Origin of the sequence: Streptomyces sp. NPDC001401, from assembly GCF_042895385.1 — a bacterium.
Classification (GTDB): Bacteria; Actinomycetota; Actinomycetes; order Streptomycetales; family Streptomycetaceae; genus Streptomyces.
On record NZ_JBIAWI010000013.1, the window covers coordinates 1 to 57,671 of the forward strand.

Sequence of the window (57,671 nt, forward strand, 5' to 3'; positions counted from 1 at the left end):
GGAACGACGCGACGACATCCACGAAGCCTTCCTCGGCCTCGCCACCTGCCTCATCACCTACAGACACGTACGACGCCTTTGTTAGGGCCTCTAAGCGCCGCCTTGAGGGCCGCCTGCGCTGTCATGCGGCCACCTTGCCAGATTGAGATGATCACAACCACGAGCGAGCGATCTCGAGCGGAGAGAGAAGGGACTTAACGCCCTCTCAAAGATGCCCTTGAGCATCAACGCTGGTCCCAGGGCCTCGGCGTAGTCGCACGATGTCCGGTTAGCGGTCGTGCGACGATGTCGAAGCCCTGCCGCATGCGGGCTTGGACCGGCTGCCATTGATGAGTCGCATCGAGACCGGTACAAGTGACGAGTGACAGAACCTCTTGCCCCTCGCCCAGATGGCCGCGTCGCCTCGAAGACGGGGCGGTGGACCCAGCAGTCAGCGGGTGCGACGTTCGCCGCCATCGCAGCATTCCTCATCACGCGCGACGTCACGTTCGGGTTCTTCAGGCAGACGCTGCCCGACTGGGCGTTCACCGCTACGTTCCTCGCGGGACTTGCTGTGTCAGCTGTCGCCTACGGCCTTGCCGTGTTGTGGCTCAGGCGATTGCCGTAGCAGGGCGGCTCACGGCAGGCTTCAAGGTCATTGCTCGGGCATCCGGTCCGTGACAATCCGCCAGCTTGGCGGTCATCCGGGAAGTTGACAGACATGGGCTCCCAAGATCATGGAGTTCTCAACGCCCCGTGATCCGAGTGGAAGACCGTGTCTGCCGACGCATCATCGCCGATCCCACCTGCCCTTGACCAACTCTGCGATCAGTCACTGCTCGACCCCGCAGAAGTGCCGGGCCTGCTGGAGCGACTGGCCGAGGTACCCGACCCGCGTGATCCGCGCGGGGTACGGCACGCCCTGGTAGTCGTGCTCGCGCTCACCGCGTGCGCGGTCCTGGCCGGCGCAAGGTCGCTGCTGGCGGTCGGCGAATGGATCTCCGACGCCCCGCCGCAGGTACTCCAGGCCATCGGCGCATCTACCGATCCGCTGGTCCCCCAACGGATGCTGCCCGCGGAATCGACGGTGCGCCGGCTGCTGGCCCGGATCGACGGCGACGCCCTGGACCGGGCCGTGGGCCGCTGGCTCGCCGACCGCCGCCCTCACACCGTCGGCGGGTTGCGTGCACTGGCGGTCGACGGCAAGAGCCTGCGCGGAGCCGCCAGGGCCACGGGCCGGAAGATCCACCTGCTTGCCGCCCTCGACCACACCACCGGCCTGGTCCTGTCCCAGCTGGACGTACAGGAGAAGACGAACGAGATCACCTGCTTCCAGCCGCTGCTGGAAGGCATCCCCGAACTGTCCGACACCGTCGTCACCAGCGACGCGATGCACACCCAGCGCGAACACGCCACCTACCTCCTGGGCCGCAAAGCTCACTACATCGTGATCGTCAAGGGCAACCAGAAGAAGCTGCGCAGGCAACTGAAGTCCCTGCCCTGGCAACAGATCCCGCTCCAGGGACGCACTCGCAGCACCGGCCACGGACGCTCCGAGATCCGACGGATCAAGGCGTGCACCGTAAACAACCTGCTCTTCCCCGGCGCCCACCAAGCCCTCCAGATCAAGCAGCTTGTACGGCTTCGCCGCGAGCTGCCCATCCGGCGCCAGGTAGTAGCCCTCGCCGACCCGGATCGGGTCGATGCTGTCGAGCGGCACGAAGGCTTCGATCTCGATGGCCTTCGCGGTCGGCAGCGGGAGCTCCCGCAGATCCGCATCACTGATGGCGACGACCTGATCCTTGGCGTACTCGTACCCCTTGCCGATCTCCGACTGCGTGACTTCTCCGAACTACCGTTAGGGCCTACGGCGGGCGAAAAGAAACGCTTGCGAGGCTTTCGTATCCGGGTTGAGCAGCATCTGGGCCTCGACCTCGAATCCGGCGTCACGCAGCCAGGTTGCCACCTTGTCCGGCTGACGGCGGTGGACATGGACCTTCATCGGGTGACCGCCGTAGCCCTCTGTCTTCAACTGCGGCTCGTCTCCGACGTGAAACAGGAGCTGCAGCGATCCGCCTGGACGCAGTGCTCGGTGGAAGTGCCCGAGGGCAGTCGGCACCTCGTCGTCGGGGATGTGGATCAGCGACTGCCAGGCGAGCAGGCCGGCCACCGAGGCGGCCGGGAGGTCCAGGTCCGTCATTGAGCCCACCTCGAAGCGCAGGCCGGGGTGGTCGCGCCGGGCCGTGTCGATCATCCCGGGCGACAGGTCGATGCCGAAGGCGTCGAGACCGAGCTTGTTCAGGTGGGCGGTAACGTGTCCGGGACCGCAGCCGACATCAGCCACCGGCCCGCCGCCAGTGGCCCGCACGCTGTCGGTGAACAACGCCAAAGCTGCGCGAAGGTACTGATGTCCGGCGATGGCATCGCGCACTTGGTCGGCGTAGCTGACTGCGACCGTGTCGTATGAGGTACGGGTGTCGGTCAGCCAGTCGTCCGTGGTCATGAGCGGCACGCTAGTCCATGATCGAGGACTGCGGGTAAGTGATGAAGCATCAGGCGGATGTGAGGCACACCTGGTGCACCTCGGCTCAGGGCTCGCTCACGTCGCTGGTGCGGGCGATGATCTGATCGAGGGTAGGGATGCCCAGGAAAACCGGGGACCGCTGGCGCTCTTGCTGTGCGTCGAGTTGGGTGAGTTGCCTCTCGGCGGCGGCGAAACTGACGGAGAGTCCTTCGACTTCGCCGAGCCAGCCTTCGCGTTGGGCTTCGGCGATGCGGTCGGCGAGGTTGTCGCGGATCTCGACCAGTCGCGGCCTCTCCGCAGGGGAAATGATGAGGACGGGGCATCGAACACAGGCGTCCGCTGCTCCCTTCTTCGCCCCGATCCCGCCCAGCGCGGCCGTCTGGTCGAGATCCGCGACAACCTCATCGACCGCATTGCTGAGGCAGAGCAGCAAGGCTGGCTGGGCGAGATCGAAGGACTCCGCGTCAGCCTGACCGGCGCTGAGTCCAAGATCAGCCAGATTGACACGGCAGCCGGAGGCGGGCCCGTACTCCTCGGCATGCCAGCACAGCGATAGCCTCGCGGTCAGTTCCAATCTGGGGAGACTGCTGTGTTGTTCAGCCATCTGGGCAGGGGCTCAACGACCCTCGTGCTGACGGCGCACCCCGACGACGAGGTGTTCGCTCATGGTGCGGCGATCGCCATGCTGAGCCAGCAGGGAAGCCGAGTCGTCTTGTGTACCGCTTCGGGCGGGGAGGCCGCTGAGAATGACGTCACTTCCAGCGCTGAGACGCGTCGACGCCGTTCCGCTCGGCTGGATGCGGCATGCACCAGGCTCGGCGTAAGCGAGTGGAACTGGCTTGCCGAAGGACGATGGACGGATACCGCCGGGCGGCAGATGCCTGGCTCGCTGACCAGCGCGTCAGTCTCAGACTTGGCCGAGGTCATTGCTGCCCAGATCCACAAGATCATTCCTGACGTCGTGCTCACAGTGGGTCCGGACGGCCTGACTGGCCATCCGGACCACATTCTGATTCACCAGGCGGTGGCCAGCGCGGCAGCATCGTGCGAAGTCCCGGTCTTCGGTTCGTACCTTCTCCCGGCCGACATCGCACAGGGTCGTGATCTCCTGGCCAAGATCCTTCCTGGAGAACGCGTGAGATCAGGACGGATGACGGGCCGCGATGAACCATCGCCAGCCCCACTGGCGGCGCCTGCTTGCGTGGCGAGGCCAGGCGCGCGGCACTGGATGAGTATGCGAACGGACTGGGCACCTTGGCACTCACGGAAGTGGTCCACGTCTTTCCAGGCCGCGGTGACTCGCTCTTGCTCCGTGCGGTTCTGGATGTCATCGGGTGGCAGACCGAGCGTTATGTACGCCTCGTGGCTTGATCTGGGGCCTGACGAAGGTCTCGGCGAGTGTAGAAAGGCGCGTCAGAGCCGAGCTCAGCCAGGCACCGGATCTTCGGAGGCGGGCAGCGGTTCTGCGGTCTTCGGAGCCAGGGCGCGGATGGACGGGGTGGCAACCATGGCGAGGGTGGCGAGAAGGATGAGCGCGGCGGCCGCGTAGAGGGTGGCATGGAGGCCGAGGAGGAATACGGCGGGTCCGGCGGCGAACTGCGCGAGCGGGAGCGCGAGGTAGGAACCGAGGTCGTCGTAGGCGTAGACGCGGGCAAGGCGGTCCTCGGGAATCTGCTCGTTGAGGGTCGAGTACCAGGCGACGCCGGCCTGCTCAACGCCCACGCCCGCCACGAAATTGGCCACGACCAGCAGCCAGGTGTACGGGGCGAGCACGAGCAGCAGCGGGATCGTCGCCGTCAGGCCCATCAGTGCGCAGCCGACCAGGATCGCGCGCCGGGGCCGCCAGCGCAGCGACAGTATGCCGCCAGCGACCGCGCCGAGCGAGCCCGCGGCAAGGGCCATGCCCCAGCCGCTGCGGCCGATCCCAGTGGTGTCGGCGACGGCCGGGCCGAGGACGGTGAACGAGGCGGTGAGGCCGGCGTTGAGGAAGCAGAAGGCCACCACGATCACCCACACCCAGCTGCGGGAGGTGAACTCCCGCCAGCCGACGCGCAGTTCATGCACCACACCGGGGCTGGGCGCGGGCGGTGCGACCTGGACGCGGACCAGCGCGAAGGACGCGGCGGCGAGCGCGAAGCTGAGCGCGTCGACGGCCAGGCCCCAGCCGGGGCCGACCGCGGCGACCAGTACGCCGCCCAGCGAGGCGCCCACGATCGCCGCGCTGCTGCCGGCGATCCGGGAGAGCGCGAGAGCGGCGCGGCGGGAATCTGCCGGCACGGTCTGGGGCAGCAGGGCCTGGGCGGCGGGCTGATAGCAGGAACTTGACGCCCCGTTGACGGCGGCGAGCACCATGAGTAGGGGGATGGCGGCGTTGTGGGTGAGGACCAGGGCAGCGACCACCGCCTGGCTCGCCGCGCTGACCACGCTGCTGCCGACCAACAGCGGGCCGCGCGGCAGCCGGTCCGCCAACACCCCGCCGTACAGCAGGAAGAGGATGCCGGTGAGGGAGTGGGCGCCGACCACCACTCCGAGCGAGCCGACCGAGCCAGTGGCGTCGAGCACGGCGAAGGCGAGGGCGATCGGCGCCACCCCGTTGCCGAGCAGGTTGGCCGTCGTACCGATGAAGAGGTGACGGAACGGGCGGTGGCGCATAGGCGCCAGGGCGGCAGACATGCGCCTGATCGTCAAAGCCGGGCGGCGCGCCCGTCAACGGGTTTACAACCGGACCAGGTGTGCGGCTGCCCACTCATTGGCACCCTGGACGACGCCTACAGCGGCGCGGCAGGCGTGGCCCTGCGGATCGACGGCACCGAGGTCCAGGCCCCGCCGCCCGCGCGCGGACAAGCGGCCTAGTTCAGAGAAGTGGCCAGGCCGAACGAGATGGCTCCAGACCAGATCGTTCGGGGCATGGTAGACCTCCGCAGCTACCCCGAGCATGACCAGCCTGATGTTGCGGGTCAGGACGTTGGTGACGTGAGTTGTTGGCAGATCAGCTGGTGAGCAAGTTGTGCCGTCGCGAGCAGGTCCTCGCGGGCTGTGTCGACGTTGGACCGCACTGACAATCCGTGCCAGACGGATTGGATGAGCCCGGTCAGGACCGCTGCGTTGGTGCCCGCGGCTAGTTCCCCGTCCTGGATCGCTCGTTCGATGCGCACGAGGAGGGCCTGCTCGTTCGAGCTGTGCAGTTCGGCGACGTAGGCGCTGGTATCGAGCGTGCTCGTGCTGTCGGTCATCACGGCGCTGCTGATGAGACATCCGGGATGCCTGTCGCTTGGCTGGGTGAACTCGTGGACCGAGTCGGTGAGGATGCGGTCGATGACCGTCTGGATGTCTTTCTCGGCGACAGCTTGCTGGTAGATCTCGCGGTAACGCTCGGCGTAGGTCCGCACCGTTTCCTCGAACAGTCCGGCCTTGCTGCCGAAGGCGGCGTAGAGGCTAGAGGTGGAAAGCCCGAGGGCCGCGGTCAAGGTGCGGGTCGAGGTGCCGGAGTAGCCGCGTCGCCAGAAGAGGCGAGCGGCGTCAAGGACCGCACGGTCGCGGTCGAAGGCTCGTGGTCGTCCACGGTTGCGTTCGGTCACGCTTGCATTGTAGATCGTTCGCTCCATAATAGATTTATGGAGCGAACGATTCAGAAGAAGCTGTCGGTCGGCGGGGACAGCTGGGTCACGGTCGATGTGTACGGCGAGCCGGATGCCCCGAGCCTCGTCGTCGTCCCGGGCGTGATGAGCGATGCGCATACGTGGCGCCGTGTTGCGGGCGCCATCGACGCCTGGCCCTCAGTAGTAGTCGTAAACCGCCGGGGACGTACTTCCTCAGGGCCGTTGACCAACTCGTACTCACTGCGGACAGAGGTTGAGGACCTCGGCGTGGTCCTTGACGAGTTCGACAGCACGAGGGCACTCTTCGGCTGGAGCTACGGCGGCTTGATCACCTTGCTGACCGCCAACGATCGCCCGATACCCCAGGTGATCGCCTACGAGCCGGTGATGCAGCCATTCGGACGCCATGCACTGCCGGACCTGAAGAGCGCAGCGGAGACGGCGGACTGGGATCGCTGCGTCGAGATCGTCAATCGGCAGATCTCCGGCTTCTCCGCTGCGCACGTCGAGGATCTTCGGGCCGATCAGCACGGTTGGGCGATCTTGCGTCGCCTGAGCGGACCGCTGTACGCCGAACTCGGCGCGCTCAACGCGACGCTACCTCCGGATGTGATGGCGCGACAGGCAGATCAAGTCGACCTGATCATCGGACAGTGCAACCGCGGAACAGCCCCCTACGGAACGTCGTTCGACAACGTACGGCAGCACGTCGCTCACGCCGGAGTCCACGAACTCCCCGGCCAGGGCCACCTGGCCCACATGCAGGCGCCGGCAGAACTTGGCCACCTGCTCAACAACCTCGCCGCCATCTGATGGGTACCCACGCCAACGCACCTCTCTCGGGTCTGCTGCACGATCGGGTGACATCTGAACTGGCTTGCCCTGTAGGGTGGGTGGAAAGGATGTCGCTGTGCCGAAGCCTTATCCGGAAGAGTTCCGCCAGGACGTCGTGCGGGTCGCGAGGAACCGCGGCCCGGGTGTCACGGTCGAGCAGGTGGCCACCGACTTCGGGGTCCATCCCATGACGTTGTGGAAGTGGATGCGCCGGGCGGACATCGACGACGGGACCAAGCCCGGGGTGACCAGCCAAGAGAGCGCGGAACTACGGGAAGCACGCCGGCGGATCAAGCTGCTGGAGCAGGAGAACGAGGTCCTGCGCCGGGCCGCGGCCTATCTGCCGCAGGCGCACCTGCCGGGAAAAGGATCTACCCGCTCGTGAAGGAGCTGGCCGTGGACGGGGTGCCCGTCACGGTGGCGTGCCGGGTGCTCAAGCTCGCCAGACAGCCCTACTATCGCTGGCTGGGCAGGCCGGTTGCCGACGCCGTGCTGGGGGAGGCATATCGCGCGAACGCGTTGTTCGACGCCCACCGCGACGACCCGGAATTCGGCTACCGCTTCCTTGCCGATGAAGCGCGAGGCGCCGGGGCGGGCATGGCCGAGCGCACCGCCTGGCGGATCTGCCGGGACAACCGCTGGTGGAGTGTCCTCGGGAAGAAGCGCGGCCGGGGCAAGAAGGCCGGCCCGCCGGTGCACGACGATCTCGTGAGCCGCAACTTCACCGCGACCGGCCCGAACCGGCTGTGGCTCGCCGACATCACCGAACACGCCACCGGCCAAGGCAAGCTGTACCTCTGCGCGATCAAGGATGTCTTCAGCAACAGGATCGTGGGCTACTCCATCGATGCGCGGATGAAGTCCCGCCTCGCCGTAGCCGCCCTGGACAACGCCGTGGCCCGGCGTGAACACGTTGACGGGTGCATCCTGCACAGCGATTGCGGATCACAGTTCCGGTCCCGGAAGTTCGTCCGAGCCCTCGACCACCACCGGATGGCCGGATCGATAGGGAGAGTCGGGGCTGCCGGCGACAACGCGGCCGTGGAGTCTTTCTTCAGCCTGCTGCAGAAGAACGTCCTCGACCGCCGGACCTGGGCCACCCGTGAAGAACTGCGGATCGCGATCGTGTCCTGGATCGAGAGGACCTACCACCGGCGCCGCAGACAAGCCGCACTCGATCGGCTGACACCCGTCGAATTCGAGACCGTCATGACCACACCGGCCCTCAAGGCCGCGTGACCGAACCTGTCACCCGAACCTGCAGCAGACCCACCTGAAGCCGATACGCCCGCAGTGACCACTCGCCGTGACCTTCGAGTCGCGTCGCCTAGCAATACGCGACATGCCGATCATTCGCCAAAGTCGGGCCAGCACTGTGCCTTTGCTCACAGCCAAGGGGTGAGAAAGCAACAAGATGCGCTGCTGCAACGAGGCACAACCCGAGTCACCAACCGCTCTACAAAGCGACACAGCCAGCGGGGGACACGGTCTCCGCAGAAACAAACCTGCTGCGCGAACTGCACTGGAGCCCGACCGCCCTCGGGATCGTCATGGGCGCCGGCGGAATCGGCGGCATCCTCAAGGGGGTGTTGGCATGGACGAGGTCGGCGAGCCTGGATCCGTTTCACGGCCCCCCATGGCTGGGCAGACTGAGCTGCGCAAATTCAAAGCATCACGTTCGTCAGGGAGGTCGACGAGCGGCCCGCCTCCGGCACCGTCACCGACATTGAGGAGATCAACGCAGGGGTCATCCGTGTCAGTCGGGGAGTGACCGTACCGGCGCAGGGATGCGACACACCCGGGGACCCCACATCGAACGACCGTGTCGGCGGAGGGGTGCGGGCGTCGAGGCGGCGCATAGTGTCACTATCTGTGATGTCTCACAGAGGCGTTCGGGTCGGCAGACCCCGGCGAACAGGGAAGACAGGCGGTTCGTTGCGCCGGGTGGAGGGTGGGAATGCCATGCCATTCTCCCCAGATTCTCCCCAGCGTTGAAAAATACTCAAACTGCCAGGTCAGAGGCTCGGTCGCGGCAGGACGAGGAGATCACCCGCATCACTTCTCCCCAGGGGCTCCCCAGAGCCTGTCACGGCTCTTTCTCCGGAAGGTGCAAGAGCAATCAGTGCACACTGCTGGGGCGGCGTCAGTCGCCCTACAGCCAGCCCCGACTCTTGAAAATAAGGTACAAACTCACGCAAATCACCCCCATCGAGCCGATCGCGAAGGGGTATCCGAGGTCCCAGTGCAGCTCGGGCATGTGGGAGAAGTTCATGCCGTAAATGGTTCCAACGAGTGTCGGAGCAAAGAGAATTGCCGCCCACGACGAGATCCGCTTGAAGTTGTCTGCCGAGCGGTTCCGACCTGCGGCGATGCCGTCGCTACCCTCTCTGACCTGCACGGATGAGCCTTTCAGGGTGTTTCAGAATCGTGCCGCGTTACGCGGCTCATTCTCCCCAGGCGCTCCCCAGAGCGGCTCGTACTCCCCAGATTCTCCCCACGGACAGCCGTCATGCGACTGGCGCTGACTGTGATTTCGGCGGCGCGGCGGAACCGCTTGTCGGTCACATGATGTGATCGTTGGCAGGGTGAGGCATGCCAGTGAGCTACCGGGGAGCTTGTGGACGATGCCCACGACGCGGGCGCACTCGTGGTCAGGTGTCCCGGAATAGGGCAGGCGGCCCTGTGACCTGCCACGCTGGGCGATTGTGACTCGCAGCCAGGCGGTGTCATCCGTACCTCGGCATGACTCTACGATCCACTGCTTGCCCCCTCCACGACGCCGAACGCTGGACCAGCCGTTCTCAGGGGAGCTGGCCGTGAGCCCACAGCTGTTTCGGTTCGAAGAACGATCGGCCCGCCACCCGTAACGGCGTCGGCAAATCGTGAAACGAACTGTCAACGGCCAGTTGTAATCCCCGGTGGCGGCCAGATGTCCCTCGCACTCATGGCCGACTCGACGGGTTCTGATCAACATTTCGGGATCGCCCAGAGTGACGGCTCACGGGGTGAGCAGGATGCGGCGTCGGAGCAGGTCGAAGTTGGCTCGTCCGTAGCCCTGTCGCTTGAGGAATTTGACCCGGTTTACGTGTCCTTCGACGATGCCGCTGGAGTACGGCAGGGTGAGGCCGGCGGTCACGGCGTCGAGGTCCTTGGTGAGGTTGCGGGCGAAGTTGCGCAGGGGCGGCAGGTCGCTGCCCTCGGCGGCCTTGATCCAGCGGGGTAGGTGGTGGCCGTCGAGGTTTTTCATCATCGTGGCGAAGGACGCGATGTGCCGTCGCAGGTCGGCGAGTTCGGGGCAGCGGGCCATGATGTGCTTGAGACGGAGCTGCTGACCGGAGCTGAGGTTGTCGGGGTGGCGGGTGAGCCAGCCGGTGACCTGCCGGACGGTGGGCGCCTCGGATCGCTTCGGCGTCGGCGCTTCGGCCGACCGCAGAGGTTCGAGCCAGCGCCGGACACTGCGGCTGGTGCCGCGATAGCCGCGCTGCTGGATCTCGCGGAAGAGCCGTCCGCTGTCGGTACAGCCTTCCTGCCAGCGCATGTTGAGGTACTCGGCCCAGGGCTGCAGCATCCTGCGGCTCTGCCGGGGTGGCGCGAGCAGTTCCTCCACTGTGGTCGCGTGGGCGTACTTGCGGACCGTCTTGCGGTCCATCCGCAGGGTCTTCGAGATGACGTCGATGGCGACGCCCTTGTCGTACATCTCGTGCACCGCGGCGAAGTGACGCCGGGTGTTCGCCGCCCGCTTTCGCTCGATTGCCGGGGGCACGACGGAGGGTTCCACAACCGCGCCCTGGGCCTCGTCTTCCGGTGGCGTGAGGCAGTGTCGGTGGGCGAGAGCGCACTTCTCGACCATCTTGCACAGGTTGAGCCAGAGATGAAACCTGTCCGCGATCTGGACCGCGTCCGGCGCGGCCGTGCGGACCGCCTCCGCATACGCGCTGGCCCTGTCTCTACACACGATCTCTGCTCCGGGGTGCTCAAGGAGCCAGGCTATGAAGGTCTCGGCGGTGCGGTCCGGCAGCACGTCCACCGGGCGGCCGTTCTCGATGTCGATCAGCACGGTCCCGTAGACGTGACCGCGCTTGAGGGCGAAGTCGTCGACACCCAGCACCCTCGGGCTCCGATCCGGTGGCTCCGCCGGCAGGGTCCGGACACGGCTGAGCAGGGTGTTCGGGCTGACCCGGCAGTGCAGCATGGCCGCGAGGCGGGCCCCGGCCCGCCCGGCCAGGAACCGGCCGATCACCGCCAGCATCGCCTGCTGGAGCTGGCTGCGGCGCCCGTATCGGAAGGTCAGTCCCTCGACCTGCTCGGCGAAGGTCCGGCGCGGACACGACGACGCCTCGCACCGAAACCGGCGAACCGTCAGACAGATCGTCACCGGACGCCCTCCGATGGCGACATCGGCAAGCCTCCGCCGGTAACGGTCATGCACACGACGCGAGTTGGCCGCACAAGTCGGGCACGGCGCGGTCTCCGCGACCGTCGTAGCGGTGATCGTCAGTGTCGTGCCGACGAGTTGGAGGTCAGTCACGGCCACGGACGCCAGGTGCGGCAGCAGCAGGTCAAGTATCTGATCACATAACACGCGCCCCATGATCAATCTGATGCATGGTCACTCTGGGCGATCCCGAAATGTTGATCAGAACCGTATCCACAGGCCGCCGTCAAACGACCCGAGAGCATCCCCGAACGAAACCTGCTCGAACGGTTACTGACTTCCTCGGGTTGTTGTCGGTTGCTGAGTGAGGGGCAGTCTGGTGCCGGTGAGGCAGCCGTCGATGAGGTCGGGGCGGAGCTGGATATGGCGTAAGCCCCGACGGATGGTGCGTTCGAGGTGCTCGTCGTCGGTAAAGGCGGTGTTGGTCAGTGGGCCACGGCGTAACAGCGACCAGACGCCCTCGACCGGGTTCAAGTCCGGTGCATAGGAGGGCAGTTGGACGATGGTGAGCCAGTCGTGTGGGGCCGCGTACTCACGCATCCCGGCGGCCCGGTGGGTGTTGAGATTGTCCCAGATCAAGACGATGGGAGCCTGGAGTTGAATGTGGGCGCGGACGACCAGGTCGCGGTAGTCGCTCCAGGCGAAGGTGTCGCGTCCTTTGCCTCGGTGCTTGCGGTGGCGGCGCGGCCGGTAGATCAGCCGGGAAGTCTCGCCCGGCCGGTAGCAGCACATGGCGGCGATCGACCAGCGGCGCCAGGAGCGGCCCCGCACCCGAACCACGGGTGTCTGCCCGCGTCGGCCCCAGGCGCGGGCGCGCGGCGGGGTCATCGAGAAACCGGCCTCGTCCTCGAACACGATGTAGGCCCCCAGCGCCGCCGCGGTCATTCCACCTGCGGCCACACGTCCTTCTTCCATAAACCCACTGCCTGCTCGTCGCGTTCCAGCGCGCGGCGGGCCGGAGACTGCCAGGACCAGCCGTGCCGGTGCAGCAGCCGCCAGACGGCCGCCGAGGAGCAGTCGATGCCGAACTTCCAGGCGATCAGCGCTCTGACCCGTGCCAGAGTCCACCGCTGGTCCTCCCAGCCGTGCCCGGCAGGCCCGAGGGCCAACTCCTTCTCCAGCTCGGCGAACTGGCCGTCGGACACCTTGGGACGTTTCGCCGGCCCCGTGGAGGCGAGGGCGTCCATCCCGCCCTCCTGCCAGGCATGACGCCAGCGCTCCACCGACCGCTCACTCACCCGCAGATCCTTCGCGATAACCGCGGTCCTCTCACCGTGCGCGAACCGCTCACCGGCCTGGTACCGGATCCGCTCGCGAAAGCGCCGCCGCTCGGCGGTCAGCCCGCCGCCCTGCGCGTACCGAATGCCACCGGCCTACCGCAGGGATCAGCATCCGACAACAGTCCGAAGAGATCAGTAGACCGACTGAGCATCAGCATGGTGGGGGCAGGTGCTGACGATGCAGCCAGGGGTGGGGCGCCGACGGGGACTGACCGGCCGTGCCCCCGCTCGCCGCAGCGCCCCGCGCAGCACGACGATGTGACCGTGATCGGTTGCCCGGCGCTGGAGAAGTTCGGCGGCGAGGCGGCAACCGGCGCCGGCCTGGCTTTCCCCCGCAGCACGAAGGTGTCCTTCACGTATGCCGGGGGCAGCGGCCTACTGGTGGGCTCGCGTATTCAATTATCGGCAGTTCCCGGCCTTCGTGGGCCGGTTGGTGACCTTGTGTGATCTCTGGTGGCGTGCCGACTCCACGTTCCTCCGGTCCGAGTGGCCAGCTTCGTGGCGGTGACAATGCCCGGGGTGTGGATCAGTTAATGGCAGATGCGCGTTTGACATTGCGGCAGGCGCGGGCGGCCTCCAGAGGGTCGCCGTCCCGCATGTGCCGTGCCACCGGCCGCTGGGCGTCGGCCTGCCAGCTCGTGCCGCGGACCTGAACAGGCTCAGCGCGGGGGTGCGCCTGTGAACTCACCCTCCAGCTCCGGGCCCCGGCCTCGCAGCCGGTCCTCCGTCACGTCCCGCAGCAGTGCCAGCACCTGCCGTTCCTCGGCCGTGCGCCGGACGGTGTCATCGGCCGCACGGGAGATCTCCGCCAGGTCGCTCTCGCCGAGCGAGGCCACCGGGCGCAGCACCCGGGCCAGTGGGTGGTGGAAGTCGTGGACGACCAGGCTGTAGGTCCTGTCCGGGGTCAGGTACCGGATCACAAACCCCGCGGCAGGAGCAGTACCCGCGGCTGCCGCGATCTCCTGACGCCGACGGTGCACGTAGTCCCACACCGTCGAATAGGCGATCTCAGCCCCGAACTCCTGCTGAAGCCGGGTCAGAATCCGTTTCACCGTGTGCCGCTGCTTCGGCGGAGCCTCCAGGGCGTCGAGCAACCACCGGTCGATCGTCTTCTTGAACGGATCCAGCCTGGGTGAATGCCGCCGCGGAGCCGGCACCGGCGAGGACAGTGCCTCACGCACCAAGCGCCGGTGCACCCGGTACTTCCGCGCGAGCGCACGGACCGACAACCCTTCCCGCCAGGAGTCCCGACGGATCTGCAGGAACAGCTCTTCTTTCGAGGACACCACCCGGCATCGCCCCCTCGCGGAGACCTGCACCGAGCGTCCCAGCCCACCGCATACGGTGGGGCCAGCTCAAGCCGGAACAACCCCTGAACGCTCCCGTACGCCCCGCGACTGGAGCCAGCTCAGGCCGGAGAAGTGGGGCCGCCACAAGCCGTTAATGCCAAGCCGGCTCTGAGCCTGTCCCGGGCATCAAGGAACTTGGTCGTTCGGTCCCGTCAATGCTCCCATCTCGGAGATCAAGTTGTGGCAGGCATCGGTCCAAAGCCTTCGTGCGACGCCACGTGTCTTGCCCGCCACGTGAGGTGTGAGCAGGAGGTTGGATGTCACTCGCAAACGTGAATCGGCGGGAAGTGGCTCCTGCTCGAAAACATCGAGCGCGGCTGCCCGCAGGTTCCCGCTTTCCAGGTGATTGCACAGGGCTTCCTCGTCGACCAGGCAGCCCTGCGCCGTGTTTATGAGAAAGGCCCCGTGTCGCATCCTGGCCAGTTGCTCCTCCCCCAAGCGCCACGTGCCCTCCCGATCCCGGAGATGTAAGGAGAGCACGGTGGACTGCGCGAGCAGCTCGTCAAGTGTGACGTGGTCTCCGTAGCGGCCGTCGGTCTCCGCACAGCAGTTCTCCGGGAGACGCCTGGCGGTGTGGAGCAGCCGCGGGCGGTGAGGTGTCAGGAGGTTAGCCACTGCCTTGCCGATGCGTCCCAGGCCGATGAGGCCCACGGTCTCGTCACCGAGGCTGCCGCTGGCGTGGTTGACGAGCTCGATCGAGTCGGCACCTCCGTCACGCAGCGCCTGTTCCGCTCCTGCCACCTGGCGGATCAACATGAGCATCATGAGCACAGTGAACTCCGCCGTTTCGGTAGTTGAGCGGCCCGGCGTTCCGCCTCGCAGTGCAACGTCCCTCCGCTGGAGGGTGGCATACTCCGACGCGTAACTGGACGGCGTTCTGGTAACTCGCACCCATGCCTGGAGCTGCACGAGACTGCGCAGAATCTCAGGATCCGCCTCGGGTCCGTCAATAATGACCCCTCTCGCTGGACGCCTGACGTTCCGTGGCGCTGATGCCAGGTCGGGCCAGAAAGACACCTCTACCGGGTACGGCCGCAATGTTTCTGTGACCACCTCGTGAGCGGTTGCGCTCGGGGCCCCGATCACAAGTACATCAGACACGCGCGGACCCCCAGGACATCGGCTTGGCCTCCGGTGACGGTGCCGGGGTGCCTATCGGGAATGAGGTCATGGGTGCCAAGCCCCGTCGGCGGCGGGACATGCATTCGTGTGCGGCCGTCAGCAGCCGGATGGACAGTTCGTGGGTCTCCAGGGCCGCCGCGGCCCGACCGGCTCCGGTGATCCACCGCTGGAAGGTCTTGCGACGGCTGCGCTCGGTGAGTGAGTCGGTGCCCCCGCCCTGGGCGCTTGGATGCGGCGTCAGGACGTGCTCGGAGTATGGCTCCCCTCCGATCAATCTGCTGTTGCGGAGGACGCGTATGACGAATCGCGCCGGGGCGAGCCCCTGCGGATCGGCGTCGCGGGGCAGAGGACGGTAGTCCTCTATGTGCATGGTGAGGAGATGACCCATATGGACGGTAATCCTCTCCTGGGAGTGGCGGCCGTTGTCCTTGTACGTGTCCTCAGACAGGTTGCGCCAGGCTCGCGTACTCAGCGCCGTCTCCATCACCTGGATGCTGCCCATCGTGATCACGCGTTCGTCCCGTCTGGCTGAGAACGAGATGTTGACGTCGGTTTCCCCACACGACTGGGCGAAATACCGGCCCGCCTGGCTGAAGGGCGCCTGCATCTCCCGGCCAAGGCCGAAACGGTCGTACACGGCTTGTGGAATCTGCTCCAGGAAGTCGTCGGGCGTGGCGTGTTGGGTCAGCACCTCCATGCGGTCGGCCCAGTCGTCTTGCAGGGCCTCCTTGTTGACCGACAGCAGCCATGCGGCTAGGTCGACCACGTGGTACCCACCGTGCAGCAGTGCGCCGAAGCCGTACTTGTACGGATGGTTCTCACGGCTGCGGAACTCGTCCGGAAAGTTCCAATAGCCGTTCGCGTGGTAGGTGTTCAGGAAGGTGATGGGCACACCGAATTCTGCGGCCACGTCGTGCAGGATGCGGCGGGCCATGAGATAGCCATCGTGGGCGCGACGCGTCACCATGATGGTGGCGGAGGCGGTCGAGTGGGCAAAGAGATCCCGGATCGACTGGAAATCGTCTGTGAGTTTACGGGCAGCCTCGGGCGAGAAATCCATCGCGAGAGCGGACAGCGGCTTGTCGACGAGTACATCAACATCTTCTAGGGCTCCCCACGTCAGGTAGGGAAGATGGTTGCGGGGATCAGTCGAGACGATCAGCCCGTCGCACCCCTGCTCGGCTTTCAGCCTGCTCAGCCGCGTCAGCGCCTCGGCTTGGGCGAGTGGATCCACGGAACGCAGCCCTAGGAAATGAGCGGGAGCGAGTCCGGCCTCTCGCAGCGCTTTCTCTACATGCGGCCGTCGGTCTTCGATGTCCACCACGCCGACGAGTTGGGCCTCGTGCCGCCGCACGACGTCTCCCAGCAGGGGCAGGTAATGGTGACGCGCGTGGAAACCCAGTCCGACCAGGACTATCTTTTTCGGCATTTCAGGCTACTACCTTCCTGGACGAGACGGCCTGGTGCACGCATTCCGCGAACGCCTGTGGAGCGTCGTTCATCATCATGTGGCCGGCGCCGCGCACGGTCAGGACAGTGATCTCCGAAGCGTATGTACCGTCCGACGCCGGATCGGGACGGCTTCGTTCACCGATGAGGCAGGCTCGTGGCACCGGCATGTCCTCGAAAGCCTTGCGCAGGCCCGGTTCGGCACCGAGGACCAGACCGACGGAGGATCGGTGGACGGCGAGGGGTGACGCCGCTTCGAAGGCTGGCAACGCGTCCAGGTCCGCTTGATCGCGGCTGTTTCGGAGGCGAGCCAGTACCAGAGGATGTCCGCGGCGCACGTAGTCGTTCTCCGAGAGCGTGGCGATCCATCCGCTCAGTCTGCCCGCTCCAATGAGGGCCGGTTCGGCGAGAACGAGGCGCGAGATGAGATCCGGGCGTGCCCGTCCCAACGCCACCGCGACGGCACCTCCCATGCTGTGTCCTACGACCTCGCATTGGGTCAATTCCAGCGCGTCCAGAAGCTGCCCTACCACCCCGGCATGGCTCTCGATCGTGTAGTCGAACGTCTCGGGCCGGTCACTGAAGCCGAATCCGAGGAGATCAACGAGCAGGCTCCGTCGGCCGACGAGCAGTGGATGGGCCGCGGTGGGACAGAACTCGGCTGCGGTGGATCCCAGTCCATGCAGGTAGACCCGTGCGGGCGTCGAGCCGGGCAGGTCGATCCAGCGGATCCGTGCCCGGGGTTCTGGCAGCAGTAGTTGACGCACGGCTTGCTCTCCTTGGGCCAGAGATCAGTGGGTTCGCATTCCGGAGCAGACGAACAGCCCTCCGCGGCAGCTGATGGTGAAGTCGCCGTCACGCGTGATCACCTCGCGCACCAACTGTTCCAGCGCCGCGATCAGGCGTCGGGCCGTCTGCTCCGTCTGTCCCGGGAACGGCAGATACGAGGAGAAGTAGGCCAGCACTGGCGCAGGATCGGTGACGGCGATGATGGAGTCCAAATGGATGAGGTGGACGTCGTCGAAGTACTGAGGCAGCAGTGTCTGGGCGTCTTCGAGGGTGAACCGGGTGCTGAAGGACAGGCTGTCTGCGGGCACGAAAAGGTTCGCGACCTGGTGCGCTGCCTTCCACAGGGCCTGGATCTCGGCCTTGTCCGAGGCGGCGTTGGTGGCGACGATCACCTTGCCCCCGGGACGGAGGATTCTACGGAACTCCTCGATGCCGGCAGCCGGGTTGGGCAGGTGGTAGAGCATGTGCAGAGCCAGCACCGCGTCGGCCGACTCCGCCTGCAGCGGCAGGCGGCGCGCGTCGGCCACGGCCACCGGCGGTGTGACGTCCCTGAGCATGCCGGGGGAGAGATCGATCCCCAGAATGGTCCTGTCCGGCCGTGCGGCCCGCAGCCTTTCGAGGTACTTTCCGTTGCCACAGCCCACGTCCACGATCAGACCGGAACGATCGTAGACCGCGTCCAGGACCAGGCTGGGCAGGTCGTACCGTGGACGCTGCCATTGGTAGAGTGCCTGTCGCGCGGCGAAGCGCCGCGGGTCTGCGTAGGCCGCGGACGTGAGGATCAAGGGGTCCGTGAGCCCTGGGCGTGCCTCACCGGGACGCGACATAACGGCTGAGCACCTCCGGCAGACCCGGCGGGTAGACGGGCAGATGGCAGGTCCGCAGTTGGTCCGTGGTGAACCAGCGCAGCGGGTGAACATCGCCGTTGGACTCCCGCATGTGGGAACCGATCCGAGAGTCCGGCGGAAGCGGGGCAGCGAAAATGTGCACGGTTTCCCGGCACCTCTCACCGCGGAAGGTGAATTCGTCCATCTGGACGCCCAGGGAGTCCCAGGCAGGAACGTGGCAGCCCAGCTCCTCCTGTGCCTCCCGGGTGGCGGCGTCACCGGGTTTCTCCCCGGACTCGATCATCCCTCCTGGAGGGATGAAGAACGTCGTCTCGGGTGGCTCCCCGTCGTGCCGGACGGTGAACAGGAACGCGTCCGCGCGGCGGATGCAGCACACTGCCTTCTGGCGAATCTTCACTGGATGCGGGTCCTTTGGTCACGGTGCTCGTACGTCTAGTGTCGATCCGTCCGACCGCAGCATCACTTCTTCCATGCCGTCGGGCCACTGATCGTGTGCGACCTGTGCGAGGAAGGGGACTGTCCGCCGAGCCATGAACGCATGCGCCAGATGGTTACGGAATCCGGGCCCTGTGCCCGGGTTGCCGGGGTCCTCCAGCACAACGGCGGCCGGCCGGTTAGAGCGCTGTGTCCCGGACTTCCACAACCAGGCGAGCGCGAAAGCGTCGAGTGTACGCCGGGCACACCGGCGCACGAGGAGGACCTGGCCGTGTACGTCGGAGAGGACCTCGCGGGCGGCATCCGGACCCCGCGGGATCTGGCGCAGGTCAAGCACACGCCCAGTAACCTCGCCCACCGAGTGGAACGCCCCAGCCATGCTGCCTGCGAGCTCTCGCGCCTGGACGACGAACAATTCGCCGTCGAGACCGACACCGAACTCCACCTCAACGACGCCCGTGGTGCCGCACCTGTACTTCCAGATCTCGCGGCACGCCCTCAGCAGCTTCCCGTAGGGGACCAGTCCGGGCACGTCTCGGTGGTCACCTACCAGATGCGGATCGAGCACGCGCTGGATCCGGCGGGGCGGCCGCTTCACGTCGACCTCGACGGTCAGCTTGTCGGCCTCGACGTAGGCTGCGCCGATGCACGAGAAGGGCACTGCCTCCATGAACACGATGCCCGCTTCTCGGTTCCTCCAGGAGTGGCCGTCGTCGCTGTCCCAGGTGGTGTACGCCTTGTAGAGCGCTGCGATCAGCTCCGGTACGGCGGGCGTGTATGGGAACGCGCTCGCTTGATCGGCGTCCAGCAGGGCCGTGGCGTTGATGCCGTAACCGGTTCCGGTGTCCCCGGCGGAGCGTACGAGACTCGTACGCAGCATGGCTGGCCTCTCGAGTCGGGCCAGACAGGCGCTGATCGGTGCGCGGGCGAACGCGGGGAACGCCAGCAGCCGTGCGAGCACGTCGGGCGGGATTCCGTGCGGCTGGGGCAGCGGCTCGTAGTCGAGTCGGGTGGTCCACTCCTCCCGTCGGTAGAAGTGGCGCAGAACAGAAGCGGGCAGGACGCAGAACCGCGGGACGCGGAAGCCAGCGCACTGCGACAGCTCGTAAAGGTCCAGCAGTTGTGCGGCTTTCTCCCCCACCAGTGCTGGGTCCGCTCGGCCGGTGGTGTCGCAGTCGACGATCAGGTGGGTACCGAGGTCAGCCAGCACTGGGCACCCCCACGTCCGGTGACGCCAGCAGCGCTTCCACATCGACATGATGCTTCAGACGTGCCGCCCAACCCTCTATGGCAGTGTCGGTGTACAACTCGTCGTATCCGAGTCCGTCGTCGGCCGGTACGGTACCGAGGCAGCGCATGCCCGAGGCGCGGGTCACCATTTCCGTGGTGCGCCGTACGACGGCTGAGTCGCCAGTATTGGCCACGACGTATCCACGGATCATGCCCCGGACGTCCGGGGGCAGACACAACGAGGTGCCGATCAGGGCCGCGGCTGCCCCGCCTCCCGAGAATTCACTCACGAGCACGATGGCGGGCCGTATCCGGCGGACGATGCCGATATTCGGTAGGTCGTCCTCCGGTGGCAGGGCGACCGCGCTGCCAGCTCCCTCGACGACCACATGACGATGGGCCGCCGTCAGGTGGTCCAACGCGGTGTGAGCGGCATCGATGACGTGGTCACGGGCCCCTAGTGGCAGGGACCCCAGATCGACGGCGTCCTTGCACGGAATGGCGACCTCTCCGAGCCGTTCACCGTGCACATACAAATCACCCCGCCGCAAGCCGTTGTGCCGTACGACCACCGGGCTTTGTCGTGGGTCGGCGGCGACGCGGGCCGCCAGGAGGTGGTATGGCAGCCCCGAGCCGAGGAGCGACGAGTGCTCAAGGTCGCGGTCGCGCAGGACTGTCATGGCCTTGTATGGCACGGCGTCGACGCCTTGGTTGGAGAGGTGGCGGAGCAAGGCGACGGACAGCAGGGTTTTAGAGGAGAACGCCCCGGTCCCGAGGACCATGGTGACGAAGGCGCCGGAGTCGGCAGGGCCGCTCATGGACGCGTCTCCTGCCACTGAGAGGTCTCCGTCCCCAGCAGTCGGGCGACGGCCGGGCTTACGTTGAGCCCTTCCCGGCGCGCTGCCGCACTGCGCCTCCTGGCTCTTTTGCCTGGAAGGACGAAACTCCCGGCATCGGGGCAGGCCAGGACCTCTCGCAACGCCTCGCTTCGTGCCTGGAAAACGCTCATGTCGGTGGTCGCCCCCAAGTTGATCACGAGGAAGAAGTCGGCCTTATCGGGTGGTGTGTCGGGCTTGCGGGTCCCCGCCACCTGGTGCGGGGCTGGGCCGTCGACGACCGGGCCGGCGAGCATTCCTGCTAGCAGGGAGAGCAGTACGCCCTTATGGTCGCCACGCAACGGCAGCAGCCCGCCCTCGAGCGCGGCCCGCGCGTCGCGCGTGGGGCGACCGTGGCCATCGACGGCTGTGCCGGGGGGCAGCGGGTCGCCCGTCTCCGCGCGGCGCAGCAGTTCACTACGTGTTGTCGCAGCAGTGGAGAAGTCGGCCACGACAGGGCCTTGCCCGGTCGGCCAGGCGTAAGCGATGGGATTGGTGCCGAAGATGGGGCGTGTTCCTTGTCCTGCCACAACCCCGGGCTCGGACGCACTGACGACCAGTCCGAAACAGTCGTCACCAGCACACTGCTCGGCCCACGGGCCGAGGGCGCCCTGGTGGCCTGCCGCTCGTAGACCCACGACTCCGACACCACACGAGCGCGCCATGCTGCGACCCAGCGCGACAGCCTCCGCCGCGGCGGGCGGCCCAAGGCCGTGGTCGCCGTCGAGCACGGCCAGTGCCGATGACCGCCGCACGACAGTACGCCGGGGAGCCGGGTTGAGCGTGCCGCGGTGCAACATGGCGACGAGTTGGGGCAGCCGCTCGAGCCCATGAGCGGGATAGCCCCGAACACTGCCTTCCACCAGGTGCCGCGCGGTGATCTCCGCGTCGCTCCGCGGGACGGCGTAGGAGACCAGGACACGCACCGAGGCCCGTCTCGCCTCATCGATGTCGACACGGACGGTTCGTGCGCCGAGTCCTTCCCACCACCTGTCGTCGTGTGTCGCCGTCACCCCGACTCCGCGGGGAGCGGTATGCCTGCGCCATCCGATGCGAGGCCCTGCACGTAGTCGAGCAGCGTCTCCAGCGGTGCCATGTCCGTGTCGCAGTCGGTCATGCGATCAGCCACGGCGAGTTGCGACAGATAGGTGCGGATCGCCTGAACGGAGACACGCATGAGCTGGTTGGCGCAGATCGCGCCCCCTATGCCGTGGTCGCCCGCGTCACGGAACGACAGCGCGGGATACGTCGTCGGGATGACGATCAGCGGAATGCGCCGCGCCCACTCCTTGGCGAACGACAGCACTTCCTGGCCGTCCTTGGACTTAGAGTGGACGACAATGGCGTCCGCGCCGGCCTGCTGGTACAGCCGCGCCCTGCGCAGCACGTCGTTCTGGGATTCGCCCGCGATGAAGCCCTCCGTCCTCGCCACGATCAGGAAGTCACGGCCGCGGCGAGCGCTCACTGCCGCGCTCAGTTTTTCGGCAAACCTCTCCGGAGCTTCCAGGGGATACGTCGGACCGTCGGCGAAGCTGTTCCGGCGAGGGAATGCCTTGTCCTCCAAACAGACCCCATCGATGTGCCGGTCCTCTAGCAGACGCACCACGTGACGGACAGCCGTGAGGTCACCGAAGCCGGTGTTGCCGTCGACCAGGATCGGAAGCCGTGTCCCACGCCTTATGTCCTCGGCGCGCCGTACAAGCGACTCGTAGGTGACGACTTCTCCATCGGGTAGAGCCTTGGACGCCGAGATACACAGGCCGCTCGCCCAGAGAGCGGCTGCACCCGACCGTTCGGCCAGGTAACCCGACAACCCGTCGTACACGCCTATGAAGCGAACTGGTTCACCACCCGCGCAGAGGCGATGGCGTAGCGATGTCATACCACCTCCATGACCGTACACGTCCGTCAACCGCAGCCGCATTCCGCCTCGGAACTGCCACACGAGCAACCGCTCGTGGCGCTGGTCTCCACTCCCATCCCGCGGCTGACGATGTTCTGGGCGGTGCAGTTCTGGTCCTTCGCCGCAGACCTGAACTCGCTATACGCTTGGGGGTCACTCCACATGTCCACGAAGTCGGCGTCGCGTATGTTGCCCAGGACGTGTTGGCGATCGTCCGGTGCACCGACCAAGTAACTGCACGGGTAGATGTCGCCGTTGGTGGACAGGTAACCGGCGGCGTCACCGCAGGCGCACTTGATGACGTAGGCCGAGTTACCCGCAGGGAACTCGGCCTCCAGGACGTAAACCGGCTCGGGCAGGCCCAGTCGGGTCGAGTTGCCGATGCTTCGGTCGAGCAACGCCAGCTGTACGTTGCGCACCTGGTTCTTCCTACGTAGCAGCAGTGCCTCGTTCTCACGGGCGACTCCAGCCGCGAACATGGGCTTGGCCAGGAAGGCCCGCGCGTTGTGCTCGCTGACTAGGTCATACGTGGCGACGGTGTCTTCCTGATTCTCCTCCGTGATCGTGTACCTCGCTTCGACAGCCACGGCCAGGTCCCTGGCCTCCCGCAGTGTCCGCAGCGCGGCCCGCATCGCCCCCTTGCGCCCGCGGAACTCGTCCACACGCTCCTCGTCGACTCCGTCGAGGCTGAGATGAAGGACGAGTTGGTCCAGTTCGGAGCCGCATACCTCCGCGATCTGCGCCATGCGGACCTGCCCCGAACCGCTGGTGTTCAGCTGCACGGTCAGGCCCCGGTCGAGCGCGTGCCGCAGGACCACCTTCGTGCGGGGCCATACAGGTGTGAAGAGAGCCTCGCCACCTGTGATCGTGACCTTCTTCAGCCCCATCTCGTCTACGAGCCGGTCGATGAACGAGGTGATCTCGTTCAGGCTGAGCTGGCTCGACTCCAGAAGCGAGCGGTATTTGGTGCGGTTGAGCTCCGGAACGTAACAGTGCTGACAGCTCAGGTTGCAGTAGTAGGAGACCGCGATGCGCATGTGGTCAATGCGGCGCTTGGTCGCGGCGCGGGGCGCCAGTTCAGTGGATCCTTGCGTCACGTGCAATATCCTTTCTTTGCCTGCTTGACCATCCCATTAAAAGCACTTTGCAAGTGAAATATCTTCGATTGGTCGAATATTTATCGAATATGTCGCGGCTGGCGATTACGGGACGTCGCTGTGATCTTCGGCGAAGGAGGTGCTGAGAGGCAATATCCGGGGATGAGTGCACTCTGAAACGACGAGCATCAGGGAGTGCGTTTTCAGGTCGGAACGGTATGCGCTTTCTGTTTACAGAGTCAACGGCTTTGCGCTGGTCTGCCCTGCTGGATAGTAAATATCAGGCCAAGGTCCAGCCGCTTCGGCCTGGACGCCGCGCCCGGCGCCGACGCCTCCATTTATACCCGTGGACTCGCGACCGCAAGTTCCCTAGTCTCTGCAGTTCAGAGGGAGAGTCAGTGCGCTTCCTTGCCGTAGATGCGACATCCGTCGACGGGGTTCCCCCAAGGGTTTCGCCTCTGGTGGATCTTTCTGGGTGCCCCGGCTTCCGCTGTCAATGGTGGCCGGATTGTGACGGGTGGAGGATTAAGGCGATTGTGGATTGTTGACCTTGGAACAGAATGCGTATAACTTCGCCGGCTGGCATGGCGAGCCATTGCCGGATCTGTGTCCGTCGAATCGTTCGACTAACGGCGTAGTCGTATGCATTGGAAGTCTGCAGGCGGTTTCCCCCACCTCACCAGCGGAAGGCGGCATGCATGCCAGGGAACTCGCTCGGAAGCCGATCCAAGCCCGCTGCAGAGCAACTGAGTCTTCATGACCGAGTGGCTCTCATCCGAGCGGTTCTGCATCCCTATCCCGCCCCGGCGGAAACGTCCGTCCGTCAGCTGTTCGACGCGCTTGTCGAGCGACTCGGGACAGACGCCGTCTTCTCCTACCTCCGCGAACGCCAGCTGGTGAGCGCGGCGCTCGCTACCCATGGCACCAGCGCTCACATCATCGATCCGAGCAGTGCATTTCCGGTGTTCGGGCATGTCAGCCGGGTGCTGAGTGGATTGCACCGTATGGAACTCGGCCGTCTGGCGGCGTCGTTCGAGGCGACCGGTGTTCCTCTCATCGCCTTCAAAGGCGTGGCCCTGGAGGCCGCTTTGGGCAACACGAACGCTCCTGCGTACAGCAACGATATCGACGTTCTGGTACCGCGGGGCCGCTTGCCGCAGGCCAGGGAAGCGCTGTGTGCCCTGGGTTACTCCTCCGAGCTCTGGATCCGCGCCGGCCAGGTTTCACGTATGCCGTCTCGTGTCGTCGAGATGAGCGAGAACTCGCTCTACTCCTTTGGTCAGTGCGCGCCGATGGGGAGGCTGGTCGCGGTGCCTGAGCTAGCGCCGATGAGTCGGCAGCTCCTGGAGCTCTTCCCGCACCTCTTCTGCTTCGCCGATGACCGGTTTCAGCTGAAACTGTCCGTCGACCTTCACTACAGCCTCAACCAGTTGACGGACGATGTGGGGACCCGGGTGAAACCATCCGAGGGCGTTTGGCTGGACGACACAGAAAAGGTCGACATCGATGGTGTGACTGTCGCCACGCTGAGCCACCGGGTGTTGTCCTGGGTGCTGCCGCATCGCCTCTATGTAGACGCCGCACTGCTCCAAGAGGCGAGTGCCAAGTCCCTGTGCCACCTCAAGTCGCTCTGGCACCACGGCACGCTCGACACCGAGCATGTGCGGGATGTCGCTCTGCGTTACCCCTATCTCGCCCCTTCCCTGTACTACGCACTGCGCGCCATGGACCAACTGTGCGGTACGAGCGCGCAACCACTGATCGAACCTGTGAGGATCCGGCAGTCCGCCACCCCCCTGATGAATGTGGGGGACTGTCTTCCCGCGCTGCTCGGCTTCGCTGTCGAAGTGACCCTCGGTGAACCGGCAGGTCCAGACACCGGCGACACCGGGATAGCCCTGCGACCGGTCTGACCCTCCCAGAAAGGCAGTAACCGTGACAGCACCGAAGGATCCGTGGAGCCGTTGTTCGCCCGCGGACCGTCAGCTCATGGAAGAACTCCAAGGTCGTGTTCGGCCGGTTGCGGCGGACGAGGTCATCAGGGGCCTGCGCGAGCACTATCGCGGAGCGGGTGACCGCGTCGCCGTGGTGGAGGGCGGGCGTACCTGGACCTACGCCGAACTCGGCAACCGTGTCTTCGGCCTGGCGCACCGTCTTGGCGAGGCGTTCCCTGCTCGCTCCGCCGAGGGGCGCGGGGTGTTCGGGGTGGCCATCGACCGGTCACTGGAACTGCTCGTCGCCGTCCACGCCATCGCGCTGACCGGATCGGCGTACTGCCCGATCGGCCCAGACGATCCCGTACCGTGGCAGCTCACAGTGGCCCAGACGAGCAATGCCGAGGCTGTCCTGGTCGCTGGCGATGCAGAAGATCATCAGGCGATACAAGAAGCCTTCGGGAAGACTTTCCTCGTACGCCGCGACAAGTCCGCCGCCACAGACTTCACCCACGCCCGGGTCCATGAGCGCACCACCTCGCAGGTCATCTTCACCTCGGGGTCGGCAGGCCGGCCCAAAGGCGTGCTCTGCACCTACGGCGGATTCGCGAACCGGATCCGGTGGATGCAGGAACGCTTCCCTCTGCGGACCGGCGATCGTGTCGCCCTCAAAACGCCCGTCACCTTCGACGTCGCGGGCTGGGAAATGTTCTGGCCGCAGTATGCCGGAGCACAGACGGTGATCGTCCCGCCCGGCGCGCACACCTCTCCCGAGGCGCTGATCTCCACTTTCAACCAACACGCGGTGACGGTGGCCCACTTCGTGCCCTCCATGCTGCGCTTGTGGCTGCGTGCGGACGGGGCACGACGGTGTCCGGATCTGCGCATGGTGTTCTCCAGCGGGGAGGTCCTCGACGCCGCCCTGGTCGCCGAGTTCGCGCGCCAGTCGAAAGGCGAACTCCACAATCTGTATGGGCCCACGGAAGCCACGATCGACGTGACGCACTTTGCTGCGAGTGCCGAACCCCGCAGGCCGGTACCGATCGGCCGCCCGATCACCAACACACGCATCTATGTCCTCGACCAAGCTCAGCGCGTCTGCCCCGTTGGTGAGAGCGGCGAGATCTACATCCAGGGGATCGGGGTGGCGTCCGGCTACCTGAATGCCTCTGAGGAGGACAGCGCGCGGTTCCTTCCTGTCCTGCGAGACGCTCCGCCCGGCTGGGGGACGTTCCGCACCGGCGATCTCGGCAGGTACACGACTGACGGACAAATCGAGTTTCATGGCCGTCTGGACGGCCAGCTTAAGATCCGCGGTCAGAGGGTCGAACCCGCAGAGGTTGAAGCTGCCCTGTGCGAGCACAGCGCCGTCGTACAAGCACATGCACGGGCCCATCGGTCGAGCATGGGGCGGCCGCTGTTGGTCGCCTATGTGGTGCTGGATGCCTCCCACGGCATGACCGACCCAGTGGGGGAACTCCAGGAGCACCTGGCCTGCCATCTGCCGACACGTTCCATGCCTTCGAAGTTCGTCTTTCTTGACCCTCTTCCTCTGAGCAGCCACGGAAAGGTCGACGCAAGTCGCCTTCCCGAACCCGGGCGTGCGCGTCCAGACCTCAAGTCGCCCTTCGAGGAGCCGACAAAGCCTCTCGAGAAGCTAATTGCCGGTATCTGGGCGCATGTGCTGGATCTCGACGAGGTGGGAGTTCGGGACAACTTCCATGATCTGGGGGGAGATTCGCTGGCGGCCGTGGAGATCTCTTTCGTCCTGACGGAGCGCCTGAACCTTGACCACGATGATCCGCTCATCCCCCGCATCCTCATGGATGGTTCCACTGTGGCGCAGTCAGCGGCCATGGCTGCTTTGGCCGGAGTCAAGGCGTGACCCGGACGGCTGGCCGACCGGGATTCAGGCAGGCCCGGCGGCGCATGTGCAACGCGCTCGCCGTCTGGAGCCGATGCCATCTACGCCGTACCGGGACGCCGGTGGGGTCGGTCGCCCATCGCTCCCGGGAAGACATCACGGTGTCAAAGCTCCGTGACCTCCCTGAGGCCGGGATTCTCTATCCGGCCAGAACCGCGGTGGACCAAGTGAGCGCGGCCCAGCGATGGTATCTCCTCAAGGCCCTCTCGGCGGCGGGAGCGCCGTCGGTGTGCCTGCTGGTCATGGTGCACATCCTGCAGAGCCTGACGCCTGTCACAACGGCGGTGGCGATGGCGGCGCTGGTCGAGCGCGTCTCGCTGAACGCGACCCGATTCACGCAGGTCGCGGTGGCGTTGGGCATGTACGCGATCGTGCTCGCCGTGAGCCACGTCCTCGAGGCTGTGTCCGCACCGCTGCAGTACGTTGTCAAGACGCGCATCGACGGCGCGAATCGCGCCGAGGTCGCGAGGCTGGCGGCGGCGGAGACGATCGAGACGCTAGAGCGTCCCAATGTGCAGCAGTTGATCCGCCTGGCCAGAGCAGAGCCTGGCAACTGGACGGAACGCAGCGTCGGAGACGGCGCGTTGGCCCAGCTCGTCATGGTGACGGGGATGGTCGGCGTCACCGCCTCGTGCCTGGTGCTTGCCCGACTCGCCTGGTGGCTGGTGCCACTGGTGCTCCTGCCCGCGGTGCTCAACAGCCTGATCCGCAGCCGCCACGCGCTGGAATTCTTCCACGAGTGGCGCCGCGGCGCCTCCGCTGGGCTGCATGCGGACGCTTGGTCACGCCTCCTCATCTCTCCGGAGGCGAGTAAGGAGGTGCGGATCTTTGGTTTCGCACGGCTCGCCACCGCCCAGATGCGTGGTCACGTCCTGCGAATGCTGGAGCCCGTCTGGCAAAGTGCCGTGCGGAGCCTACGACAGCAGTGGAGCAAGTTCGTGCTCATCGCCGGGGGGCTGGGTGCCGCCTACACCGTGGCCGTGGTCGACGCCGTGGAAGGCCGTGGCTCCGTGGCCCTGGAGACTGCGGTCTTCGCCGCCGGCTGGGCGATCTATCAAGGTTTCTACGGATATGATCCCCGGGCGGTGATCGGCGCCCTACCCGGGGTCACGGCGCTCGCAGAACTGCGGGCCGTCGCGGCGCCCGCACGTACCAGCATGGGGCGGGCATCTGCGCAGGACGACGCGGGCCGCGTGTTACCGGCAGCACTCGCCGCGCCTGCGGTGCCACAGCGTCCGCCCCTGGTGCGATTCGAGCGGATCGGCTTCCGATACCCGGGAACCGACGGAGCGGTCTTGGACAGCGTGGACCTGGAGATCCGCCCGGGGGAACTGCTGGCCGTAGTGGGTCTGAACGGCGCGGGAAAGTCGACTCTGATCAAGTTACTCTCTGGGCTTTACCGTCCGACCTGCGGTCGCATCACGGCGGACGGCACCGACATCGAGGATCTGGGCATGACCGCCTGGCGCAGGCAACTGTCGGTGGTCTTCCAGGACTTCGCCAAATACCACCTGTCACTCACCGACAACATCGCGCTGGGCCAGGCGGACGCACCGAGGGATAGGCGAGTACTCGAGGCCGTGGCGAGGGAAGCGGGACTGACCACGTTGATCAGTCGCCTCCCGGAGGGCTGGGACACACCGCTGGCCCGCTCACGCCGCGGTGGTGTGGACCTCTCCGGCGGTCAGTGGCAGCAGGTGGTCCTCGCCCGTACGCTGTTCGCCGCGCGCTCGGGGGCGACCGTGCTGGTGCTCGACGAGCCCACGACCCACCTCGACGTGCGTACCGAATTCGAGGTGTTCCGCAGGCTCGTCGAGCGCCGTGACGCGGTGAGCACCGTATTGATCTCGCATCGTCTGTCGACCGTTCGCTTCTGCGACCGGATCGTGCTGCTGGACGGCGGGAGGATCACCGAGGCGGGCTCTCACGACGAGTTGATGACGCTCGGGGGCGAGTACGCGAGGCTCTTCAAGATCCAGGCCGAGCGATTTGCCGCCGGATACGACGATCGCGCCGAGGAGGAAACCTCGTGATCAGGCGCTGTCTCGGGCTCTGGCGGGAACTGCTGGTGCTTTCGTGGCGCAAGGTGCCCGGCCTTACCTTGTGCATGGTCGGTGCGCAGGTGCTCTCCGTTGTCCTGCTGGTCACCAGTGCGCTGGCCCTGCGACATGCGGTCGACGCCACGCTGGCCCACGACGTTTTCGGTGCCGTCGGCGCTGCATTGGGCGCGGCGGGCGCCTATGGGACGACCACGCTGGTCGGCACATACCGCAGCACTCTGCGTGTGTTGTTGGTAGAGCAGGTCGGGATGACTGACCTGCACGAGCAGATCCACATGGACATCGCGACACTCGAGAGTCTCGACCATCTGGAGAACACCGAGATCCAGGACCGGGTCACGGTCGTCGGCGGCGCGGCCTGGGGCATCATGGACGGGCTGTGGGGTGCAGTCGACTCCCTGTTCGGCATCCTTCAGGTCGTCGTCTCCCTTGCGCTTCTTGGCGCGCTCAGTCCCTGGCTCCTTGTGTTGCTGCTGTTCGCGTTGGTGCCGCTGGTGTGCGACAACCGCGGTCAGCGCCTAATTGCCCGAGCCGAAACGGACTCGGCTGAGGCGTTCCGGCTCCAACAGCATCTGTTCCATCTCGCCACTGATGCCGTCACGGGCAAGGAGATTCGCGTCGCGGAGGCCGGCCCGTGGCTGGCGGACCGTCAAGCACGGGCTTGGAGCGAGGCTCACGCCCTGCGCATTCGCGCACGTGTCGCCGCGGCCGCCTGGAAGCTGGCCGGCTGGCTGGTGTTCACGGGGGCTTTTGTCGCAGGACTGGCCCTCGTGACCCATCGGGCGCTTCGCGGAAGCGGCAGTGCGGGCGACGTCGTCCTGGCCATCACCCTCGCCCTGTACCTGCGCCAGTCCGTCCACGTCGCGGTGTCCAGGGCCACTGCTACCGCTGGAGCCGGGCGGCTCATCGATCCTTTCCTGTGGCTACGCGACCACGCCGCCCGGGAGGGCGCACGACAGGGCAGCAACGCAACCGCACCGAACCGGCTGCGTGACGGGCTGGAACTCGACCGTGTCAGCTACACCTACCCCGGCATTGCCAGGCCCGCATTGCGGGAGGTGTCCGTGCGCATCCCGGCCGGCAGCGTCGTCGCCGTCGTCGGCGAGTACGGCTCGGGCAAGACGACGTTGGTCAAGCTCCTGGCCAAGTTGTACCTGCCGGACCAAGGGACGATACGGCTAGACGGAACCGCACTAGGCGATCTCGACACAGCGGGATGGCGGTCTCGGATCAGCGCCGCTTTCCAGGACTTCGGCCGCTACCACGTCACCTTCGCCCAGGCGGTCGGGCTGGGCGCTCCGGCCCACTTCGAGGACCTGAAACACATCACTGAGGCGATACGCTCCGCCGACGCTGAGCAGGTGGTGCGCCGGCTGCCGAACGGCCTGGACACGCAGTTGGGACGCGGACTGGGCGGTGTGGAGCTCTCGGAGGGCCAGTGGCAGAAGACCGCCCTGGCACGCGCGTCCATGCGGCGGGAGCCGCTGCTCTTCATCCTGGACGAACCCACGGCGTCCCTGGACGCACCAAGTGAACGCGCCGTCTTCGACCGTTACATGGCCCGCGCCCATCGTCTCGCCGAGGCCGTGGGAACGATCACGCTGATCGTCTCGCACCGGTTCTCCACCGTCACCAACGCGGATCTGATCATGGTACTCGACCACGGCGAACTGGTCGAGGCGGGAACCCACCGGGAACTGATGGCCCGGGGCGGACGGTACGCCGTGTTCTACCACACCCAGGAGCTCGCGTACGGCAAGGGCACCACGGACGTCGAGGCCCTCTGGAACCTCCACTGACACGGGACGGACAACGGTATGCAGAAGACCGCCTCTCATCTCGTCTCCTTCTCAGGCTGTACTTCCGGCACCCACGACCTGGCCTGGGCGCAGATCGCGGCGGTGCGCTCCATTGAGCGGATCGGCACGGCACTCACCCCTCCGCACGTCCGCAAGGACGGACCGCTGACTGGCGTACGGAGGGTGGGGGATGTCCTCTCCGCGATCAGGAAGGTCTTGGAACGACACCAGGCACTGCGAAGTCACTGGGAGCGGGCCGAAGACGGGCGTCTTGTGCAGGTCGTCAGGGCCGAGGGGGCTCTCTCGGTAGATCAGTACGAGGTCGCGGCGGACGCAGTGTCGAGCGCGGCTCATGAGATCAAGGAGAGGCTGGCCCTGGAGGACTTCAAGTCTGACGAACTGCCCGTCCGGGTCGCTCTTCTCACCGTGCACGGTGCTCCGGCGGCCATTGCCATGCTGCTGCACCATGTCTTCGCCGACGGGATCGCATCGGCGATTGTGTATGAGGAGATCGTCAACCTGAGTCTGGGGCGTGCCCTGCCAGGGCCGTCGGGATGGCAACCGGGCGAGATCGCAGCCTTCGAGCGCAGTGCACGTGGCAGAGCCCAAGCTGAGCGAGCGGACGTGTTCTTGCGGAAACAGCTGCGCGCGGCCTCCGTTCCGACACCACCCCGCGTGGATCCCACCGGAGGGGAACCAACATTCGTCTGGGCCCGGTTGCAGTCCCAGGCCGCCGCTCCCTCCGTTGCTAGCCTGTCCCGCAGGTATGGCGTCAGTGCGGCAAACGTCATCTTCGCGGCCTATGCGGCTGTCCTGGGCCAATGGACCCGGCAGACATCCATCACCTTGCGCCTCACCGTCGCGAACAGAGCGCATCCCGGCACCCGATATGCGGTGACCAATCTCTTCCAGGCCATCCCACTCAGTGTCCCAGCACAGTCAGGAACTTTCGGCGAGCTGGTCCGCGACGTCTCTGTGGTGGCATTCCAGGGGTACCGGTGCAGCTGGTACGACCACGACCGGTTCGTGGAGTCCCGCTCCCTGATATCCGCGGAGCGCGGCCACCACGTGGCCCTGCCCTTTGGCGTGAATCTCCGGGTGATCGGGCAGAGCGACTTCAACGGTACACAGTCTCTGGCGGAGAAACGCACTTTCAATGCGCTGGCAGACCTTGGCCCAGACGCCCTGCGCAAGCTGAGCACCGCATCACAGCTGACGGAGGACCGCCTGCCTGCGGCTTTGCCCGACCTCAACGTGCGGTTTTCGGTGTGGGCTCTCGCCGAGACGGCGGTCATGACCCTCATGGGTGACACCTCGGCCATCCCCATCCACGGTCCCCGGCTTCTGCTTTCCGGACTCGACTCCATCCTGCTGGATGCCGCTCTTGCCTCTGGTGACACCCCGCTGCACCAACTCTCGCAAACAGTGCTCGACCGGGCGGCCGACGGTCGGACAACTCACGAAGCGTCCTGAGGGACTTCAGAATCGAGGAGAGAACATGGAAGCTCCGTATGTGAATCGCTGGACGGGAACCGTCCGCTCCTTCACGAAGGAAATATTCGATCACGTTCAGAAAAGCGAAGCCTTGCTACTGGAAGGGTCTTCCAGTGTGCCGGAACTCGCCTACCTCATGGATCTCGTCGTGCGCTTCGACGTGCATCGCGTCATTGAAATTGGTTTCAATATAGGGTTCTCCAGTCATGCGTTCCTGACTGCCCGCGAAGATGTGACTGTAGTGTCTTTCGATCGGCCTGGGAGTTTGGCTGTTTCAGTAGCGAAGGAGTTCATCGACAAGAAGTTCCCTGGGCGTCACCAGCTGATACTCGGAGATTCCAGGGAAACACTGCCGAACTTCCTGTCGAATACGGCGCTTGCTGCTGCCTTCCAGCTGGCATTTGTAGACGGCGGCCATGAGTACGACATTTCGTCATCGGACTTGCGGAACTGTCACACTGCATGCCCTCCAGGGGCTATTGTGGTGATGGATGATCTAACACCATGGGTGCCCTGGGGAATTGGACCCACTAAAGCATGGCTTGAAGCGGTGGAAACCGGAATCGTAGAACCTCTGGAGATTCACCGGGACGGAATCGTTACAGAGAGAATCGAAGGGCCTGCGGACCGCGTATGGGGAATGGGGCGTTTCGCATAGCTGTACCGAGGGGTTTTTGCGCGCCTGTGGCTGGCGCCTGACCTGGATGAGTAGGCTGGGCGCAAGGCGCTACCAATCGAGGGCGCTCAGTCAGATCTTGATAACGGTGGCCCGCCCAATGTGCAGCGCGATCAGGTCCTCGGGATCCGAGGTGAGGATCGTGGTCGTTCCGGTGATGCCGAGCATGGCGTCAATGGTGCACTCGTGTCCGTGCAGGCCGGCGGCTGCTTCGCCTGCCGGGTCGTGGTGGCCGACTGCACCTACTCCACCAGCGACGACTTGCCCCACATCGACGCCCCGCACGGCACCACCAGCGCCCGCTCGCCCGCCGACCTTTCCTGCCCCCGACGACCGGCCAGAGAGGGGTGTCACGCCCACCAGCCCCAACTGCTTTGCTGGCCCCGGGGCATTACGGGACGTCCGCTCCCGGCTCACCTCGGTCATCACCCTGGGCAGCTGGTGGCGAGCAGGGACCGACAAGGACCCGCCGCTCGAACTCCAAGCCCTCATCGACACGGTCACCGCTGGCAGACCCCTTGACCTCTACCGCCAGTTTTAGCGAGCTACCGGTAATTCCCCGTGGGCGGCTGCAGCGGGATGGCGCGTCGGTGCTGCTGGGCATGTGTTGACGTGCCGATAGGCAAAGCGCTTAGAAGGCGCTTGGTCAGGGGTGGCATGCTGGGTCTCTGACCTGCATCGATACGTAGAGCTGAGGGGCTGTCAGGAAAACTTCCCGCGTTCTCGGGAAGCGGGGCCGTAGGGAGTCCGCAGGCATGGTGAGCCCAAGGTGTCTGACGTTGCTCCGGCAGCTCATGGATTCTGGCCGTGCCCGCGATCTGTGCAAGTCGGCGCTCTCAGCTTGGGAAGCGACGGCGCTTGCGGAGCCGGATAGCTTCTGACCTGGGCGTATGTGCTCTGGGGTTGCGCCCGAGGGGGCAGGATCGCACCGCTGTTGACCGTGGTTGACCGGTCTTAAGGGCACGCTATGGGCACGCCGGCGACTCGGAGGCGCTGGGAGGTCCTCCGGGCGGCTGAAGAGCAGGCGTCCCCTGAAACGAGAGCTGGCCGGAAGGGAGTCGTTGCAGGAGCACACCGCAACATCACCAAGGGGCAGGCGGCGATGATCTCCGCCGAGGCCCGTTCAGAGTTTGAACAACAGCCGCGCTCAGACGCTGAGCGCACCCCCCGTACAGTCGCTGAACAGCCAGTATGCGCCCACCTTGAATAGATCGCTCTCAACGCTTCCGCCGACGCCCGCCGCGGCTCGCAGCCGCTCCGGCAGCCGCCACTGCGCCCGCTGTCGCCGTTTCCGCCCGCGGACCGGGCCGGTCGGCCGAGACCACCAGTGCCGCGAGCAGTGTCGTGACCGGCACCGAGGCGACCAGGCCGATCGAGCCCACCAGTGTGCGCACTATCTCCTCCGCGACCAGTTCGCTGTTGGCGACCGTGCCCACGCCGCTCTGTGCGATGGAGAAGAGGAGCAGCAGCGGCAGTGCGGCGCCGGCGTAGGCGAGGACGAGGGTGTTGACGACGGAGGCGATGTGGTCGCGGCCGATGCGGATGCCTGCCCGGTACAGTCCTCGCCAGCTCATGGTCGGGTTGGCGTCGTGCAGTTCCCAGACGGCCGAGGTCTGGGTCACCGTGACGTCGTCGAGCACGCCGAGGGATCCGATGATGACGCCGGCGAGCAGCAGACCGCTCATGTCGAGCTTCGGGTACAGGCCGTGTATCAGGCCGGTGCTGTCGTCCGTGTTGCCGGTCAGGGCGGCCCAGCCGATGAACACCGAGCCCAGGATGCCGATCAGCGCCAGCGAGAGCAGGGTGCCGAGCACCGCCACCGAGGTGCGGGCCGACAGACCGTGGCACATGTAGAGGGCGATCAGCATGATGGCGCTCGACCCGACCACCGCCACGAGGAGCGGGTTCGAGCCCTGCAGGACCGCCGACAGGACGAAGAAGTTCAGCACCAGGAAGCTGATGGCCAGGGCGACCAGCGCCATCACGCCGCGCAGTCGGCCCACCACCACGACGGCGAGTGCGAAGATGCCGGCCAGCAGGACCATGGGGAAGCGGCGGTTGACGTCGGCGACCGAGTACTGCAGGTCTTTGGGCGCGGAGGGTTCGTACGCGGCGACGACCTTCTCGCCCTGGTGCAGCTGCCGCGACTGGTCGGGCTGCACGATCTCGGTGAAGGTACGGCCCTTGTCCTTGCCGCTGTCGACGCGGATCGTCGCCCTTTTGCAGGTGCCGCTCGCCTCCTGCTGTGCCGAGGTGCCCTCGGCGGTGGAGGTGTCCCCTGTCGGGGTCTCGCCCGAGGCGTTCACCGACTTGCAGCTCACGCTCACGACCTTGGAGACCGTCGCCTGCTGGGTCTGCCGGTCGAAACCGACACCGGTGCGCTGGTGCGGCGGGGCTCCGCCCGGCCACAGCACGACGAGCCCCACCACGACCGCGGCGGTGAAGGGGATCAGGATCGCCGCGATGACCTTGCGCAGGTGCCGGGAGACCGGTGCGGCGGGCCCATGGCTGTGGCTGTGGCCGGGGGTGTGTGGGTGTCCGTGACCGCCCGCGCCTGCTCCGGGGCCGTGGTCGGGGCCATGTCCGTTGCCGGTCACCGTGGCGCGCCCGTCGCCCATCGCGGGGGTGTGCGCGTGGCCTATCGCCGGGGAGGGGATGTGGCCCGTGCGGGCATCGGGTCCGTAGTCGGGGCGACGAGGTATCGACTCGGGAGGATTCCCGTACTCGTGGCCGTACTCGTAGTCGTGGCCGTACTCGCTCACACGACCATCGGTGGGGCCCGGCGGGTCGCCGACCCGGTTCCAGTCTCCGGCACTCTGCCGGTCAGCGGCTCCCATGCCGTCTCCCTCGCGGTTGTCCGTGCCCCCTCCGAAGCCGGTCCTGCGCGGCGGCTCTGAGGAAGAGTACGGGAGCGGCTGTGCCGTGGACTCAGCCCGAGCGTCGCCAGAAGATCGGGACCTCTGCTCACCGCGCCTGGATCACGAGCCTCTTCACCGGCCGCACTTTCCGCACCACTCGCGAGTGTGTGACGCGAAGTCCCCGTCGCCATCGGCACGATGCCCCCAGGCGGCGGACGTCATCCGGCTCGCCGAGACCGGCGCAGGCGCTGATGCCTCGGTCGCTCTCCAATGGAGCGACCAATCCAATCCTATGGAGAGGCAAAGAAATCGCTTGCGGCGCTGCCGGTTCGCGCGCTTCAGGCGTACGTTCCTCCCGCACCCTGTCATGTCGCGTTCATTCGGCATGTGGGGGTGAATGTCATGCTCATGACTGCGCGGTTCTGCCGCCGCTACGCGCAATCACGGGCCTGCCCATCCAGTGCGAATCCCCACGTCAACCGGAGGCAGTAACCCATGCGTGAGTCACACCCGAGCGCGCGGAGACGGAGTCTGCGAAGACTCGTCGCCGTCGCCTTCCCCGCCCTCGCTCTGACCGTCGCCGGATTCACCGCCGCACCGACGGCCGGTGCTCAGCCTCCCGCGACCCACCCTCAGACCTCCAAGGTCACGCAGAACAACAAGGCACTGACCGCCCCCGAGCGGCAGACCTACCACTCCACCGGCAAGGCCGGCCAGAAGGTGCCGACCCGGCACCTGTGCGCCACCGCCGAGCCGGGTCGTGCTTCCTGTTTCGCCCAGCGCCGCACCGACATCAAGCAGCGCCTCGCCTCGGCGCTCGCCGCGGCCGCGCCCTCCGGCCTCTCCCCGGCCAACCTGCACAGCGCCTACAACCTGCCCACCACAGCCGGTTCCGGCCTGACCGTCGGCATCGTGGACGCGTACAACGACCCCAACGCCGAGTCTGACCTGGCCACGTACCGCTCCACGTACGGCCTGTCGTCCTGCACCAAGGCCAACGGCTGCTTCAAGCAGGTCAGCCAGACCGGCTCCACCACGTCGCTGCCGACCAACGACACCGGCTGGGCCGGTGAAGAGATGCTCGACATCGACATGGTCAGCGCGGTCTGCCCGAACTGCAGCATCATCCTGGTCGAGGCCAACTCCGCGACCATGGCCGACCTCGGCACCGCCGAGAACGAGGCCGTGACACTCGGCGCCAAGTTCGTCTCCAACAGCTGGGGCGGCTCCGAGTCCTCCTCCCAGACCAGCGACGACACCTCGTACTTCAAGCACCCGGGCGTCGCGATCACCGTCTCCTCCGGCGACTCCGCCTACGGCGCCGAGTATCCGGCGACCTCCCAGTACGTGACCGCCGTCGGCGGCACCGCGCTGACGACCTCCTCCAACTCCCGTGGCTGGAGCGAGTCGGTGTGGCACACCAACACCACGGAGGGCACCGGCTCCGGCTGCTCCGCCTACGACCCGAAGCCGAGCTGGCAGACCGACACCGGCTGCTCCAGGCGCATGGAGGCCGACGTCTCCGCGGTCGCCGACCCGGCCACCGGCGTCGCGGTCTACGACACCTACGGTGGCTCCGGCTGGGCGGTCTACGGCGGCACCAGCGCCAGCTCGCCGATCATCGCCTCCGTCTACGCCCTCGCGGGCACCCCGGGCTCGAGCGACTACCCGGCGAAGTACCCCTACTCCCACACCAGCAACCTGTACGACGTGACCAGCGGCAACAACGGCAGCTGCTCCCCGTCGTACTTCTGCACCGCGGGCACCGGCTACGACGGTCCGACCGGCTGGGGGACTCCGAACGGCACCGCCGCCTTCACCTCCGGCTCCAGCACCGGAAACACGGTCACCGTCACCAACCCCGGCAGTCAGTCCACCACCACCGGCAGCTCGGTCAGCCTGCAGATCAAGGCCACCGACAGCGGGGGCGCGGCTCTCACCTACAGCGCGAGCGGCCTGCCGACCGGCCTGTCCATCAACAGCTCCACCGGCCTGATCTCCGGTACGGCGTCCACTGCCGGCACCTATCAGGTCACGGTCACGGCGAAGGACTCCACCGGCGCCTCCGGCTCTACGTCCTTCACCTGGACCGTCGGCTCCGGCGGGGGCGGCTGCACCTCGTCCCAACTGCTGGCCAACCCCGGCTTCGAATCGGGCAGTACCGGCTGGAGCGCCACCAGCGGCGTCATCGTCAACGACAGCGGTGAGGCGGCGCACGGCGGTTCGTACTACGCCTGGCTGGACGGCTACGGCTCCTCGCACACCGACACGCTGTCCCAGTCGGTGACGATTCCGGCCGGCTGCAAGGCCACGCTCACCTTCTACCTGCACATCGACACGTCGGAGACCACCAGCAGCACCGCGTACGACAAGCTGACGGTGTCCGCCGGTTCGACCACCCTGGCGACGTACTCGAACCTCAACCACAACTCCGGGTACGCGCAGAAGACCTTCGACCTGTCCTCGCTGGCGGGCCAGACGGTCACCCTGAAGTTCAACGGCGTGGAGGACTCCTCCCTCCAGACCAGCTTCGTCGTGGACGACACCGCCCTGACGACCGTCTGATCGTCTGACCGGCACGAGCTGAGCACCGGTCCCGCACGCGGAAGCCGTCCGCGTGCGGGACATGCCATTTCCGGGCTGTAGAGGCCATCAGTTCATACTTTCCTGAATTCAGGAATCTGTGTACCGTTGACGGTGTGCTGACTGTCGCCTCCGACATCGACGTCCTGGTCCGGTTCGGCCGGGCGCTCGCCGATCCGATCCGCTGCCGCATCCTGCTCGCCCTCCGGGAAGCACCCGCCTATCCGGCCGACCTGGCCGACGCGCTGGACGTCTCCCGCACCAGGCTGTCGAACCACCTGGCGTGCCTGCGCGACTGCGGCCTGGTCGTCACCGTCCCCGACGGCCGCCGCACCCGCTACGAACTCGCCGACGAACGCCTCGGCCACGCGCTCGACGACCTGCGCACAGCCGTGGTCGCCGTCGAGGGCGACCGGACCTGCGCCGACGCCGACGACAAGGGGTGCTGCTGACCAGGCCCCGATGTCCTAGCCCAGACACCAGCCGCAAAGTAGGTTGCGGGTAGCCGGATGCGTCCCGTTTCCCGGTCCCGGGCGCCGTCGTTGGTCTGATCAAGTGATCGAGGCCAAAGGGGCGGGCGTGCGGCAAGAGTGGTCGCCAGAGGAGCTGCTGGCGAACTGGACGCTGGTAGACGGCGACTGGGACCTGATGGCGAACAAGAGCGGGACGACCCGGCTCGGCTTCAGCCTGTTGCTGAAGTTCTTCGAGCTGGAAGGCCGGTTCCCCGATGTGCTGGAAGAGGTCCCGCCATCTGCCGTGGAGTACGTCGCCGAACTGGTGAAGGTCCCGGCCACCGACTTCGCGAAGTACACGCTGATCGGCCGGACCGCCGAGTACCACCGCAAGCAGATCCGCGAGGCCCTGGGGTTCCGGCCGTCGACAGTCGCAGACGAAAAGGCCCTGGCCGAGTGGCTGGCCGTGGAGGTCTGTCCGGTCGAGCTGGTGGAGGACCGGCAGCGCGAGGCCCTGCTGGTCGAGTGCCGGGCCCGGAAGATCGAGCCGCCGGGCCGGACCCGGGTTGAGAAGGTACTCGTCGCGGCGCGGGGCAAGTGGGAGAAGACGTTCTGCGCCCGGACGATCGGCCGCCTGGGCGAGGCGGCCACGGCTCGACTGCTGTCGCTGGTGGCTGAGGACAACGAGGCGGGGACCGCCCTGCTGGCCGCGCTCAAGCGCGACCCCGGCGCGGTCGGCCTGGACTCCCTGCTGACGGAGATCACCAAGCTGAACGACGTGCGCAAGCTGGGGCTGCCCGACGGGTTGTTCGCGGACTGCTCGGAGAAGCTGGTGGCCGCCTGGCGGGCGCGGGTGATCAGGATGTACCCCTCGGACTTCCGCGACACGAGCGAGGACGTACGGATCACCCTGCTCGCGGCGCTGTGCTCGTCCCGTCAGGCGGAGATCACCGACGCCCTGGTCGACCTGCTGGTCGCTCTGGTTCACAAGATCAACGCTCGTGCCGAGCGGCGGGTGGAGAAGCAGCTCACCGCCGAGTTGAAGAAGGTCCGCGGCAAGGAGGGCATCCTCTTCAAGCTGGCGACGGCCGCCGTCGACAAGCCCGACGAGGTTGTACGCCGGGCCCTGTTCCCGGTGGTCGGGGAGATGACGCTGCGTGAGCTGGTGGCCGAGGCGAAGGCGAACGAGAAGGTCTTCAAGGCCAAGGTCCGCACCACGCTCCGGTCGTCGTACAGCTCGTACTACCGGCAGATGCTGCCGCCGCTGCTGAACACCTTGGGCTTCCAGTGCAACAACACCGCCTACCGGCCGGTGATGGACGCGATGACGCTGCTGAAGCAGTACGCCGATGTCGACGGCAAGACCCGCTTCTACGACACCACGGACGTGGTGCCGATGGAGGGCGTGGTGCGCAAGGACTGGCGCGAGGCGGTCGTCGACGACAAGGGCAAGGTTGAGCGCATCCCGTACGAGCTGTGCGTCCTGGTCGCGCTGCGGGACGCGGTCCGCCGCCGGGAGATCTACGTCGAGGGTGCCGCCCGCTGGCGCAATCCGGAGGACGACCTGCCGGGCGACTTCGAGGCCACCCGCGCCGTGCACTACGCCGCGATCCGCCAGCCGTTGAACCCCAGGGCGTTCATCGCGGACCTGAAGAAGCGCATGACCGCAGGCCTGGACCGGCTCTCCGGCGCGCTCGCGGACGGCTCAGCGGGCGGTGTAAAGGTCACCACCCGCAAGGGCGAGCCGTGGATTACCGTTCCGAAGCTGGAGCCGCTGGCCGAGCCCACCGGCCTCCAGGCGCTCAAGGCCGAGGTCGCACGCCGATGGGGCGTCCTGGACCTCCTGGACGTGCTGAAGAACGCCGACTTCCTGACCGGCTTCACCGAGGAGTTCTCCTCGGTGGCCGCGTACGAGCGCATCGAGCGTGACGTCCTCCAGCGCCGTCTGTTGCTGGCCCTCTTCGCGCTGGGCACGAATATGGGCATCCGGGCGATCGTGGCGACCGGCGAGCACGGCGAGAGCAAGGCCGCGCTGCGGCACGTGCGGCGGCACTTCATCACCGTCGACAACCTGCGGGCCGCCGTCAGCAGGCTGGTGAACTCCACCTTCGCCGCCCGCGACACCGCATGGTGGGGCCGCGGCACCGCGTGTGCGTCGGACTCGAAGAAGTTCGGGTCCTGGTCCTCAAACTTCATGACCGAGTACCACGCCCGCTACGGCGGCAACGGCGTGATGATCTACTGGCACGTCGAGCGGAAGAACGCCTGCATCTACTCCCAGCTCAAGAGCTGTTCGTCGTCCGAGGTCGCGGCGATGATCGAGGGCCTGCTGCGGCACTGCACGGACGCCGAGATCGAGTCGAACTACGTCGACACGCACGGCGCGAGCGTGGTCGGGTTCGCCTTCACCGAGTTGCTGAACTTCCGCCTGCTGCCCCGGCTGAAGAACATCGGCAGCATCCGCCTGTACCGCCCGGACGACACCCCGCCCGGCTGGCCGGCGCTCGGCGCCTCGCTGACGCGGCCAATCCGCTGGGAGCTGATCGAGCAGCAGTACGACCAGATGGTGAAGTACGCCACCGCGCTCAGACTCGGGACGGCGGAGGCGGAGCAGGTCCTGCGGCGCTTCACCCGCGGCGGCCCCAAGCACCCCACGTACGCCGCGCTCGAAGAACTCGGCCGCGCCGTGCGCACCATCTTCGTATCAGTTACGTGGAATCTGACCGCAGCGGAGATCATCTCCGTGCGGTACGACCACGGACTGAGGAGATGTATTGGGCACGGTGGTGCTGGACGAGAAGTGGCCGGTGCTCGGCAGGCACGAGCAGGCGGCCGGGTGGTTGCAGGTGTGGAGCGACCTGGGCCGGGCTCCCCGGACGATCGACGCCTACGCCCGGGGCCTGGCCGAGTACCTGGAGATGTGCGAGCGGGAGAACGTCGACCCACTGACCGCCAACCGGGCACACATCGCCGTATACGTACGGGAGTTGACGTCTCGGCCGAGCCGCCGGGGCGCGAACGTGGTCTCGATCGACTCGGGCTCAGGACTGGCCAACGCCACCATTCAGCAGCGTCTGGTGCCGGTCCGGCTGTTCTACGACTTCCTCATGGAGGACGGGCAGCGCGACTCCAACCCGGTCGGCCGGGGCCGCTACACGCCCGGCCGCCAACGCGGCGGGCACGAGCGCGGCCTCGTTCCGAGGCTCACGAAGCTGCCGTGGATACCCACCGAACAGCAGTGGATGGACGTCCTCGCGGTCGCCGCCGAGGAGCCGGTCCGCAACCGCGTGATGCTCGCTCTCGCCTACGACGCCGCACTGCGCCGCGAGGAGCTGTGCTCGCTGCGTACCGACGACCTCGACCCGGCTCACCGAACGCTGCGGGTGCGGGCTGAGACGACCAAGAACCGGCTGGAGCGCGTCGTCCCGTACTCCGCGCCGACCGGCGTCCTGCTCTCGGGCTACCTCGCACACCGGGCGACGATCAGCCGGGCACGGGGGCCGCTGTTCCTGTCGGAATCCCGGCGAAACCACGCCCAGCCGCTGAGCCTGTGGACCTGGTCGAAGGTAGTCCGCCGGATCGCACTGGCCGCCGATGTCCCGCGGTTCTCCACTCACACCACGCGACACCTGTGCTTGACCGACCTGGCCCGGATGGGCTGGGAACTACACGCCATCGCCACCTTCGCCGGCCATCGGCACACCGACTCCACGCTCACCTACATCCACCTGTCGGGCCGGGACCTGGCCGACAAGCTCAGCCGTGGCATGGAACAGATCCACGGCTGGCGGGTGCAGATGCTGGCCCGCCTCGGCGAGCAGGCGACCGGGACGGTCGCGCTGTGACCGCGGCGATATCGGCGGCCGCTTCCGAGACGGCCACGGCACCTTCCTGGCCTTGGCCCATTGACCTGGCCCGCTACGACCGTCGCCCCGAACTCACCGAACGCGAGCGTGCAGCACTGGCCAGTCTGGGCTGGGAAGTCCGCCGGCGCCGCGGCTATGCCCCGGACCGAGTCGAGTGGCGGGCGATCTCCCGTCTGCTCCGCCCGCTCGACGACGCACGAGCCGCGCTTCGGTGGTGCCCGGACACGCCCTCCCACCGCCGGGCCGTGACCGATGCCATCGGCCTCGTCCTGCGGCGCTGCCTGGAAGACGGCACGTCGTTCTGGGCGTGGTCGGCAGACGACTGGGTCCGCCTCATCGCCCCTGGCCACAAGGAGTTCGAGAAAGCCTGGCCGGGGTGGATCGACGGCACGGTCCGGCCCTACGTGGCCGCGTTCGCCTACCTGCTCGGCGACTTCACCGACTTCCACCGAATCGGCGGGTTCATCCGCCGCTCGCTTGCCTGGCGCGTCTTCGGCCAGGAACCGGTCGAGGAGACGATCGCGCAGGTGGCGGCCACCCTCCAGGGCTGGGGCTACCACCCCTCGAACGGCGCCTTCGGCCAGTTCCGCACCGTGCTGGTCCAGATCATGCTGATCAACCGCAGCCCGCTCCTGCAGGACATGACCACCGACGCTTTGCAACGGGCCCGCGAGAGCCCTGCCCTCCCGTCCGGGGCCCGGCGCGGAAACCTCCACGGTGTTCACCGGGCGATCGCCGCCCTCGGACACGCCGGCCCACCGCCCAAGCCCATCCACGCCGTGATGCCCGATCTCGAAGGCGTTCCCGAGCCCTGGGCCGCGATGGTGGAGCGCTGGCACGACACCTCGACGCTCACGCCGAAGGTCAGAGGCGGGTTCCGGTCCATCGTGGCCAAAGCAGGCCGGTGGCTGGCCGCCGAGCACCCCGAGATCGTCGAACCCGCCCAGTGGACCCGCGAGACCTGCGCGGCCTGGGTCGCGGCGCTGGACCGGATGACCGTCGGCGAGCACGTGCAGCGCCGGGCGGGACTCGACAAGCGCGGCGGCAAACCGCTGTCCCCTCGCACGAAGGCCGGCTACCTCACCGCGACCAGGACGTTCTTCAGGGACTGCCAGGAGTGGGAGTGGATTCCCCGCCGCTTCGACCCCGTTCGCGCGCTGGCCACGCCCAGGAGCGTCGCGGCGCTGATCGGCCCCAACCCCCGGGTGATCGCCGACGACATATGGGCGAAGCTGCTGTGGGCCGGGCTCAACATCGATCCCGAAGACTTCCCGACCAACACCTACGGACTGTGTTACCCGATCGAACTCATCCGGGCCGTCACCCTGACCTGGTTGTTCGGCGGCCTGCGCAGCGACGAGATATCCCGCCTCCGCACGGGCTGCATCCGCTGGCAGCACAACGGCTTCCCCATCCCCGGCGATTCCGACGAGGTGTTGGCGCGTGACGCCGTCTGCCTGCTGGACGTCCCCACCCACAAGACCGGCACCTCCTTCACCAAGCCCATCGATCCCCTGCTGGGCAAGGCGATCGAGGCATGGCAGGAGCTCCGGCCACAGCAGCCGAAGATGCTCGACCGCAAGACCAGCGAGCAGGTGGACTTCCTGTTCGCACACCGGGCCAAACGCCTCGCCAACACCTACATCAACACCGCGGTCATCCCTTCGCTCTGCCGCAAGGCCGGCGTCCCGACCGCCGATGTCCGGGGCAACATCACCAGCCACCGGGCCCGCTCCACGATCGCCAGCCAGCTCTACAACGCCAAGGAGCCGATGACGCTGTTTGAGCTGCAAGCCTGGCTCGGTCACCGGAGTCCGGAGGCTACTCAGCATTACGCCAAGATCACACCGAACAAGCTGGCCAGGGCCTACAACGATGCCGGGTACTTCGAGCGCAACGTCCGGACAATCGAGGTCCTGGTCGACCGGGACGCGGTTACCTCCGGAGCGGCCGCGTCGGGTGAGCCGTGGCAGTACTACGACATGGGCCACGGCTACTGCACCTACACGTTCTTCGAGCAGTGTCAGCACCGGATGGCCTGCGCCCGGTGCGACTTCTATACGCCGAAGGCGTCGTCAAAGGGGCAGCTGCTGGAGGCCAAGGACAACCTTCAACGGATGCTGGCCAGCATCCCGCTCACCGACGACGAGCGCGCCGCTGTCGACGACGGCCAGGTCGCCCTCGACCAGCTACTGGAACGGCTCGTCGACGTCCCAACCCCAACCGGGGCCACACCGCGTGAGATCGGCATCCCGGCGACTGCGACACTCCTACCGATCATCAACGTCACTACTGGCAAGTCAAGAGGGGAGCCCGATGGAACATGCTGAGGCCATGGACACCTGTCCGACCTGCGGTGAAGGGTTGGCCCGCCGCGTTCTGTCCCAGTCTTCACCTGCTGAGCATCCACGCCGACGTCGAGGACCCACCCGCGAGCTTCGGCGATGCCCAGCCTGCCGCCGGCACGCCACGCGAGACACCGGGTCGTCACAGCCGTGGATGGATGGCGGGCTGGATCCCAGCATTGACTACCTGTTCGATTGGGAGCCTCGTCCGCTGCCGGAGCCGTGGGTGCTGCTGCCTGACGCACGGGCCAGAGAGATCCTGGAAGCTCAGCTCCGCCTTGAGGTCAGCGAAGGGCATCCCCTGTTCGGTAAGCCCGTCATCGCTTTCGCCCGTTGCGGTCGCTGCGACGAAGTCTTGTTCAGCGTCGAGGACGCCCCTGCACGATTCGTCCAGGTGCATCTCACATGGCGCCAAGGCCCTGAGGCTCCGCCATGGCCCGCGACGGAGGAACTGTCGCTCCCGCTGGCAGACAGCCTCGCCAAGCACCACTGATCGAGTGGCAGCAGCATGACCCACCCGCGCATCACTTGACAAAACAGATTCCACAGAACCTGCGACTACCTCGCCGGCCCCGGCCTGCGCCGGGAGATCCACGGCGGGCTCCAGGTCGTGGAGAACTGGAACAGCGCGAATACCGTGCTCCACTATGGCAAGGACGGGGCCCTGACCGGGCCTGACAAGGAGCACGCCGAGACCTCGATGCTCGCCCTGCACCTGCTGCAGTCCGCGCTCGTGCACGTCAACACCCTGCTGGTCCAGCAGGTCCTGGCCGAACCGGCATGGGCATCGAGGCTGAGCGATGAGGACCGGCGCGGTCTGACCGCGCTGTTCTGGTCCAACGTCAACCCGTACGGCACCTTCCGCCTCGACATGAGCAAGCGCCTCGACCTGGGGCCCGCCGCCGTTCCCCGTCCCCGGGCCCCGGCAGACGCCGGGCCCCGATCAGGCGCAGAGGCACGATGAAAGGCTTCCAGGATCTCGCGGACCCGCCCGTGAACGAAGCCGCGTGGCGGGCGCTCGGTGGGCTCGCCGGCTCTTACGGGTGACCGCCCTGGGGCCATCCCTGTGCGTCGAATACGGCGATGGGGTCCAGGTAGTCGCGCCAGTGGGTCACCTTGCGGTCCTTGATGGTCACGACGGAGACGAAGCGGTTGTCGTAGGGCCGCCCTGTGGGGACGGACGTGCCGTGCACTTCGTACTCCAGGACGACCACGGAGGTCTCGGGGTCCCGGTGCACGCGGAGGTTGTCCGCACCGTGCAGCTTCACGTAGTCGCCGTAGTCGCGGTACAGGTCGATGATCCCCTGGCGTCCCTCGACCCGCCGGGGGTAGCCCGGCACGGTGATCACGTACTCGAAGACCACGTCCTCGGCCAGCAGATCGTAGAAGTCCTCCCCGTCGACCAGGCCGTTCAGGCCCTCCTTGATGATGCGGAAGAACGGACTGTCCGCCCCGACCAGGGGCGTGTCGTCGCTGACCGTCTTGCTCACTTCGCCTCCGAGGCCCACGCCTGGGCGTCGCGCTCGGCGAACGCGCGGAAGGCAGTGGCCGGCTGGCCGGTGACCTTCTCGATGTCACCGGTGGGCGTGGAGCCGTTGCCGGTGACGATGGCGCCGGTGAGCCAGCGCATCATCACCGCGTAGTCGGCGGGGACGCCTGCGGCGACCGCGCCGCTGATCCACGTCTCCTGTTCGATGTCGCGGTAGGCGATGGGGCGGCCGCTCACGGCGGCGAGGGCGTCCGCGACGTCACCGAAGGTGAGGGCCTGCGGGCCGGTGAGCTCGTAGGCGGCACCGGCGTGGGTGTCGGGGTTCAGCAGCGTCTCGGCCGCGACCGCTGCGATGTCGGCCGCGTCGACGAAGGCTTCCATGTTGCCGCCGCTTGGGACGGTGATCACTCCGTCGATGACCGGGATGTGGCCGTCGGCGAAGTTCTGCATCACCCACGAAGGGCGCAGGACCGCGTGCGTGATGGTGCTGCGGGAGGCCAGATCGGCCTCGACGGCTGCGATGTCGATCTCCGGCGGCGCCTGGTCGGCGTTGTAGACGCTGAGGTAGGTGACGTGCCGCACGCCGGCCGCCTCGGCGAGGTCCAGGAACGCGCCGACCTGGTCGGCGTAGCGGACGCGCATCGTGGGCGTGACCAGGTAGAGGCGGTCGGCGCCGGCCAGTGCGGCCGCGTGGGTGGCCGGGTCGTCCCAGTCGAACCGGACGTCCGCTCCGCTGCGCGCCGCGGTACGGGTGGCGCTTCCCCGCCGGGCGAGCGCGTCGGCCAGCAGCGAACCGGTCCGGCCCGTGCCGCCAAGGATGAGCGTGGTGGAGGCTTCATTGTTCATGACTCCATGCTTGCGGCCCCAGGCAAGACAAACCATGCGTGATCCGCTCGTCTTTTTACGTGAAGCTCTCGCGCCTTGACCGTGGCTGCCCGTGCTGGTCAAGCTGGTCCCATGGACTTGCTGACCGACCACCTGGTGCGGGCGCGTGCCGCCGGCGCGGTGTTCGCGCGGACAGTTGCCGAACCGCCGTGGGGACTGCGGCTGGGCGGTTCGATACAGCTGTCGGTGCACACCGTGGTCCGCGGCCGGGGCTACCTGTGGCTGGACACCCCCGGCAGCACCGTGGAGCTGATACCGGGGACCGTCACGCTGGTGCGCGGCGGCCCGGACCACTACATCGGGCACGAGCCGGGCGCCGCATGCCTGGAGCCGGAGGAGTTCCGGGCACACCACGCCCGGATGGGCCCCGGGGACAGCCCGCAGGCCACCGTGTTCCTGTGCGGCGCCTACCAGTTCTCCGGCGATGTCGGCGCCGGGCTGCTCGACGCACTGCCCCAAGTGATGACCCTCTCGGCGGCCGACGACGACCCGCTGCGGGACGTGATCACGTTGCTCTCCCGCGAGCTGGTCCGCAGCGAACTCGCCCAGCAGATAGTGCTGGACCGCCTCCTGGACCTGCTGCTCGTCCTGGCCATCCGCAGCGAGTTCCGCCGCAGCACGACCGCACCACGTTGGTACCGGGCGTCCGCGGACCCGCGGCTGGGCGCCGCGCTGCAAGCCATGCACGAGAACGCGGCCCACCCGTGGACAGTCCCTGAACTCGCCGCGATCAGCGGCCTGTCCCGCGCCGCGTTCGCGCGGGCGTTCCGGGACGCACTCGGCCAGGCCCCCGTGCAGTACCTGACCGAATGGCGCATGACCCTCGCCCGCGACCACCTGCGCGCCGACGACCTCAGCCTGGCCCAGATCGCCGACACCATTGGCTACGGCTCGCCCTTCGCGTTCGCCGCAGCCTTCCGCCGACACCACGGAGAACCACCAGGAACCTGGCGACAGAGGGAACGAACAACCGCACACACACGACTGCTGACCACCCACCCCGGGTCGTGAGCGGCGATCGGCCGCGCCCGCCGGCCAGTCGGACCCCGGCGTCCGACCGCAGCAGATGGCACCGGCTTTCGGCCGTGTCCTGTTTCATAGGTGGTCGCTCGTGAAACACCCCTCCGCCCGGCGGCCCACCTGCGCCGATCATGTTTCATGAGTTGTTGCAAACAACTGGACGTCTGAAACACCCTCATGAAACGCCCGGGACTCGTGAGCGACGACTTCAAGCGCGTGGAATCGCACGACTGCCCGATGTCCACCTGCACCGCCCCCGCGGGCTCCCCGTGCCGCACCGGCAAGGGCAAGGTGGCCATCCAGTACCACACCGCCCGCTTCCGCCTCGTGCCCCAACTTGCCAAGACGCTCGGCGTGCCGACCCCCGCCGTACGCAAGCCGGGTTCGGCCTGGACCGAGCTACCCCGGCCAATGAGCGCCGGCGCCAAACCAGTCGGGCACGTCCGCCTCGGCTACGCCCGCGCCTCAACCGCCCGCCAGTCCCTCGACGCGCAGCTCGACTCCCTCGCCAAGGCCGGGGTCACCCGCATCTTCTCGGAGAAGATCTCCACCCGCGCCACTCGGCGCCCCGAGCTGGAGTCCGCCGTGAAACTCGCCGGGGAGATCCGCTCCTCCGGCGTCGCCGTGACCCTCGTCGTCCACGAGCACAAACGCCTCGGCCGCGGCATCGAACTCGCCATGCTCGCCGAGGAACTGAAGGCCAGCGACGTCGGCCTGGAGTTCCTCACCGGAGAGCTGAAGGGTTCGCACGACCCCTCCGGCATCGTGTTCACCGTGCTCGCCGCGATGTCCGGCATGGAGCGCGAGTACATCCGCGACCGCACCCTCGAAGGCCACGAATCCGCCCGCAAGCGCGGCAAGACCATCGGCGGCGCGGGCGTCACCGACGAGTCCATGCTGTCCATGGCTCTCCACCTGCGCGACCAGGAGATGAGCCTCCGCGACATCGCCAAGCGGCTCGTCATCACCACTGGCACGAAGAAGGGCCAGCACCCCTCACCCGCCACCGTGATGCGAATGCTCCGTGAACACGACGAGCAGGCCGCCACGGCGGCGAGTACGTGATCGCCCCGCTACTTTGCGGCTGGTGTCTGAGCTAGGAGACCGGGGCCAATCGGGACCGCGCGATCCTCTCCCTGGACATCAGCAACGCCGCCCGGGCCAGCGAGGTCCTCGGCATCCGCGGCGTCGACCTGGACTGGGGAGACCAGCTGGTACGGGTCAGCCGCAAGGGCAGCGACGACGCGCAGTGGCTGCCGGCCAGCCAGGACGCCTTCGTCTGGCTCCGCCTCTATCTGGCCGAGCTCAGCCCGCTCGACCCGAACGAACCGATCTGGTGGACCATCCGACGACGCGACCGCGGGGAAGGATTGCATCGCCAACCGTTCAACTACGAGGCCCTGCGCGCCGTCTTCCGCCGCTTCAACGGGGTGCTCGGCACCAACTACACGATGCACGACCTCAGGCACACTGCCGCTCTGCGCATGAGCCGGGACAAGAACCTGACCCTGCTGGATGTGCAGACCATCCTCGGTCACGCGCACCTGAGCACCACCGCGGACTCGTACTGGCTCTGCTCACTTGTAGCGGCAGCGTTTGTTGGTGAGTTTGGGCAGCGATGTTGATCAACTGGCTCACGTTTTGGTCATGAGAAATGACGGCGTTGGCGGCAGCGGCGCGTCGTCTAATTGCGTAGCGGGGCGTGTGGTCTGCCAGGCACCATGTGCAGCATGATCCGGATCAGAAACGCGTCCAAGGACGACGGTCCGCGGCTCGTGGAGCTCCACGGCCTCGTTCATGGCCTGCATGCCCAGCAGCGACCTGACGTCTTCGTCGCTGAGCCGGAGCAGGTGCGGCTCGAAGAGTTCTTCCACGACGCCTTCGACGACGCCTCTGCGCACGTCCTCGTCGCGGATCTTTCGTCCGCAAGTTCACTCGCCGGGTATGCCATGGCCCTCGTGGTGGAGCGCGAGGGAAGTCCGCAGGTCAAGAGGCATTCGGTCGTGATGCTGCAGCAACTGGCCGTGGATCCCGACGCCTCACGTGGCGGGGTCGGGACTGCACTCTTGGAGGCAGTGCGCGAGATCGGTCGTGAAGCCGGCTGCCAACGACTGATCACAAACGTGTGGTGCTTCAACACACCAGCCCGGTCTTTCTATGAGGCATCCGGGCTGGTGCCGATGACGCAGCAGCTTGAGCAGAAGCTGTGAGAGTCCCCTGTCCGCTGGGCTCGGGCAGAGACCGGCCTGTAGTCGTCAGCCTGTGATGGCCGGCGCTTCGGTCCGAGCCCGGGTGCTGGCGAGACGGTAGGAATCGGTGCCGGTCTCGATGATGGTGCCGTTGAAGGTGAGGCGGTCGACGATGGCTGCGCAGAGTCGGGGGTCGGTGAAGGTCTTCGTCCACCCGCCGAACGACTCGTTGGAGGCGATGGCGACGCTGTTCTTCTCCTCGCGCTCGGTCAGGACCTGGAACAGCAGTTCGGCGCCGTGCCGGTCCAGCTCCATGTATCCGAGTTCGTCAATGCAGAGAAGATCGACGCGGCCGTAGCGGGCGATGGTCTTGTTCAGTTGCTTCTCATCAGCGGCCTCGACCAGCTCGTTCACCAGCTTCGTGGCGAGCGTGTAGCGGACGCGGTAGCCCTTCATCGCGGCCTCGGTGCCCAGCGCAATGAGCATGTGGGACTTGCCGGTGCCGGAGTCGCCGATCAGGCAGAGCGGCTGCCCCTTCTTGATCCACTCGCCGCTGGCGAGCGTGTTGATCGTGGCCGCGTCGATGTTGGGGTTCGCGTCGAAGTCGAAGGTCCGCAACGACTTCTCCCTCGGGAAACCGGCTGCCTTGATCCGCCGTTCCGAGCGCCGGCGGGCCCGGTCGTCGCACTCCGCCATCAGCAACTCGGCGAGGAAGCCGCGGTAGGTCATCTGGTCCTTGGCCGCCCGGTCGGCGATGTCGGCGAACTCGTTGCGGATCGACGGCAACCGCAGCAGGCGGCAGGCGGTGTCGATGGCGGTGGTGGCGGCCTGCTCGGTCAATCCTCGCTGGCGGGGCAGAGTCATTGTGCTTCTCCCTCTCGGTGGTCACCGCCGCTGGCGCGACGACGTCGGAGCAACTGGTCATAGGGCGTCACCGAGGGCAGCGGCCTGGTGTCGGGCGGCAGATGGTTCAGCTTCCACTCGTGCAGGAACGTCACAGTCGCCGGCGGCTGCCCGGTGGCCAGCTCGGACGAGGCGGCAGGAGCGGGTTCGTCCTCGGTCTGGGCGGCCTTGCGGGCCTCCAGGTCGACCGCGTCCGCGGTCAGGGCCCCGGCCCGCAACGCGGTGGCCAGACCAGCGACCAGGTGCTCGTGCGGGATGTGCCGAGCCATCAGGAGCACCTCGATCAAGGCCCGGGTGCCCTCGGTGTCGCCGTGTGCCTTAACCGCTGCAGCCCACCAGGCGTCGTGGACCGGGGTGAACTTGCCAGCCGAGCGGGCCTGTTCGAGTGCGGTCGCGCCGGGGAAAGCGCCTGGCTTGCGGATCAGGGCTTCGAGGTAGTGGTCCAGTTCCAGGCGGCAGCTGCCCTTGGCGATCAGCCGCTCATGGCGGGCCACTTCCACGTTCTTGTCGTAAACCACCAGGTGAGAGGCATGCAGGATCACCCTGACCCGCTTGCCGATCAGCCGGACCGGCACCGAGTAGCGGTTTGTGCGGACTGCGATCTGGCTGTAGCGGTCGACCCGCGGTGTGAACACCCGCCCGGTCTCGAACGGTTCCTCCGGCAGCGGCATCAGCAGCGGCCGTTCAACCTCGAAGTACTCATCGATGGTCCGCGGCCTGGACCCGATCCGGCGTCGGCCGTCATGCCGGTCCCACTGCTCGACCAGCTCGTTCAGCTCAGCCAGTGACTCCACCTCGGGCACCGGGGTGAAGTGGTTGCGGCGGAAGTAGCCGATCTGGCCCTCGACTCCGCCCTTCTTGGGCGCCGTCGATACCGGGCCGGCAGTAGAAGCTCTCGATCCCGAAGTGCGATTTGAAGGCGATCCATCGGTCGGTTTCCACCCTCGCACGGCTGAGTCCGAGCACCCGGGCGACGGCGGCCTTCAGGTTGTCGTAGCGGACCTTGCTGCGGGGGACGCCGCCCAGCGTCTGCAGGGCGTGCACGTGCCCTTCGAAGAAGGCTTCCTGACCGCAGGAGGCGAAAACGCTTCTCTGCACTTTGCCGTTCGTGCTGACGTGTGGCTGGTAGAGATAGCTGTCACCGGCTTGGACGGCCGATGCAAGTGGGGCGTCTGGGGAGGGACGAGCGTGGAGCATGGTCGAATACCTGAGTGCGGCAGGACGCGGATCACGGCAGGATGAGCGGATGGAGCAACCACTTGACGTGCCCGAACTCGCTGCTGGTGAGGGGTTCACGCTGCGACCGTGGCGCCTGTCAGACCTTGACCTCGTCCGTGAAGCGTCCGAGGACGATCACATTCCGTTGATCACGACGGTGCCGTCGCCATTCTCCGAGGCGGAAGGCGTCGCGTTCGTCGAGCGGCAGTGGGGGCGGGCAACCACCAGGGCTGGGTATCCGTTCGTCATCGTCAGCCCTGACGGTGAGCCAGTCGGCAACGTGGGGCTGTGGTGCAAGGACCTGGGGCAGGGCCGCGCGTCGCTTGGCTACTGGGTCGTCAAGTCGGCGCGAGGCCGGGGTGCTGCCGGGGTCGCGCTTGAGGCAGTTGTCGGCTGGGCCCGGCGGGATTTGCGCATTCCCCGGTTGGAGCTCTATGTGGAACCGTGGAACAGCGCCTCCTGGCGAACCGCGGAGCGCGTCGGTTTCCAACGCGAGGGCCTGATGAGGAGCTGGCAGCAGGTTGGGGCCGAGCGTCGGGACATGTTCATGTACTCGCTGCTGACCGACGGGCAGTGACGCGGCCGGTCCTGCCGACCCTCAGGGTCGGCAGGACCGGCATGATCGGTCACGCAGCGCGCTTGACCGCCTGAAGGCCCGACCACTGCGGAGGCGTGATCGCCTAACCAAGGGCGGCGACCCCGTCTTCCCTTCGGTCGGTTTGGGCTCGGAGACGTTCGACCTGCTGTTTCTTGTCGGCGATGTGCCGCAGGCTCTCCCGCAGGCCGGCGACCTCGCCGAGCCACTGCATCCGTTGGGCCTCTCCGAGGCGCTGGCGGATGTTGGCTTCGATCTCCAGCAGCCGGGGTTCCTGGGCCAGGTCGAGGCGGAGCATGGGGCACCTGATGCAGGCGTGCTCGTGCTGGCAGGGGGTGCCGTAGGGGCGGTCGCAGGTACCCAGGGCGACCTTGCGTAGGCTGAAGTGGTCGCGGAAGTCGGCCCACTCGGCGGCGGTCGGATCCCGGTACTCTTCGCTGGGACGCGTGGCTCGCCGCTGGTCGACGAAGTGCCGGTAGTGCCGGATCACCTCCTCGGGATAGACCGCCACATATCCCTGAGTGGTGTTCAAATCGAGGTGGCCGAGCACCTTGGCGGCGATGTGGATCGGCAGGCCACCGTTCACCGTCTCCGTCGAGAAGATTCTTCGGAAGTCGTGCGGGGTGAATCGCAGCCCAGTGCCGTCGACGATGTCGGCCTGTTCCGCAAGCTCCGTAAGCATCTCCCGTACCCGGTTGGGTGAGATCACCTGGAGACGGTGCTGGGAGATGCGTTGAAACAGGTGGGGCAGCGGCGGACCAAAGACTCGCTCGTAGCCGTCGTACCGACTCAGCAACGGAACCCGTCCGTCGGCACCCTTGATCCGGCGGATGATCCGGGCGAGAACGGCCACCAGGTCCGGATCGGCGGGGATGACCCGCTCCCGGTCGGTCTTGGAGGGGCTGATCTGCAGCAGCGGCACCAGCTCGCCCGTCGGCGCCTGGTATTGACGCAGACTCAGATGGGTCAGCTCCAGGAGCTCTTCGATGCGGGCGCCGGTCCGCCGCAGCACCTCGATCACGGCCCAGCTCCAAAACGCGTTGGACTCCTCGCACTCAGCGTCGAAACGCGTCCCCGGCTCCGCGGCCGGGGTGACGAACATCGCGGTGGGGCGCCAGTGGCTGCGTGCCCGTCCAGTACGGCGATACTGCTGGCCATCGGCGGTGAACTCCTGCCCAGGCGGGGTCTCGCGCGCGGCGGCCAGGACGAGCCCGGCGTGGCGCAGGCGTTCCTCGGCGGCGGCTACCAGTCGCGGGACGACGGGGATCGGAGACTTCTCGCCTACCCGGCCATCACAGAAGAGGACACGCCGATAGTGCGGTCAACGGGTCGGTGGACGGCCTTGCCCGAATACGACAGCCGGAAGGAGAACAGGTAGCAGGTCACGAGCTCGCCGGCGAGTCGCACGCTGACGTCACCGAAGTCGACCTCGGCCTCCATGCCGGGCTGGTGGGTCTGCGGAACGAACGCTTCGATCGGGGCCTTGCCCGACTCCACCAGGATCTTCGGCTTCCGGTCCGCGACGTAGCGCCGGACCATCTGGTAGGAGACTTCGGCGCCGTGCTCCTCGACGAGGCGGTGGAAGATCCGCGTGACCGTGTGCCGCTGCTTGCGTGGGGCATCAAGGTCCGTCCGCAGGATCCCGTCGATCACCCGCTTGTACGGATCCAGCGCCGTCGGGCGTGGAGGCAGCTTCTTCCGCGGCTCTGGCCAGACCGAGTCCACGGCCTTGCGGACGGTCCGCCACGAGACGTTGTACTTGCGCTCGATGTCTCGCATCGTCATGCCGCCGCGGTGGTCGCGCCGGATCGCAGCGTACAGCTCGACCTTCGACATCTGCGGCATGACCAGGGCCTTTCACCAGGAGCACCTCGATGCTCCCGTGGCAAGAACCCCACTGACTTCAAAACTCGGCTCTGGCACAGATCTTGGGGAGCGGTCGCGGAGCGTCACTGCGGTGTTCGATTGCAATGACCCAGATACGCGTGAGACCGCGTACGCCTTCCCGTCTCACGGCCGGGAATGACGCTCCGTCAGCTCTGTGCTTGGCTCCTCCGGTGACCGCGGCGGCCGGTGACGGTGCTGGTCATGCAGGCAGACGCAACGTTCTGGGACTCGCTGGTGTTCGACGGCCTCGACGTGGACGTCGAGGTGGTGACCGCCGCCTTCGGCGCGGTCGATGTCACGGCCAGAGGCCGGGGAGCCAGCGCAGCATGTCCGGACTGCGGCCACTCCTCGAACCGCGTGCATGACTCCTACCAGCGCGGACTGAAGGATCTGCCGCTCGCTGGGCAGAGCGTTGTGATCCATCTGACGGTCCGGCGTTTCATCTGTGGCACGGACAACTGCCTGCGGCGCACCTTCGCCGAGCCGTTCGCGCAGTTGACCGCCCCGTACGCACGCTTCACCACGCGGCTCGGCCACGTCTTGGAGCGTGTCGGGCTGGCCCTTGCCGGACGGGCAGGTGCTCGGCTGACCGCCCAACTGGGTTTTCAGGTGGGACGGATGCCCCTGCTGCGCAGGGTCATGGCGCTGCCCGACCCGCAGCCCGGCACGCCGCGCGTGCTTGGGGTGGATGACTTCGCCACCCGCCGTGGGCAGACCTATTCCACAGTGTTGACCTGCGGAGAGACTCATCGCGTGGTGGACGTGCTCCCGACGCGCGACTCGGGACCGTTGGCCGCGTGGCTGACCGCTCACCCGGGCGTGGAGATCATCTGCCGGGACCGGGCGGGCGCCTATGCCGAGGGTGCGCGGCTCGGCGCTCCCACCGCGATCCAGGTCGCCGATCGGTTCCATCTGTGGCAGGGCATCGGCCGAGCGGTGGAGACCTGCGTCGCCGCCCATCGCGCATGCCTGAATGGGCCAACACCACCAACGAGGGCGGACGTTGGAGCCTCGGCCAACGACTCGGCGCGTGGCGGACCGGACCTTGATGGTCGTCGGGCAGCGCAAGAAGGCCGCGCACGCCCTGGTCCACGAACTGCTCGCTCAGGGGCACTCGCGCCGGGCGATCGCCCGGCATCTGGGCTGGGGACTCAACACCGTGCTGCGATATGCACGTGCGGCCACCTGGCAGGACACCCTCCGGGAGAACCGTCGCCGGCTTAGTCGTCTGGCCCCCTACAAGCCCTATTTGGAGCGGCGGTTCGCCGAGGGATGCACGAGCGTCACTCGCCTGCATGGCGAACTGATCGCCGACAACGCCCCCGTCACCTACCAGATGGTCCGCGCCTACATCGCCGCCCTGCGCGCCACGCCGCCGCAGGCGGCATCTCCTCCGCCAACGGTGCGGCGGGTGACCGGCTGGCTCACCCGCCACCCCGCAACCCTGAGCGAGGACGAGCGCTCCGCGCTCAAGGACGTCCTGGCACGCTGTCCCGAACTGGATGCCGCGGCCGAGCACGTCCGGAGTTTCGGCGAGATTCTCACCCACCGCCTCGGGTCCACGCTTACCGCATGGATCGACGCCGTCGACGCCAGCCAACTGCCGGGCCTCACCAACTTTGCCCTCCACCTGCTCCGAGACCTCGACGCGGTGACTGCCGGCCTCACCCTGCACTGGAGTTCTGGCGGCACAGAAGGTGCCGTGAACCGCATCAAGAAGATTAAGAGGCAACTTTACGGCCGTGC

At 66.9% G+C, this 57,671-nt stretch carries 44 protein-coding genes and 8 pseudogenes (1 of these 52 running past the window's edge); 24 read left to right on the forward strand and 28 right to left on the reverse strand.

The window, feature by feature from the left end:
• Positions 1-832 precede the first annotated feature (832 nt).
• Positions 833-1,573: pseudogene (locus tag ACFY10_RS35075) on the forward strand (ISAs1 family transposase); the annotation flags it as partial.
• 33 nt (positions 1,574-1,606) lie between these two features.
• Here the strand turns inward: ACFY10_RS35075 and ACFY10_RS35080 are convergent.
• The 3 genes and pseudogenes from ACFY10_RS35080 to ACFY10_RS35090 form a co-directional block, all read right to left on the reverse strand.
• Positions 1,607-1,825: pseudogene (locus tag ACFY10_RS35080) on the reverse strand (Ku protein); the annotation flags it as partial.
• 12 nt (positions 1,826-1,837) lie between these two features.
• Entirely contained in the window at positions 1,838-2,482 is a 645-nt protein-coding gene (locus tag ACFY10_RS35085) for a class I SAM-dependent methyltransferase (protein ID WP_390669281.1), read from the reverse strand.
• An 85-nt stretch (positions 2,483-2,567) separates the two neighbouring features.
• Entirely contained in the window at positions 2,568-3,077 is a 510-nt protein-coding gene (locus tag ACFY10_RS35090) for a hypothetical protein (RefSeq protein WP_390669282.1), read from the reverse strand.
• Positions 3,078-3,131: 54 nt separating this feature from the next.
• Between ACFY10_RS35090 and ACFY10_RS35095 the strand changes: the two are divergent.
• A pseudogene (locus ACFY10_RS35095) lies at positions 3,132-3,527 on the forward strand (PIG-L family deacetylase); the annotation flags it as partial.
• Between the two features lie 401 nt (positions 3,528-3,928).
• On the opposite strand, the gene ACFY10_RS35100 reads toward ACFY10_RS35095, so the two are convergent.
• Both ACFY10_RS35100 and ACFY10_RS35105 read right to left on the reverse strand, forming a co-directional pair.
• Positions 3,929-5,176, reverse strand: coding sequence for an MFS transporter (locus ACFY10_RS35100; protein WP_390669283.1), 1,248 nt, complete (start codon positions 5,174-5,176; stop codon positions 3,929-3,931).
• 284 nt (positions 5,177-5,460) lie between these two features.
• Positions 5,461-6,081, reverse strand: a complete 621-nt coding sequence (locus ACFY10_RS35105; RefSeq protein WP_390669284.1) for a TetR/AcrR family transcriptional regulator — start codon at positions 6,079-6,081, stop codon at positions 5,461-5,463.
• 36 nt (positions 6,082-6,117) lie between these two features.
• On the opposite strand from ACFY10_RS35105, the gene ACFY10_RS35110 reads away from it, so the two are divergent.
• Positions 6,118-6,915 (forward strand): alpha/beta fold hydrolase, encoded by a 798-nt coding sequence (locus ACFY10_RS35110; protein WP_390669285.1) that lies wholly within the window; start codon positions 6,118-6,120, stop codon positions 6,913-6,915.
• Positions 6,916-7,012: 97 nt separating this feature from the next.
• A protein-coding gene (locus ACFY10_RS35115; RefSeq protein ID WP_390669286.1) for an IS3 family transposase occupies positions 7,013-8,175 on the forward strand; the annotation gives its coding sequence in 2 pieces (ribosomal slippage) (positions 7,013-7,297 and positions 7,300-8,175; 1,161 coding nt in all).
• Positions 8,176-9,088: 913 nt separating this feature from the next.
• Here the strand turns inward: ACFY10_RS35115 and ACFY10_RS35120 are convergent.
• From ACFY10_RS35120 to ACFY10_RS35190, 15 genes and pseudogenes are all read right to left on the reverse strand, one after another.
• A pseudogene (locus tag ACFY10_RS35120) lies at positions 9,089-9,280 on the reverse strand (CorA family divalent cation transporter); the annotation flags it as partial.
• Between the two features lie 654 nt (positions 9,281-9,934).
• The gene (locus ACFY10_RS35125) at positions 9,935-11,527 is read right to left on the reverse strand and encodes an ISL3 family transposase (protein ID WP_390669527.1); all 1,593 of its coding nucleotides are present in this window, start codon (positions 11,525-11,527) and stop codon (positions 9,935-9,937) included.
• A gap of 114 nt (positions 11,528-11,641) precedes the next feature.
• Positions 11,642-12,199, reverse strand: a complete 558-nt coding sequence (locus tag ACFY10_RS35130) for a transposase (protein ID WP_390669528.1) — start codon at positions 12,197-12,199, stop codon at positions 11,642-11,644.
• Between the two features lie 53 nt (positions 12,200-12,252).
• A complete protein-coding gene (locus ACFY10_RS35135; protein ID WP_390669529.1) occupies positions 12,253-12,735 on the reverse strand; it encodes a winged helix-turn-helix domain-containing protein in 483 nt (160 codons plus the stop codon).
• A 575-nt stretch (positions 12,736-13,310) separates the two neighbouring features.
• Positions 13,311-13,937: a hypothetical protein gene (locus ACFY10_RS35140; protein ID WP_390669287.1), complete on the reverse strand. Its 627-nt coding sequence runs from the start codon at positions 13,935-13,937 to the stop codon at positions 13,311-13,313.
• A 189-nt stretch (positions 13,938-14,126) separates the two neighbouring features.
• Positions 14,127-14,765: an NAD(P)-dependent oxidoreductase gene (locus ACFY10_RS35145; protein WP_390669288.1), complete on the reverse strand. Its 639-nt coding sequence runs from the start codon at positions 14,763-14,765 to the stop codon at positions 14,127-14,129.
• 328 nt (positions 14,766-15,093) lie between these two features.
• A complete protein-coding gene (locus ACFY10_RS35150) occupies positions 15,094-16,551 on the reverse strand; it encodes a hypothetical protein (RefSeq protein ID WP_390669289.1) in 1,458 nt (485 codons plus the stop codon).
• A 1-nt stretch (position 16,552) separates the two neighbouring features.
• Positions 16,553-17,338, reverse strand: a complete 786-nt coding sequence (locus tag ACFY10_RS35155) for an alpha/beta fold hydrolase (RefSeq protein ID WP_390669290.1) — start codon at positions 17,336-17,338, stop codon at positions 16,553-16,555.
• A 24-nt stretch (positions 17,339-17,362) separates the two neighbouring features.
• Positions 17,363-18,145: a class I SAM-dependent methyltransferase gene (locus tag ACFY10_RS35160; protein ID WP_390669291.1), complete on the reverse strand. Its 783-nt coding sequence runs from the start codon at positions 18,143-18,145 to the stop codon at positions 17,363-17,365.
• A 25-nt stretch (positions 18,146-18,170) separates the two neighbouring features.
• The gene (locus ACFY10_RS35165; protein WP_390669292.1) at positions 18,171-18,605 is read right to left on the reverse strand and encodes an NUDIX domain-containing protein; all 435 of its coding nucleotides are present in this window, start codon (positions 18,603-18,605) and stop codon (positions 18,171-18,173) included.
• An 18-nt stretch (positions 18,606-18,623) separates the two neighbouring features.
• Entirely contained in the window at positions 18,624-19,853 is a 1,230-nt protein-coding gene (locus ACFY10_RS35170; RefSeq protein WP_390669293.1) for a hypothetical protein, read from the reverse strand.
• Complete coding sequence (locus ACFY10_RS35175) at positions 19,843-20,691, reverse strand: hypothetical protein (protein ID WP_390669294.1); 849 nt, start codon at positions 20,689-20,691, stop codon at positions 19,843-19,845. Before ACFY10_RS35175 ends, ACFY10_RS35170 begins: the two co-directional genes overlap by 11 nt.
• The gene (locus ACFY10_RS35180; RefSeq protein ID WP_390669295.1) at positions 20,688-21,761 is read right to left on the reverse strand and encodes an Ldh family oxidoreductase; all 1,074 of its coding nucleotides are present in this window, start codon (positions 21,759-21,761) and stop codon (positions 20,688-20,690) included. The genes ACFY10_RS35175 and ACFY10_RS35180 overlap by 4 nt, the downstream gene beginning before the upstream one ends.
• Complete coding sequence (locus ACFY10_RS35185) at positions 21,758-22,630, reverse strand: isocitrate lyase/phosphoenolpyruvate mutase family protein (protein ID WP_390669296.1); 873 nt, start codon at positions 22,628-22,630, stop codon at positions 21,758-21,760. Before ACFY10_RS35185 ends, ACFY10_RS35180 begins: the two co-directional genes overlap by 4 nt.
• Before the next feature lie 26 nt (positions 22,631-22,656).
• Positions 22,657-23,748 (reverse strand): radical SAM protein, encoded by a 1,092-nt coding sequence (locus ACFY10_RS35190; RefSeq protein ID WP_390669297.1) that lies wholly within the window; start codon positions 23,746-23,748, stop codon positions 22,657-22,659.
• A 764-nt stretch (positions 23,749-24,512) separates the two neighbouring features.
• Between ACFY10_RS35190 and ACFY10_RS35195 the strand changes: the two genes are divergently transcribed.
• The 6 genes from ACFY10_RS35195 (at position 24,513) to ACFY10_RS35220 (ending at position 33,617) form a co-directional block, all read left to right on the forward strand.
• Positions 24,513-25,661, forward strand: a complete 1,149-nt coding sequence (locus ACFY10_RS35195; protein WP_390669298.1) for a nucleotidyltransferase family protein — start codon at positions 24,513-24,515, stop codon at positions 25,659-25,661.
• A gap of 76 nt (positions 25,662-25,737) precedes the next feature.
• On the forward strand, positions 25,738-27,567 hold the full coding sequence (locus ACFY10_RS35200; protein WP_390669299.1) for an amino acid adenylation domain-containing protein: 1,830 nt from the start codon (positions 25,738-25,740) through the stop codon (positions 27,565-27,567).
• Between the two features lie 206 nt (positions 27,568-27,773).
• Entirely contained in the window at positions 27,774-29,639 is a 1,866-nt protein-coding gene (locus ACFY10_RS35205) for an ABC transporter ATP-binding protein (protein ID WP_390669300.1), read from the forward strand.
• A complete protein-coding gene (locus ACFY10_RS35210; protein ID WP_390669301.1) occupies positions 29,636-31,465 on the forward strand; it encodes an ABC transporter ATP-binding protein in 1,830 nt (609 codons plus the stop codon). The genes ACFY10_RS35205 and ACFY10_RS35210 overlap by 4 nt, the downstream gene beginning before the upstream one ends.
• Before the next feature lie 18 nt (positions 31,466-31,483).
• Positions 31,484-32,938 carry a condensation domain-containing protein gene (locus tag ACFY10_RS35215; protein ID WP_390669302.1) on the forward strand — a complete coding sequence of 485 codons (1,455 nt, stop codon included), beginning with the start codon at positions 31,484-31,486 and terminating at the stop codon, positions 32,936-32,938.
• A 25-nt stretch (positions 32,939-32,963) separates the two neighbouring features.
• Entirely contained in the window at positions 32,964-33,617 is a 654-nt protein-coding gene (locus ACFY10_RS35220) for a class I SAM-dependent methyltransferase (RefSeq protein WP_390669303.1), read from the forward strand.
• Positions 33,618-33,707: 90 nt separating this feature from the next.
• Here ACFY10_RS35220 and ACFY10_RS35225 read toward each other — a convergent pair.
• Positions 33,708-33,872 (reverse strand): annotated as a pseudogene (locus ACFY10_RS35225) (DNA-binding protein); the annotation flags it as partial.
• A 980-nt stretch (positions 33,873-34,852) separates the two neighbouring features.
• On the reverse strand, positions 34,853-36,253 hold the full coding sequence (locus ACFY10_RS35230) for a YibE/F family protein (RefSeq protein ID WP_390669530.1): 1,401 nt from the start codon (positions 36,251-36,253) through the stop codon (positions 34,853-34,855).
• A gap of 735 nt (positions 36,254-36,988) precedes the next feature.
• On the opposite strand from ACFY10_RS35230, the gene ACFY10_RS35235 reads away from it, so the two are divergent.
• The 7 genes and pseudogenes from ACFY10_RS35235 to ACFY10_RS35265 form a co-directional block, all read left to right on the forward strand.
• Positions 36,989-39,058, forward strand: coding sequence for a putative Ig domain-containing protein (locus tag ACFY10_RS35235; protein WP_390669304.1), 2,070 nt, complete (start codon positions 36,989-36,991; stop codon positions 39,056-39,058).
• A 134-nt stretch (positions 39,059-39,192) separates the two neighbouring features.
• Complete coding sequence (locus ACFY10_RS35240; protein WP_390669305.1) at positions 39,193-39,528, forward strand: ArsR/SmtB family transcription factor; 336 nt, start codon at positions 39,193-39,195, stop codon at positions 39,526-39,528.
• Between the two features lie 127 nt (positions 39,529-39,655).
• Positions 39,656-42,922, forward strand: coding sequence for a Tn3 family transposase (locus tag ACFY10_RS35245; protein WP_390669306.1), 3,267 nt, complete (start codon positions 39,656-39,658; stop codon positions 42,920-42,922).
• Complete coding sequence (locus tag ACFY10_RS35250) at positions 42,819-43,373, forward strand: tyrosine-type recombinase/integrase (protein ID WP_384940499.1); 555 nt, start codon at positions 42,819-42,821, stop codon at positions 43,371-43,373. The genes ACFY10_RS35245 and ACFY10_RS35250 overlap by 104 nt, the downstream gene beginning before the upstream one ends.
• Positions 43,370-45,724 carry a tyrosine-type recombinase/integrase gene (locus tag ACFY10_RS35255; protein ID WP_390669307.1) on the forward strand — a complete coding sequence of 785 codons (2,355 nt, stop codon included), beginning with the start codon at positions 43,370-43,372 and terminating at the stop codon, positions 45,722-45,724. Before ACFY10_RS35250 ends, ACFY10_RS35255 begins: the two co-directional genes overlap by 4 nt.
• Before the next feature lie 169 nt (positions 45,725-45,893).
• On the forward strand, positions 45,894-46,232 hold the full coding sequence (locus ACFY10_RS35260) for a hypothetical protein (RefSeq protein WP_390669308.1): 339 nt from the start codon (positions 45,894-45,896) through the stop codon (positions 46,230-46,232).
• Between the two features lie 69 nt (positions 46,233-46,301).
• Positions 46,302-46,703, forward strand: a pseudogene (locus ACFY10_RS35265) (Tn3 family transposase); the annotation flags it as partial.
• Positions 46,704-46,776: 73 nt separating this feature from the next.
• Here ACFY10_RS35265 and ACFY10_RS35270 read toward each other — a convergent pair.
• Positions 46,777-47,229: a nuclear transport factor 2 family protein gene (locus ACFY10_RS35270; protein ID WP_390669309.1), complete on the reverse strand. Its 453-nt coding sequence runs from the start codon at positions 47,227-47,229 to the stop codon at positions 46,777-46,779.
• Positions 47,226-48,074 (reverse strand): NmrA family NAD(P)-binding protein, encoded by an 849-nt coding sequence (locus ACFY10_RS35275; RefSeq protein WP_390669310.1) that lies wholly within the window; start codon positions 48,072-48,074, stop codon positions 47,226-47,228. The genes ACFY10_RS35270 and ACFY10_RS35275 overlap by 4 nt, the downstream gene beginning before the upstream one ends.
• A gap of 111 nt (positions 48,075-48,185) precedes the next feature.
• Between ACFY10_RS35275 and ACFY10_RS35280 the strand changes: the two genes are divergently transcribed.
• The 4 genes and pseudogenes from ACFY10_RS35280 to ACFY10_RS35295 all read left to right on the forward strand — a co-directional run bounded on the left by ACFY10_RS35280 (position 48,186) and on the right by ACFY10_RS35295 (position 51,343).
• Positions 48,186-49,124, forward strand: coding sequence for a cupin domain-containing protein (locus ACFY10_RS35280; RefSeq protein ID WP_390669311.1), 939 nt, complete (start codon positions 48,186-48,188; stop codon positions 49,122-49,124).
• A gap of 204 nt (positions 49,125-49,328) precedes the next feature.
• Entirely contained in the window at positions 49,329-50,198 is an 870-nt protein-coding gene (locus ACFY10_RS35285) for a recombinase family protein (protein WP_390669312.1), read from the forward strand.
• A gap of 56 nt (positions 50,199-50,254) precedes the next feature.
• Positions 50,255-50,758: pseudogene (locus ACFY10_RS35290) on the forward strand (tyrosine-type recombinase/integrase); the annotation flags it as partial.
• Between the two features lie 105 nt (positions 50,759-50,863).
• A complete protein-coding gene (locus ACFY10_RS35295) occupies positions 50,864-51,343 on the forward strand; it encodes a GNAT family N-acetyltransferase (RefSeq protein ID WP_390669313.1) in 480 nt (159 codons plus the stop codon).
• Positions 51,344-51,388: 45 nt separating this feature from the next.
• Here ACFY10_RS35295 and istB read toward each other — a convergent pair whose 3' ends face one another.
• Both istB and ACFY10_RS35305 read right to left on the reverse strand, forming a co-directional pair.
• On the reverse strand, positions 51,389-52,186 hold the full coding sequence (gene istB, locus ACFY10_RS35300; protein WP_390669314.1) for an IS21-like element helper ATPase IstB: 798 nt from the start codon (positions 52,184-52,186) through the stop codon (positions 51,389-51,391).
• On the reverse strand, positions 52,183-53,019 hold the full coding sequence (locus ACFY10_RS35305) for a hypothetical protein (protein WP_390669315.1): 837 nt from the start codon (positions 53,017-53,019) through the stop codon (positions 52,183-52,185). Before ACFY10_RS35305 ends, istB begins: the two co-directional genes overlap by 4 nt.
• Before the next feature lie 401 nt (positions 53,020-53,420).
• On the opposite strand from ACFY10_RS35305, the gene ACFY10_RS35310 reads away from it, so the two are divergent.
• Complete coding sequence (locus tag ACFY10_RS35310; RefSeq protein ID WP_390669316.1) at positions 53,421-54,020, forward strand: GNAT family N-acetyltransferase; 600 nt, start codon at positions 53,421-53,423, stop codon at positions 54,018-54,020.
• 103 nt (positions 54,021-54,123) lie between these two features.
• On the opposite strand, the gene ACFY10_RS35315 is transcribed toward ACFY10_RS35310, so the two are convergent.
• Positions 54,124-55,140 carry a tyrosine-type recombinase/integrase gene (locus tag ACFY10_RS35315; RefSeq protein WP_390669317.1) on the reverse strand — a complete coding sequence of 339 codons (1,017 nt, stop codon included), beginning with the start codon at positions 55,138-55,140 and terminating at the stop codon, positions 54,124-54,126.
• 179 nt (positions 55,141-55,319) lie between these two features.
• Positions 55,320-55,883 (reverse strand): hypothetical protein, encoded by a 564-nt coding sequence (locus ACFY10_RS35320; RefSeq protein WP_390669318.1) that lies wholly within the window; start codon positions 55,881-55,883, stop codon positions 55,320-55,322.
• Positions 55,884-56,126: 243 nt separating this feature from the next.
• Here ACFY10_RS35320 and ACFY10_RS35325 point away from each other — a divergent pair.
• Positions 56,127-56,846 (forward strand): annotated as a pseudogene (locus tag ACFY10_RS35325) (ISL3 family transposase); the annotation flags it as partial.
• Positions 56,847-56,955: 109 nt separating this feature from the next.
• A protein-coding gene (locus tag ACFY10_RS35330) for a transposase (RefSeq protein WP_390669319.1) crosses the window boundary here: on the forward strand, positions 56,956-57,671 show its 5' portion. The gene runs 40 nt beyond the window's last position; the window shows 716 of its 756 coding nt (coding positions 1-716); its start codon is at positions 56,956-56,958; its stop codon lies beyond the right edge, outside the window.

Excerpts from the sequence above, each read along its gene's own strand:
- ACFY10_RS35260 (WP_390669308.1), top strand. The coding sequence starts at position 45,894 with ATGGATGGCGGGCTGGATCCCAGCATTGACTACCTGTTCGATTGGGAG.
- ACFY10_RS35110 (WP_390669285.1), top strand. The coding sequence starts at position 6,118 with ATGGAGCGAACGATTCAGAAGAAGCTGTCGGTCGGCGGGGACAGCTGG.
- ACFY10_RS35185 (WP_390669296.1), bottom strand. The coding sequence starts at position 22,630 with ATGACATCGCTACGCCATCGCCTCTGCGCGGGTGGTGAACCAGTTCGC.
- ACFY10_RS35200 (WP_390669299.1), top strand. The coding sequence starts at position 25,738 with ATGGAAGAACTCCAAGGTCGTGTTCGGCCGGTTGCGGCGGACGAGGTC.
- ACFY10_RS35280 (WP_390669311.1), top strand. The coding sequence starts at position 48,186 with ATGGACTTGCTGACCGACCACCTGGTGCGGGCGCGTGCCGCCGGCGCG.
- ACFY10_RS35215 (WP_390669302.1), top strand. The coding sequence starts at position 31,484 with ATGCAGAAGACCGCCTCTCATCTCGTCTCCTTCTCAGGCTGTACTTCC.
- ACFY10_RS35235 (WP_390669304.1), top strand. The coding sequence starts at position 36,989 with ATGCGTGAGTCACACCCGAGCGCGCGGAGACGGAGTCTGCGAAGACTC.
- ACFY10_RS35315 (WP_390669317.1), bottom strand. The coding sequence starts at position 55,140 with ATGTTCGTCACCCCGGCCGCGGAGCCGGGGACGCGTTTCGACGCTGAG.
- ACFY10_RS35250 (WP_384940499.1), top strand. The coding sequence starts at position 42,819 with ATGCTCGCTCTCGCCTACGACGCCGCACTGCGCCGCGAGGAGCTGTGC.
- ACFY10_RS35130 (WP_390669528.1), bottom strand. The coding sequence starts at position 12,199 with ATGACCCCGCCGCGCGCCCGCGCCTGGGGCCGACGCGGGCAGACACCC.
- ACFY10_RS35145 (WP_390669288.1), bottom strand. The coding sequence starts at position 14,765 with ATGATGCTCATGTTGATCCGCCAGGTGGCAGGAGCGGAACAGGCGCTG.
- ACFY10_RS35230 (WP_390669530.1), bottom strand. The coding sequence starts at position 36,253 with ATGGGCGACGGGCGCGCCACGGTGACCGGCAACGGACATGGCCCCGAC.
- istB (WP_390669314.1), bottom strand. The coding sequence starts at position 52,186 with ATGACTCTGCCCCGCCAGCGAGGATTGACCGAGCAGGCCGCCACCACC.
- ACFY10_RS35125 (WP_390669527.1), bottom strand. The coding sequence starts at position 11,527 with ATGGGGCGCGTGTTATGTGATCAGATACTTGACCTGCTGCTGCCGCAC.
- ACFY10_RS35320 (WP_390669318.1), bottom strand. The coding sequence starts at position 55,883 with ATGCCGCAGATGTCGAAGGTCGAGCTGTACGCTGCGATCCGGCGCGAC.
- ACFY10_RS35175 (WP_390669294.1), bottom strand. The coding sequence starts at position 20,691 with ATGAGCGGCCCTGCCGACTCCGGCGCCTTCGTCACCATGGTCCTCGGG.
- ACFY10_RS35275 (WP_390669310.1), bottom strand. The coding sequence starts at position 48,074 with ATGAACAATGAAGCCTCCACCACGCTCATCCTTGGCGGCACGGGCCGG.
- ACFY10_RS35295 (WP_390669313.1), top strand. The coding sequence starts at position 50,864 with ATGATCCGGATCAGAAACGCGTCCAAGGACGACGGTCCGCGGCTCGTG.
- ACFY10_RS35100 (WP_390669283.1), bottom strand. The coding sequence starts at position 5,176 with ATGTCTGCCGCCCTGGCGCCTATGCGCCACCGCCCGTTCCGTCACCTC.
- ACFY10_RS35310 (WP_390669316.1), top strand. The coding sequence starts at position 53,421 with ATGGTCGAATACCTGAGTGCGGCAGGACGCGGATCACGGCAGGATGAG.
- ACFY10_RS35150 (WP_390669289.1), bottom strand. The coding sequence starts at position 16,551 with ATGCCGAAAAAGATAGTCCTGGTCGGACTGGGTTTCCACGCGCGTCAC.
- ACFY10_RS35220 (WP_390669303.1), top strand. The coding sequence starts at position 32,964 with ATGGAAGCTCCGTATGTGAATCGCTGGACGGGAACCGTCCGCTCCTTC.
- ACFY10_RS35085 (WP_390669281.1), bottom strand. The coding sequence starts at position 2,482 with ATGACCACGGACGACTGGCTGACCGACACCCGTACCTCATACGACACG.